Origin of the sequence: Sphingobium sp. Leaf26, from assembly GCF_001421665.1 — a bacterium.
Classification (GTDB): Bacteria; Pseudomonadota; Alphaproteobacteria; order Sphingomonadales; family Sphingomonadaceae; genus Sphingobium.
In genome coordinates this window covers 57672-115015 of the sequence record NZ_LMKV01000023.1, presented here as the reverse complement: position 1 = coordinate 115015, position 57344 = coordinate 57672, and the positions used below count along the sequence as shown (strand labels likewise).

Annotated in this window: 54 protein-coding genes and 1 other RNA gene (2 of these 55 cut by a window edge); 42 read left to right on the top strand and 13 right to left on the bottom strand. The window is 63.7% G+C overall.

Annotated features, from left to right (window positions below; all coding sequences use genetic code 11):
• Positions 1-348, top strand: partial view of a phosphoglycerate kinase gene (locus ASE85_RS14470; protein WP_056689673.1) — the final stretch only. It extends 855 nt beyond the left edge of the window; only the last 348 of its 1203 coding nucleotides appear in the window; the start codon falls outside the window, past its left edge; the stop codon is at positions 346-348.
• 19 nt (positions 349-367) lie between these two features.
• Here ASE85_RS14470 and ASE85_RS14465 read toward each other — a convergent pair whose 3' ends face one another.
• Positions 368-1567, bottom strand: a complete 1200-nt coding sequence (locus ASE85_RS14465) for an MFS transporter (RefSeq protein ID WP_056689671.1) — start codon at positions 1565-1567, stop codon at positions 368-370.
• 245 nt (positions 1568-1812) lie between these two features.
• On the opposite strand from ASE85_RS14465, the gene ASE85_RS14460 reads away from it, so the two are divergent.
• The 29 genes from ASE85_RS14460 (at position 1813) to aac(6') (ending at position 26579) form a co-directional block, all read left to right on the top strand.
• Positions 1813-2718, top strand: a complete 906-nt coding sequence (locus tag ASE85_RS14460) for a fructose bisphosphate aldolase (protein ID WP_056689668.1) — start codon at positions 1813-1815, stop codon at positions 2716-2718.
• 1 nt (position 2719) lies between these two features.
• Entirely contained in the window at positions 2720-2926 is a 207-nt protein-coding gene (locus ASE85_RS23985) for a hypothetical protein (protein ID WP_235523548.1), read from the top strand.
• A gap of 69 nt (positions 2927-2995) precedes the next feature.
• Positions 2996-3238, top strand: coding sequence for a hypothetical protein (locus tag ASE85_RS23980; RefSeq protein ID WP_235523547.1), 243 nt, complete (start codon positions 2996-2998; stop codon positions 3236-3238).
• Complete coding sequence (gene thiE / locus ASE85_RS14450; RefSeq protein ID WP_056689665.1) at positions 3219-3926, top strand: thiamine phosphate synthase; 708 nt, start codon at positions 3219-3221, stop codon at positions 3924-3926. Before ASE85_RS23980 ends, thiE begins: the two co-directional genes overlap by 20 nt.
• Positions 3927-4264: 338 nt before the next feature.
• Complete coding sequence (locus ASE85_RS14445; protein ID WP_056690193.1) at positions 4265-5356, top strand: L,D-transpeptidase family protein; 1092 nt, start codon at positions 4265-4267, stop codon at positions 5354-5356.
• Positions 5353-5943, top strand: a complete 591-nt coding sequence (locus ASE85_RS14440) for a M23 family metallopeptidase (RefSeq protein WP_056689662.1) — start codon at positions 5353-5355, stop codon at positions 5941-5943. The genes ASE85_RS14445 and ASE85_RS14440 overlap by 4 nt, the downstream gene beginning before the upstream one ends.
• Positions 5944-6159: 216 nt before the next feature.
• On the top strand, positions 6160-6726 hold the full coding sequence (gene efp, locus ASE85_RS14435; RefSeq protein WP_056689660.1) for an elongation factor P: 567 nt from the start codon (positions 6160-6162) through the stop codon (positions 6724-6726).
• A complete protein-coding gene (locus ASE85_RS14430) occupies positions 6726-7112 on the top strand; it encodes a hypothetical protein (protein WP_056689657.1) in 387 nt (128 codons plus the stop codon). Before efp ends, ASE85_RS14430 begins: the two co-directional genes overlap by 1 nt.
• 40 nt (positions 7113-7152) lie before the next feature.
• Entirely contained in the window at positions 7153-7965 is an 813-nt protein-coding gene (locus ASE85_RS14425) for an inositol monophosphatase family protein (RefSeq protein ID WP_056689654.1), read from the top strand.
• Between the two features lie 132 nt (positions 7966-8097).
• Positions 8098-8472: an NADH-quinone oxidoreductase subunit A gene (locus ASE85_RS14420; RefSeq protein ID WP_056689651.1), complete on the top strand. Its 375-nt coding sequence runs from the start codon at positions 8098-8100 to the stop codon at positions 8470-8472.
• Positions 8463-9017 (top strand): NuoB/complex I 20 kDa subunit family protein, encoded by a 555-nt coding sequence (locus tag ASE85_RS14415; protein ID WP_082462833.1) that lies wholly within the window; start codon positions 8463-8465, stop codon positions 9015-9017. Before ASE85_RS14420 ends, ASE85_RS14415 begins: the two co-directional genes overlap by 10 nt.
• A 1-nt stretch (position 9018) precedes the next feature.
• Positions 9019-9801, top strand: a complete 783-nt coding sequence (locus ASE85_RS14410) for an NADH-quinone oxidoreductase subunit C (protein ID WP_056689645.1) — start codon at positions 9019-9021, stop codon at positions 9799-9801.
• Positions 9801-11036 (top strand): NADH-quinone oxidoreductase subunit D, encoded by a 1236-nt coding sequence (locus tag ASE85_RS14405; protein ID WP_056689642.1) that lies wholly within the window; start codon positions 9801-9803, stop codon positions 11034-11036. Before ASE85_RS14410 ends, ASE85_RS14405 begins: the two co-directional genes overlap by 1 nt.
• Positions 11036-11704 carry an NADH-quinone oxidoreductase subunit NuoE gene (gene nuoE, locus ASE85_RS14400; protein WP_056689639.1) on the top strand — a complete coding sequence of 223 codons (669 nt, stop codon included), beginning with the start codon at positions 11036-11038 and terminating at the stop codon, positions 11702-11704. The genes ASE85_RS14405 and nuoE overlap by 1 nt, the downstream gene beginning before the upstream one ends.
• Entirely contained in the window at positions 11701-11850 is a 150-nt protein-coding gene (locus tag ASE85_RS23550) for a hypothetical protein (RefSeq protein ID WP_200928365.1), read from the top strand. Before nuoE ends, ASE85_RS23550 begins: the two co-directional genes overlap by 4 nt.
• Positions 11850-13193, top strand: a complete 1344-nt coding sequence (gene nuoF / locus ASE85_RS14395; protein ID WP_056689635.1) for an NADH-quinone oxidoreductase subunit NuoF — start codon at positions 11850-11852, stop codon at positions 13191-13193. Before ASE85_RS23550 ends, nuoF begins: the two co-directional genes overlap by 1 nt.
• Before the next feature lie 2 nt (positions 13194-13195).
• Positions 13196-15202, top strand: coding sequence for an NADH-quinone oxidoreductase subunit NuoG (nuoG, locus tag ASE85_RS14390; RefSeq protein ID WP_056689632.1), 2007 nt, complete (start codon positions 13196-13198; stop codon positions 15200-15202).
• Complete coding sequence (gene nuoH / locus ASE85_RS14385; protein ID WP_056689627.1) at positions 15199-16239, top strand: NADH-quinone oxidoreductase subunit NuoH; 1041 nt, start codon at positions 15199-15201, stop codon at positions 16237-16239. The genes nuoG and nuoH overlap by 4 nt, the downstream gene beginning before the upstream one ends.
• Position 16240: 1 nt before the next feature.
• Entirely contained in the window at positions 16241-16726 is a 486-nt protein-coding gene (nuoI, locus tag ASE85_RS14380) for an NADH-quinone oxidoreductase subunit NuoI (RefSeq protein ID WP_056689625.1), read from the top strand.
• A 29-nt stretch (positions 16727-16755) separates the two neighbouring features.
• On the top strand, positions 16756-17367 hold the full coding sequence (locus ASE85_RS14375) for an NADH-quinone oxidoreductase subunit J (protein ID WP_056689624.1): 612 nt from the start codon (positions 16756-16758) through the stop codon (positions 17365-17367).
• Positions 17364-17669, top strand: a complete 306-nt coding sequence (gene nuoK / locus ASE85_RS14370; RefSeq protein ID WP_056689622.1) for an NADH-quinone oxidoreductase subunit NuoK — start codon at positions 17364-17366, stop codon at positions 17667-17669. Before ASE85_RS14375 ends, nuoK begins: the two co-directional genes overlap by 4 nt.
• A 10-nt stretch (positions 17670-17679) precedes the next feature.
• Positions 17680-19728: an NADH-quinone oxidoreductase subunit L gene (gene nuoL, locus ASE85_RS14365; protein ID WP_056689620.1), complete on the top strand. Its 2049-nt coding sequence runs from the start codon at positions 17680-17682 to the stop codon at positions 19726-19728.
• Positions 19728-21275, top strand: coding sequence for an NADH-quinone oxidoreductase subunit M (locus tag ASE85_RS14360; protein ID WP_056689618.1), 1548 nt, complete (start codon positions 19728-19730; stop codon positions 21273-21275). Before nuoL ends, ASE85_RS14360 begins: the two co-directional genes overlap by 1 nt.
• A complete protein-coding gene (nuoN, locus tag ASE85_RS14355) occupies positions 21275-22711 on the top strand; it encodes an NADH-quinone oxidoreductase subunit NuoN (RefSeq protein ID WP_056689616.1) in 1437 nt (478 codons plus the stop codon). The genes ASE85_RS14360 and nuoN overlap by 1 nt, the downstream gene beginning before the upstream one ends.
• The gene (locus tag ASE85_RS14350; RefSeq protein ID WP_082462832.1) at positions 22708-23415 is read left to right on the top strand and encodes a biotin--[acetyl-CoA-carboxylase] ligase; all 708 of its coding nucleotides are present in this window, start codon (positions 22708-22710) and stop codon (positions 23413-23415) included. Before nuoN ends, ASE85_RS14350 begins: the two co-directional genes overlap by 4 nt.
• Positions 23416-23425: 10 nt before the next feature.
• A complete protein-coding gene (locus tag ASE85_RS14345) occupies positions 23426-24205 on the top strand; it encodes a type III pantothenate kinase (protein ID WP_056689612.1) in 780 nt (259 codons plus the stop codon).
• Positions 24205-25842, top strand: a complete 1638-nt coding sequence (locus ASE85_RS14340; RefSeq protein WP_056689608.1) for a ribonuclease J — start codon at positions 24205-24207, stop codon at positions 25840-25842. The genes ASE85_RS14345 and ASE85_RS14340 overlap by 1 nt, the downstream gene beginning before the upstream one ends.
• Positions 25843-25851: 9 nt before the next feature.
• Entirely contained in the window at positions 25852-26121 is a 270-nt protein-coding gene (locus tag ASE85_RS14335; RefSeq protein ID WP_056689606.1) for a DUF1467 family protein, read from the top strand.
• A complete protein-coding gene (aac(6'), locus tag ASE85_RS14330) occupies positions 26118-26579 on the top strand; it encodes an aminoglycoside 6'-N-acetyltransferase (protein WP_056689605.1) in 462 nt (153 codons plus the stop codon). The genes ASE85_RS14335 and aac(6') overlap by 4 nt, the downstream gene beginning before the upstream one ends.
• 9 nt (positions 26580-26588) lie before the next feature.
• Here the strand turns inward: aac(6') and ASE85_RS14325 are convergent, their stop codons facing one another.
• Entirely contained in the window at positions 26589-29261 is a 2673-nt protein-coding gene (locus tag ASE85_RS14325) for a hypothetical protein (protein ID WP_056689604.1), read from the bottom strand.
• Positions 29262-29340: 79 nt separating this feature from the next.
• Here ASE85_RS14325 and ASE85_RS14320 point away from each other — a divergent pair, with 79 nt between their 5' ends.
• From ASE85_RS14320 to ASE85_RS14305, 4 genes are all read left to right on the top strand, one after another.
• The gene (locus tag ASE85_RS14320) at positions 29341-29643 is read left to right on the top strand and encodes a hypothetical protein (protein ID WP_056689603.1); all 303 of its coding nucleotides are present in this window, start codon (positions 29341-29343) and stop codon (positions 29641-29643) included.
• Between the two features lie 87 nt (positions 29644-29730).
• Complete coding sequence (locus tag ASE85_RS14315; protein WP_056689601.1) at positions 29731-30897, top strand: hypothetical protein; 1167 nt, start codon at positions 29731-29733, stop codon at positions 30895-30897.
• A 57-nt stretch (positions 30898-30954) separates the two neighbouring features.
• The gene (locus tag ASE85_RS14310) at positions 30955-32037 is read left to right on the top strand and encodes a hypothetical protein (protein WP_056690190.1); all 1083 of its coding nucleotides are present in this window, start codon (positions 30955-30957) and stop codon (positions 32035-32037) included.
• The gene (locus tag ASE85_RS14305) at positions 32034-33410 is read left to right on the top strand and encodes a sensor histidine kinase (protein ID WP_056689599.1); all 1377 of its coding nucleotides are present in this window, start codon (positions 32034-32036) and stop codon (positions 33408-33410) included. Before ASE85_RS14310 ends, ASE85_RS14305 begins: the two co-directional genes overlap by 4 nt.
• Before the next feature lie 57 nt (positions 33411-33467).
• Here the strand turns inward: ASE85_RS14305 and gltA are convergent, their stop codons facing one another.
• Both gltA and gltX read right to left on the bottom strand, forming a co-directional pair.
• Entirely contained in the window at positions 33468-34754 is a 1287-nt protein-coding gene (gene gltA / locus ASE85_RS14300; RefSeq protein ID WP_056689597.1) for a citrate synthase, read from the bottom strand.
• Positions 34755-34774: 20 nt separating this feature from the next.
• Positions 34775-36211 carry a glutamate--tRNA ligase gene (gene gltX, locus ASE85_RS14295; RefSeq protein WP_056689595.1) on the bottom strand — a complete coding sequence of 479 codons (1437 nt, stop codon included), beginning with the start codon at positions 36209-36211 and terminating at the stop codon, positions 34775-34777.
• A 69-nt stretch (positions 36212-36280) separates the two neighbouring features.
• Here gltX and ASE85_RS14290 point away from each other — a divergent pair, with 69 nt between their 5' ends.
• Positions 36281-38431 carry a ComEC/Rec2 family competence protein gene (locus ASE85_RS14290; protein ID WP_056689593.1) on the top strand — a complete coding sequence of 717 codons (2151 nt, stop codon included), beginning with the start codon at positions 36281-36283 and terminating at the stop codon, positions 38429-38431.
• Here the strand turns inward: ASE85_RS14290 and lexA are convergent.
• From lexA to ASE85_RS14260, 6 genes are all read right to left on the bottom strand, one after another.
• Entirely contained in the window at positions 38428-39108 is a 681-nt protein-coding gene (lexA, locus tag ASE85_RS14285) for a transcriptional repressor LexA (protein WP_056689590.1), read from the bottom strand. The two genes, ASE85_RS14290 and lexA, sit on opposite strands and share 4 nt — an antisense overlap.
• A 69-nt stretch (positions 39109-39177) precedes the next feature.
• Positions 39178-40356, bottom strand: coding sequence for a molybdopterin molybdotransferase MoeA (locus tag ASE85_RS14280; protein ID WP_056689589.1), 1179 nt, complete (start codon positions 40354-40356; stop codon positions 39178-39180).
• The gene (gene moaC / locus ASE85_RS14275; RefSeq protein WP_056689585.1) at positions 40353-40826 is read right to left on the bottom strand and encodes a cyclic pyranopterin monophosphate synthase MoaC; all 474 of its coding nucleotides are present in this window, start codon (positions 40824-40826) and stop codon (positions 40353-40355) included. The genes ASE85_RS14280 and moaC overlap by 4 nt, the downstream gene beginning before the upstream one ends.
• Positions 40823-41614 carry an indole-3-glycerol phosphate synthase TrpC gene (gene trpC / locus ASE85_RS14270; protein WP_056689583.1) on the bottom strand — a complete coding sequence of 264 codons (792 nt, stop codon included), beginning with the start codon at positions 41612-41614 and terminating at the stop codon, positions 40823-40825. Before trpC ends, moaC begins: the two co-directional genes overlap by 4 nt.
• Complete coding sequence (trpD, locus tag ASE85_RS14265) at positions 41611-42603, bottom strand: anthranilate phosphoribosyltransferase (RefSeq protein WP_056690188.1); 993 nt, start codon at positions 42601-42603, stop codon at positions 41611-41613. The genes trpC and trpD overlap by 4 nt, the downstream gene beginning before the upstream one ends.
• A 176-nt stretch (positions 42604-42779) precedes the next feature.
• Entirely contained in the window at positions 42780-43370 is a 591-nt protein-coding gene (locus ASE85_RS14260) for an anthranilate synthase component II (protein ID WP_056689581.1), read from the bottom strand.
• 124 nt (positions 43371-43494) lie between these two features.
• Between ASE85_RS14260 and ssrA the strand changes: the two genes are divergently transcribed.
• Together ssrA and ASE85_RS14255 are read left to right on the top strand one after the other, a co-directional pair.
• Positions 43495-43848, top strand: a transfer-messenger RNA (tmRNA) gene (gene ssrA, locus ASE85_RS22555).
• Positions 43849-44155: 307 nt separating this feature from the next.
• The gene (locus ASE85_RS14255) at positions 44156-44539 is read left to right on the top strand and encodes a hypothetical protein (RefSeq protein WP_056689579.1); all 384 of its coding nucleotides are present in this window, start codon (positions 44156-44158) and stop codon (positions 44537-44539) included.
• Positions 44540-44665: 126 nt separating this feature from the next.
• Here ASE85_RS14255 and ASE85_RS14250 read toward each other — a convergent pair whose 3' ends face one another.
• Complete coding sequence (locus ASE85_RS14250) at positions 44666-47356, bottom strand: TonB-dependent receptor domain-containing protein (RefSeq protein WP_056689577.1); 2691 nt, start codon at positions 47354-47356, stop codon at positions 44666-44668.
• Positions 47357-47460: 104 nt separating this feature from the next.
• Positions 47461-49053, bottom strand: coding sequence for a hypothetical protein (locus tag ASE85_RS14245; RefSeq protein WP_056689575.1), 1593 nt, complete (start codon positions 49051-49053; stop codon positions 47461-47463).
• 272 nt (positions 49054-49325) lie between these two features.
• On the opposite strand from ASE85_RS14245, the gene ASE85_RS14240 reads away from it, so the two are divergent.
• Positions 49326-50747, top strand: coding sequence for a CYTH and CHAD domain-containing protein (locus tag ASE85_RS14240; RefSeq protein ID WP_056689573.1), 1422 nt, complete (start codon positions 49326-49328; stop codon positions 50745-50747).
• Here ASE85_RS14240 and ASE85_RS14235 read toward each other — a convergent pair whose 3' ends face one another.
• The gene (locus tag ASE85_RS14235) at positions 50748-51401 is read right to left on the bottom strand and encodes a prolyl hydroxylase family protein (RefSeq protein ID WP_056689571.1); all 654 of its coding nucleotides are present in this window, start codon (positions 51399-51401) and stop codon (positions 50748-50750) included.
• Positions 51402-51586: 185 nt separating this feature from the next.
• Between ASE85_RS14235 and ASE85_RS14230 the strand changes: the two genes are divergently transcribed.
• The 4 genes in view from ASE85_RS14230 to gspF are tightly spaced (each overlapping or abutting the next) and all read left to right on the top strand, a layout consistent with a single transcriptional unit that may run on beyond the window.
• Complete coding sequence (locus tag ASE85_RS14230) at positions 51587-52444, top strand: type II secretion system protein N (protein ID WP_056689568.1); 858 nt, start codon at positions 51587-51589, stop codon at positions 52442-52444.
• Complete coding sequence (gene gspD / locus ASE85_RS14225; protein WP_056689567.1) at positions 52441-54648, top strand: type II secretion system secretin GspD; 2208 nt, start codon at positions 52441-52443, stop codon at positions 54646-54648. The genes ASE85_RS14230 and gspD overlap by 4 nt, the downstream gene beginning before the upstream one ends.
• Complete coding sequence (gspE, locus tag ASE85_RS14220; RefSeq protein ID WP_056689564.1) at positions 54645-56183, top strand: type II secretion system ATPase GspE; 1539 nt, start codon at positions 54645-54647, stop codon at positions 56181-56183. Before gspD ends, gspE begins: the two co-directional genes overlap by 4 nt.
• Positions 56176-57344: the 5' portion of a type II secretion system inner membrane protein GspF gene (gene gspF, locus ASE85_RS14215; protein ID WP_056689562.1), read on the top strand. Its footprint extends 49 nt past the window's final position; 1169 of the gene's 1218 nt are visible here — the first part of the coding sequence; the start codon lies at positions 56176-56178; its stop codon lies beyond the right edge, outside the window. Before gspE ends, gspF begins: the two co-directional genes overlap by 8 nt.

Below are 57344 nucleotides of genomic sequence, written 5' to 3'. Positions count from 1 at the left end.
AATGTGCACGAAGTGGCTGAGGACGAGATGATCCTGGACGTCGGCCCGGCCGCAGTCGAGGCACTGGGCGATGCGCTCAAGAACTGCCGTACGCTCGTCTGGAACGGCCCGCTCGGCGCGTTCGAGATCGCGCCCTTCGACGCGGCGACCGTCGCGCTGGCGAAGACCGCCGCCGCGCTGACCAAGGAAGGTCAGTTGGTTTCGGTCGCGGGCGGCGGCGACACCGTCGCGGCGCTCAACCATGCCGGCGTGGGCAGCGACTTCAGCTTCATCTCGACCGCCGGCGGCGCTTTCCTGGAATGGATGGAAGGCAAGGACTTGCCCGGCGTGAAGGCGCTGACCGTCTGAACAGTGGTTGGCAGGGGCGTCAGCGGCTGACGCTGGCGCCCCGGTCGAACAGCAGGAAGGCGAGGGTGGCGATCCCGCCAATGGCGGCACCCGCCAGCGCGCTCGCGGTCCAGCCGCCTGCTTCATAGGTGACCGACCCGATCACCGATCCCAGCGCGCCGACAAGGAACATGACCGTCACATAGGCGGCGTTGATCCGTCCGCGCGCGTGGGGATCGAGCGAGAAGATCAGCTTCTGCCCGGTGATCTGGCTCATCTGCACCGCACCGTCGATCAGCACGGCCATGATGGTGAAGCCGATCAGGCTGCCAGCCGCGACCGTCCAGTCGGCCAGCAGGAAACCCAGCGTCAGGCCAGCAAGCCCGATCAGCGAAGCGGGGCGCGTCAGGCGGCGATCCGCCATCCATCCCGCCACCGGCGCCACCAGCGCGCCGCCAGCCCCGGCCAGCGCAAAGGCGCCGATGCCGGCATGGCCCAGATGAAATTCATGGATCAGCGCCAGCGGCGCGGCGGTCCAGAACAGGTTGAAGGCGGCAAACATCGCCGCCTGATAGAAGGCCCGCATCCGCACGACGCGATGCACCACCAGTTGCGAGAAGGTCGAAGCCAGCACCTGACCATAGTGCATGCCACCCTTGGGCTGGCGTTTCGGGCAAGCGGCGAGCAGCGCGGCCCCGACCATCGCCATGACGATCGCCGACACGATGAAGGTCGCGCGCCAGCCGACCGATCCGGCCAGGAAATTGGCCACCGGGCGCGACAGCATGATGCCGAACAGCAGGCCGCTCATCACCGTACCCACCACGCGGCCCTGTTTTTCCGGGCTGGCGAGGTGCGAGGCGAGGGGGACCAGCACCTGCGCGCCGGTCGCGCCCACGCCGGTCAGGATCGACGCGATCAGGAAACTGGCCGGCCCGCTGGACAAGGCGATGGCGATGCAGCCGATGATCGTGGCTACGATCGACGTCAGCACGATCCGCCGGTTTTCGAACAGGTCGGCCAGCGGCACCACCAGGAACAGCCCGGCGCCATAGCCCAGTTGGGTCAGCGTGGTGATGAGGCCCGCGACGCTGGCCGACATGCCGATTTCCGGCCCGATCACGTCGATCAGCGTTTGCGCATAATAGAGATTGGCGACCATCACGCCGCATCCGACCGCCATCAGCAGCAGGGCGGCGGGGGACAGGTCGGCGGGTTTGGCGGCGGTGATGCTGGTCATGCCTGCCCTATGGGTCTCACGCCGCAACCTTTCAACCCACAGGCTTGGGATTCATTGTGCAGCGCAGCATGGTGTCGGCCAAAAATCCCGGCGATCCGCCTTGCGGTGCGGCATGGGACTGGCTACCAGCCCGTTACCGGCGATCATCGATAAAAGGTCGCGCCCGGTGGGCGGATGGTGGAGCATCCGCCGACAAGATCATTATGTGCCGCCATCGGACGGCGCCCAAGGGAAGGTATGTGCAGATGCTGGATCAGGACATGAAGCAGAAGATCGCGACGGGCCAAGGCTTTATCGCCGCGCTCGACCAGAGTGGCGGATCGACGCCCAAGGCGCTCAAGGGCTATGGCGTGGAGGAATGCGCCTGGTCGAGCGAAGAGGAGATGTACGGCCTGATCCACGCGATGCGCAGCCGCGTCATCACCGCGCCGCCCTTTACCGGCGACAAGGTGCTGGGCGCGATCCTGTTCGAGCGCACGATGGACGGCGTTGTCGACGGCAAGCCGACCCCCACCGCGCTGATCGAACGGGGCGTCGTGCCCTTCATCAAGATCGACAAGGGGCTGGAGGATGAGGCGAACGGCGTGCAGTTGATGAAGCCCAATCCGGGCCTCGACGCGTTGCTCGCCCGCGCCAAGGGGCTGGGCGTGTTCGGCACCAAGGAACGCTCGGTCATCAACCTGGCCAATCGCGAAGGCATCGCCGCCGTGGTCGCGCAACAGTTCGAAGTCGGCAAGCAGGTGCTGGCCGGTGGCCTGATGCCGATCATCGAGCCGGAAGTGAACATCAAGTCGCCCGAACGCGCCGAGGCCGACCAGATTCTGCTGGAGGAAATCCTCAAGAATCTCGATGCCTTGGACGATGGTGTTCAGGTGATGTTGAAGCTGTCGCTGCCTGCGAAGGCCGGCCTGTTCGACCCGCTGGTCGACCATCCCGCCGTGCTGCGCGTGGTCGCCCTGTCGGGCGGTTTCGCCCGTCCCGAAGCCTGCGCGGAACTGGCCAAGAATCGCGGCATCATCGCCAGCTTCAGCCGCGCGCTGCTGAACGATCTGCGCCACCAGATGACCGACGCGGAATTCAACGCCTCGCTCGGCGAAGCGATCGATGAAATCCACGGCGCTTCGGTCGCCAAGCAACCGGTCGCGGCATAGGATGACTGCTGACGCCGGGCAGGATGATAATCCGCCCGGCGTCCTGCTTTTTTCCTATGACCGGGCTATCGCGCCGATGATGTGGGTCGTGTTCGGGCTGATCTGTATCGAAGCGGGCGTCACGCACTTTGTGGACGCACTTTGGAACGGGCCGGTTGCGATTTTTCTTTCCGTGCTCAGCCTGGCGAGCGTGGCCTGGCTGGTCTGATTCATCTGTTCGTTTCGAAAATGCCCTGTGCGCCTGGGAGGCGACGCCTTGGTCTGGCCTTCCGGTTCGATGCGCGCGGTCCGGGTTTCGCTGGCGCAGACACAAAGGCGGGTGAATCAGTGGACGCTTGAAGCTATCCGCCGCGACGCTATGTTCAACGCTGCGCTGATTGCGCATCCCGATATCGTGCTGGCGCTTGATCCGCCCATATTTTTGCGCCGGCGGACCCTGGCGCACCGGCGGGACGATCCGCAGGCTTTCAACGCCGCGTTGGATGCTCTATTGCCCGCCCATGACCGATTTTACCGATGAAGAGCTGGCGCTCGATCCGCATTTCGCCGACCAGTTCGAGGCAGGCTTTCGCCCCGCCTGCCAGCTCTACCTGATTTCCCCGCCGACCATCGGCGACGATTTCGTGGATCGTCTGGCGCAGGCGTTCGATGGAGGCGATGTCGCGGCCTTCCAGTTGCGGCTCAAGGGACTGGATGAGGATGCCATCGCCGCCGTCGCAGCGCCGTTGCAGGCGCTATGCGCGCAGCGGGAAGTCGCCTTCATCATCAACGACAGCGTGGCGCTGGCGCAGCGTCTCAGCGCGGATGGCGTGCATCTGGGGCAGGGCGATGGCGATGCGAAGGAAGCCCGTAAGCTGCTCGGGCCGAAGGTGCAGATCGGCATCACTTGCCACGACAGCCGCCATCTGGCGATGGAAGCGGGGGAGGCAGGGGCCGACTATGTCGCGTTCGGTGCTTTCTTTCCCACCACGACCAAGGACGTCACGCATCATGCCGAACCGTCGATTCTCGGCTGGTGGACGACGCTGTTCGAACTGCCCTGCGTTGCGATCGGCGGCGTGACCCCGGACAATGCCGCACCCCTGGTCGCGGCCGGCGCCGACTTCCTGGCGGTCAGCGGCGCGGTGTGGAACCATCCCGAAGGCCCCGGCGCCGGGGTCGCCGCTTTCGCTGAGGTACTCGCCAGCAAGGCCCCGCCGCCCCGCTGAGGGGAACGGACAGGCCGATCCTCAAACCATCGTCACTCCGAACCTGTTTCAAGGTCTATTTTTCCCCGCCGAGCAGAGGCCATTGGGACGGAATAGAGCATCGTGCGGAAAAGTGGGAACCGGTTTTTCGCTTAAAACGATGCGAAAACAAAAAACTAGAGCGCGCCACCTGCATCGGATTTAACGCAGCGCGCTCTAGATGCTGAAACAAGTTCACCATGACGAAGGGATAATGATGGTTGGGCCTCGCCATTGCGCATTTGCGTGACGACGTGATCGTCAGCGCACCCTTCCGCCTTTTCGCGCGTTCTCTCCATACAACTACGGAGAGTAGCGCCTTGAAAAACCATCTGTTGCTTGCCGCCCTGCTGTGCAGCGCCTGCAATGTGAACGTCACCGACGCCAACAGCAGCCAGCCTGCGAACGCCGCCGCGCAACCGGACAATAGTGTTGCCGCGCAGGCGGCCGTGAAAAATGCGGCATATGATTTTCCGGTCGTGCAGGAGCAGAACCCGCAACAGCCCAATCGCATCCTGATGGCGCAAGTGGCGCTGGATCGCTGGGGTTTCTCGCCCGGTGTGCTCGATGGCAAGGATGGGATGAGTTACAAGGCGGCCCTGCGCGGTTTTCAGGACGCGCATGACCTGCCCGTGACTGGCCAGTTCGACCAGAAGACCGGCGCTGCCTTGCTGGAGGGCGAGGCGCGGCCCACCACCTATCTGGTGAAGATTCCCGATGATTTCGCTCGTGGCCCCTTTTTCGACGTGCCTAGGGGCCTGAACGAACAGGCGAGCCTGCCCGCGCTCACTTATCGCAACCTGCTGGAAAAGCTGGCCGAGCGGTTCCACACCACGCCTGAAGCGCTGGTCGCGCTCAACCCGCCTAACACCAAGGTTGCCGCCGGCGCTACCATCCGCGTCCCCGCGATCGACAATCAGCCGGTGGCGCTGATCGACGGCGATGAACGGGGCTGGGGCGAGACGCTCGCCAGTCTGGGCGTGGCCAAGGACCAGCCACAGGCCGACCATATCGTGGTCGACAAGTCCGAAGGGCTGCTCAAGGTCTACAATGCTCAAAACCGCGTGATCGCGCAGTTCCCGGTGACGACCGGGTCGCAGCACGACCCGCTGCCGCTGGGCGAATGGACCATCAAGGGCGTCAGCCGCAATCCGGATTTCCACTATAATCCCAACCTCTTCTGGGACGCTTCCAACACAGATCAGAAGGCGGTGCTGAAGCCTGGACCCAATGGCCCGGTAGGCGTCGTGTGGATCGACCTGTCGAAGGATCATTATGGCATTCATGGTACGCCGGAGCCGCAGACGATCGGGCGCACCGAAAGCCATGGCTGCATCCGCCTGACCAACTGGGACGCCGCGCGCCTCGCCCAGATGGTGAAGAGCGGGGTGAAGGCGAAGTTTCAGGCATGAACGGGCGGGGGTCGGCCAAAATGTGGGGCGGGGGTGCGGTGGCGCTTCTGCTCTGCGCCGGCTTCGCCCATTTTTGCGTGCGGATCGTGCCGGCCGATGCGCCTTCGCCCGCGGTAGCTATCAGGTTGCCCGATGCCCATCATCGCGCCGACAACGGCCCGCTGCTGATCCCGGTTGAGGGCGTGCCGGCCGCCGCACTGACCGACACCTTCACGCAGGCGCGGGCTGACGGCGCCCGGCCGCATGACGCGATCGACATCATGGCGGCGCGGGGCAGGGCGGTGCTGGCCGCTGCGAACGGCCCGGTGGAAAAACTGTTCTGGAGCGAGGATGGCGGTCGCACCCTCTACCAGCGTTCGCCGGACGGTCATTTCCTCTATTATTACGCGCATCTCGATGGCTATGCGCCGGGCCTGCGCGAAGGCCAGTGGCTTCGACGCGGCCAGCCCGTCGCCACGGTGGGCAGCACCGGCAATGCCGATCCGTCCGCGCCGCATCTGCATTTCGCGGTGAACATCATGCAGCCGGGCGAGAGCTGGTATGGCGGTAGGCCGATCAACCCCTATCCGCTGCTGGCGCGCCGATAATCTGTCCTATCGGGCCTGCATCGGCTATCATGGCAGGCGCCGCTTTCCGGAAATATCCTGTATAGGAAACGCAATTTCAGGATAGGCGGGAAAAGTGCGAAGTTAAGGGCCGACCCACCCCCCTCTTGCCCTTCGCGCCCGCCCGCTGTAAAGGCGCGCCCAGCCTCCAAGAGGCCGGCTCTTTTCCACCTTCAGACATATAGGCAGGCTCTTCCCATGGCGAAGATCAGCGGCGTGGACATTCGTCCCGGCAACAATATCGAATATGAGGGCGGCCTGTGGCGCGCCGTCAAGATCCAGCACACCCAGCCCGGCAAGGGCGGCGCCTATATGCAGGTCGAACTCAAGAACCTGATCGACGGCCGCAAGAACAACGTGCGTTTCCGCTCCGCCGAAAGCGTCGAGCGCATTCGCCTCGACACCAAGGATTTCCAGTATCTCTACGCCGAAGGCGACATGCTCGTCTTCATGGACAACGAGAATTACGAGCAGATCAACCTGCCGTCCGAGTTGCTGGGCGACGCCGCCGACTTCCTTCAGGACGGCATGGAAGTGACGCTGGAAATGTATGAGGAGCGCCCGATTTCGGTGCAGTTGCCCGACACGATCGAAGCGACCGTGGTGGAAGCCGACGCCGTGGTGAAGGGGCAGACCGCCTCTGCCAGCTACAAGCCGGCGATCCTGGACAATGGCGTGCGCGTGATGGTGCCGCCGCATATCGTCAGCGGCACGCGCATCGTCGTGGACGTCTATGCCCGCGAATATGTGAAGCGGGCCGACTGATGCGAGCCGGGCGCATATCGGCACTGGCCGCCATCTTCGCGATCGGCGCCTCGCCGGTTGCGCTCACCGTTCCGGCAGCCGCGCAGACGACGGCACGGGCCGCGCCGACCAAGGCGCAGCTCGACAGTGCAGCCTATACGTTGCGCATCGTCATGACCGCGCTTCAATCGGGCGAGGTCGAGCAGCCGGTCAAGAACGCGCTGTTCGACTGCCTCTATTCCAATTCGATCGGCGAGATCAGCGCGCAAGCGGACAAGGTGATCGCCGCCAATGCAGGCAAGGTCGATCGCAAGGATGCGTCACAGATGCTGGCGGTCGTCGCCGGCACCTGCGGCTATCGTCCCGCCGCCGGCAAGCCGGCCGCCAAGCCCGCTCCGAAGAAATAACCAACCAGGCCGTTCCCGATGGGAGCGGCGGAGAAAAACTATGGTATCGCACTCCGGCCTTCTTACCGTCATGGAACGCGCCGCGCGCAAGGCGGGCAGCAAGCTTCGCCGCGACTTCGGCGAAGTCGAGCATCTTCAGGTCAGCCGCAAGGGGCCGGCGGACTTCGTGTCCAAAGCCGACGAACAGGCGGAAAAGACGCTGGTCGAGGAATTGCAGAAGGCGCGTCCCGACTGGGGCTTCCTGCTGGAGGAGGGCGGGGTGATCGAGGGCGATCCGAGCAAGCCCCGCTGGATCATCGACCCGCTGGATGGCACCACCAACTTCCTGCACGGCATCCCGCACTTCGCCATCTCGATCGCGGTCGAGGAACCGCTTTATGGCGGCAAGCGGGAGATCACCACCGGCCTCATCTACCAGCCCGTCACCGACGAAAGCTATTGGGCGGAAAAGAGCCGGGGCGCCTGGCGGCATGACCAGCGACTGCGTGTCTCCGCACGCCGCGACCTGGCCGATTGCGTGATCGCGACCGGCATTCCGTTCATGGGCCATGGCAATATGGCCGAATGGACCCGCATCTTCGGTGCGGTGGCACCCTCTGTCGCCGGCATCCGCCGTTTCGGCGCGGCGTCGCTCGATCTCGCCCATGTCGCGTCCGGCCGTTACGACGGCTATTGGGAAAGTGGCTTGCAGCCCTGGGACGTCGCGGCTGGCCTGTTGCTGGTTCGTGAAGCGGGCGGTTTCACAAGTGATTTCCGGGGTGGCGATCAGGCGATCGAACGTAAGGAAGTCATTGCCGGAAACGACGCAATTCACAGCAAATTGCACAAGCTCGTTGCTGGCGCATTGCGCTAAAGTTCAACTGGGCCAAGCTCTTCAAGGGCTTGGTCTTTTTGCGATTCATTCTCACAGCGTTGGCCCCTTGCTTCGCATATGCAGCAGGCCTAAAGCGCGGCCCAAGATACACTTTTCGCCCAGGGGATTCCATTGGTCGATCTCGCCCAATATCTGCCGATCCTGATTTTTCTCGGGATCGCCTTGCTGCTTTCCGGCACCTTCGTCTTTTTGCCGATGCTGGTTGGCCGCCTCACCGGGGCGCACAAGCCCGACCCTGCCAAGCTCTCCGAATATGAGTGCGGTTTCCCCGCATTTGAAGAGCCGCGCAGCCAGTTCGACGTGCGTTTCTATCTGGTCGCCATTCTCTTCATCATCTTCGATCTTGAAGCGGCGTTCCTGTTTCCCTGGGCCGTAAGCCTCGACCAGATCGGCTGGGCCGGCTGGGCGACGATGATGATCTTCATAGCGGAGCTGGTGCTCGGCCTCGTCTATGCGTGGAAGAAGGGAGCACTCGATTGGGAGTAGAACTGTCCGGTCCCATTCCCGGCACCTTGCCGCCGATGGGAACCCAGCCCGACCAGGCCTTCTTTGACTCGCTCAACAGCGAAGTGAATGACAAGGGCTTCCTGATCACCTCGACGGAGGAGCTGTTCCAGTGGGCGCGTACCGGCTCGCTGTGGTGGATGACCTTCGGCCTGGCCTGCTGCGCCGTGGAAATGATCCACGTCAACATGCCGCGCTACGACATGGAGCGCTTTGGTGCCGCGCCGCGCGCGTCCCCGCGTCAGTCGGACGTAATGATCGTCGCGGGCACGCTGTGCAACAAGATGGCCCCGGCGCTGCGCAAGGTCTACGACCAGATGTCCAATCCGAAATATGTGATTTCGATGGGTAGCTGCGCCAATGGCGGCGGCTATTATCATTACAGCTATTCGGTCGTCCGTGGCTGTGACCGCATCGTGCCGGTCGACATCTATGTGCCGGGTTGCCCGCCGACTGCCGAAGCGCTGCTTTACGGCATCATGCAGCTTCAGCGGAAGATCCGCCGGATCGGGACGATTGAGCGTTAATATGGCCCATAGCGCACCCAAGATCGTGAACCCCGAAGGGATTGCCGAGGAAATCGGCGCCATCCTGGGGTCCATGCTGGTCGAAGCCGTCGATCATGCCGACGAACTGACCTTTACCGTCGCCCGCGAGGATCTGGCCAATGCCATGGTCGCGCTGCGCGACATGGGCCACTATCAGCAGTTGATGGAAATCGCTGGCGTCGACTATCCGGATCGTGCCGAACGGTTCGAGGTCGCCTATCATCTGCTCAGCGTCACGCGGAACCATCGCGTTCGCGTGAAGGTGTCGACCGACGAGGATACGCCGGTGCCGACCGTCACGCATCTCTGGCCGGTCGCCGGCTGGCTGGAGCGCGAAGTGTTCGACATGTATGGCGTGGTGTTCGACGGCAACACCGACCTGCGCCGCATCCTGACCGACTATGGGTTCAAGGGGCATCCGCAGCGCAAGGACTTCCCGCTGACGGGCTATGTCGAACTGCGTTATTCCGAAGAGGACAAGCGCGTCGTCTATGAGCCAGTGAAGCTGGCGCAGGACTTCCGCAGCTTCGACTTCATGTCGCCCTGGGAAGGTGCGCAATATGTGCTGCCCGGCGACGAGAAGGCCGCTGCGCCTGCTGTTCCGGCTGCGTCCACGCCCAAGGCGACTGAAAGCAAGGCCGACACTGGCGCAGGCGACGCCGCCAACAAGAAGGCCGAGGAAAAGTCGGCGGAAGCGCCGGCCAAGCCCGCTGCTGCCACCGATGAAGGCAAGGGCGCTGCCAAGCCGGAGGACAAGGCGTAATGTCCGATTATCTGGAAAAGCTGGACCATGTCACCGATGCGGCCGACCCCGCCTATGGCGACACGGAAATCCAGAACTATACGATCAACTTCGGCCCGCAGCATCCTGCGGCGCACGGCGTTCTGCGTCTGGTCATGGAACTGGAAGGCGAAATCGTCGAGCGATGCGATCCGCATGTCGGCCTGCTGCATCGCGGCACTGAGAAGCTGATCGAATATAAGACCTATATGCAGGCGCTGCCCTATTTCGACCGGCTGGACTATTGTTCGCCGCTCGGCATGGAACACAGCTATGTTCTGGCGGTCGAAAAGCTGCTGAACCTGGAAGTGCCGGAGCGTGCGCAATATCTGCGCGTGTTCTTCGCGGAACTGACGCGCATCTGCAATCACATGCTGAACCTGGGTTCGCATGTGATGGACGTCGGCGCGATGACGCCGAACCTGTGGCTGTTCGAAATTCGCGAGGATTGCCTCAACTTCTTCGAGCGCGCTTCGGGCGCCCGCATGCACTCGGCCTATTTCCGGCCGGGTGGCGTGCATCAGGATGTGCCTCTAAAGCTGCTGACCGACATCGCCGACTGGCTCGACACCCGCCTGCCGCGCCTGTTCGAAGACGCGATGAGCCTGGTGGTCGACAACCGCATCTTCAAGCAGCGTAATGTCGACATCGCCATCGTGAGCAAGGAAGACGCGCTGAAATGGGGCTTTTCCGGTCCCATGCTGCGCGGTTCGGGCATCGCCTGGGATATCCGCAAGGCACAGCCTTACGACGTCTATGACCGCATGGACTTCGACATTCCGGTCGGCACTGCCTATGACTGCTACGACCGGTTCATGGTCCGCGTCGAGGAAGTGCGCCAGTCCGCGCGCATCATGAAACAGTGTCTGAACGACATGCCCGAAGGGCCGATCGCCAGCTTCGACCGCAAGGTGGTTCCGCCCAAACGCGGCGAAATGAAGCGGTCGATGGAAGCGCTGATCCACCACTTCAAGCTTTATACCGAGGGCTTCCATGTCCCGGCGGGCGAAGTCTATGTCGCGACCGAAAGTCCTAAGGGTGAATTCGGCGTCTATCTGGTCAGCGACGGCTCCAACAAGCCCTATCGCTGCAAGATCCGCCCGACCGCCTTCTCGCACCTGCAAGCTATGGACTTCATGATGAAGGGCCACATGCTCGCCGACACCACCGCTGTACTGGGCGCGATGGACATCGTGTTCGGAGAATGTGACCGATAATGGCTGACGCAGTTCATATCCCCGATGAGGCCGAAACCCGTGCGCGCTGGGGCGCGTTCGAGTGGACCGCCGACAATGCCGAACAGGCCAAGACGGTCATCGCGCGCTATCCCGCCGGTCGCCAGCAGTCGGCGGTGATGCCGCTGCTCGATCTGGCCCAGCGTCAGGTCGGCGCGGAAACGCAGACCAATGGCTGGCTGCCCGTGCCGGTGATGGAATATATCGCGCGTCAGCTCGATATGCCGTACATGCGCGTCTATGAGGTCGCGACCTTCTACACCATGTATAATCTGGCGCCGGTCGGCCGCTATCATGTGCAGGTATGCGGTACGACGCCGTGCATGTTGCGCGGGTCGGACGATGTCTTTTCGGCGTGCAAGAACAAGGGTCTGGTCAAGGGCGGCACGACCCCTGACGGCCTGTTCACGCTGACCGAAGTCGAATGTCTTGGCGCGTGCGCCAACGCACCGATGGTCCAGATCAACGACGATAATTACGAAGACCTGACCTATGACAGCATGAGCGCGATCCTGGAAACGCTGGCCACCGGCGGCCAGCCCAAGATCGGCCCGCAGATCGACCGTCAGACGAGCGCGCCTGAAGGTGGCCCGACGACGCTCAAGGACATGGTCACTGAAAATCACGATTATCGGGGTGAATGGGCATGAGCGCATTGGTCGCCATCATCCTTGGCATCATCGTATTCGTGATCGCGCTCAAGATCATCGGCGCGGTGCTGGGCCTCGTCATCGGGATCGGGCTGGGCGTGGTCGCCTATGTCGTGGCTGAAAAACTGATCGGAAAGGGCCGGTAATGGCCGACGAAACCGCACCTCCTGCTCCGCCACCTTTCGTTGGTCCGCTGACCGACAAGGATCGCATCTTCACCAATGTCCACGGCTTCCAGGATTGGGGCGTGGACGCTGCGATGAAGCGTGGCGATTGGGACAATACCAGGAAGCTGATGGAAATCGGCCAGGATGGTATCATCGACATCATGAAGGCGTCGAACCTGCGCGGCCGTGGCGGCGCAGGCTTCCCGACTGGCCTGAAATGGTCGTTCATGCCCAAGGAAAGCAAGGATGGTCGTCCCAGCTTCCTGGTCATCAACGCCGACGAATCCGAACCGGGGTCATGCAAGGACCGCGAGATCATCCGCCACGATCCGCACAAGCTGATCGAAGGCGCGCTGATCGCCGGTTTCGCGATGCGGGCGCGGGCCGCCTATATCTATATTCGCGGCGAGTTCATCTACGAGGCGAAGGTTCTCTTCGCCGCCGTCGAGCAAGCCTATGAAAAGGGCTTCATCGGCAAGAATGCCTGCGGATCGGGCTATGATTTCGACGTCTTCGTCCATCGCGGCGCGGGCGCCTATATCTGCGGCGAGGAAACCGCGCAGATCGAAAGCATCGAAGGCAAGAAGGGCCAGCCCCGCCTGAAGCCGCCTTTCCCGGCGGGCGCGGGCCTTTATGGTTGCCCGACCACCGTGAACAATGTGGAATCGATCGCGGTTTCGCCGACGATCCTGCGGCGCGGCGCGGCATGGTTCAACGGCTTTGGTCGTGAGAACAACCGTGGCACCAAGCTGTTCCAGATCAGCGGCCACGTAAACAAGCCCTGCGTGGTCGAGGAATCGATGTCGATCCCGTTCCGCGAGCTGATCGACCGCCATTGCGGCGGCATCCGGGGCGGGTGGGACAATCTGCTCGCGGTCATTCCGGGCGGGTCATCGGTGCCTCTGGTTCCTGCAAAGGAAATCATGGACGCGCCGATGGACTTTGACGGCCTGCGGGCGCTTGGCTCCGGCCTTGGCACCGCCGCCGTCATCGTCATGGACAAGTCGACCGACATCGTCCGCGCCATTTCGCGCCTCTCCTACTTCTACAAGCATGAGAGCTGCGGCCAGTGTACGCCGTGCCGTGAAGGTACGGGCTGGATGTGGCGGGTGATGGAACGTCTGCGCACCGGCGACGCCGACCAGAGCGAAATCGACATGCTGTTCCAGGTTACGAAACAGGTCGAAGGCCACACCATCTGCGCGCTTGGCGACGCGGCGGCATGGCCGATCCAGGGGCTGATCCGGCATTTCCGCCCGGAAATCGAGCGCCGGATCAACGAAAACAAGGGTAGCGCCCCCGTCATGGAGGCAGCGGAGTAACCATGCCGAAGGTCAAAGTAGATGGCGTAGAACTGGAAGTCCCGGCAGGGACCACCGTTCTTCAGGCTTGCGAGCAGGCGGGGAAGGAAATCCCCCGTTTCTGCTATCATGAACGCCTTTCCATCGCCGGCAATTGCCGCATGTGCCTGGTCGAGGTGAAGCCCGGACCGCCCAAGCCGCAGGCTTCGTGCGCGCTTCCGGCCACCGAAGGTCAGGAAATTCGTACCGACAGCGAAATGGTCAAGAAGGCCCGCGAAGGGGTGATGGAGTTTCTCCTCATCAATCACCCGCTTGATTGCCCGATCTGCGATCAGGGCGGCGAGTGCGATCTTCAGGACCAGTCGGTCGCTTATGGCCGTGGTTCGTCGCGCTATGACGAAAACAAGCGCGCCGTGACCGAAAAGAATATGGGTCCGATCGTCAAGACGGTCATGACCCGCTGCATCCAGTGCACCCGTTGCGTGCGCTTTGCCGAGGAAGTCGCGGGCGTGCCGGAAATCGGTGCGATCGGTCGCGGCGAGAATATGCAGATCACCACCTATCTTGAACAGGCCGCCAAGAGCGAGCTGTCGGGCAATGTGGTCGACCTCTGCCCGGTCGGCGCGCTGACCGCCAAGCCCTATGCGTTCGAAGCGCGGCCTTGGGAATTGAAGAAGACCCATGCGATCGACGTCATGGATGCGCTGGGCACCAACATCCGTCTCGACAGCCGTGGTCGTCAGGTGTTGCGCGCCGTGCCACGCATCAACGATGACGTGAACGAGGAATGGGCAAGCGACAAGACCCGGCACAATGTCGACGGTCTGGTCCGCAAGCGTCTCGACAAGCCCTATGTCCGCAAGGATGGCAAGCTGGTTCCGGCGACCTGGACGGAAGCTTTCGCCGCCGTCGCCGCTGTCCAGCATGGCGGCAGTGTCGCGGCGATCGCGGGCGACCTGCTCGATTGCGAAACCATGTTCGCGGGCAAGGCCCTGGTCGAGAAACTGGGCGGCACCATGCTGGAAGGTCGCCAGACCGGGCTGTCCTACGACGTGTCGAGCCTGTCGTCGGTGGTGTTCAATACGCCGCTTGCGGACCTCGAAACCGCAGACGTCATCCTGCTGGTCGGCACCAATCTGCGCTGGGAAGCGCCGCTGGTGAACACGCGCATCCGCAAGGCGATCAAGAAGGGCGCGAAGATTTTCGCGGTCGGGGCGGAAGTCGATCTGACTTATAAGGTCGAATGGCTGGGCAACGATGCCTCGCTGCTCGCCAAGCTGCCCGAAGCCGTTCTGGAAGCCTTCAAGGGGGCTACTCGTCCGGCGATGATCGTCGGTGGCGGTGTGCTGGCCAAGGACGGCGCGCATGGCGACACGCTGGCGCTGGTCGAGACGCTGGGCCTGATCAAGGATGGCTGGAACGGCTACAACGTGCTGCACTTCGCGGCGGCCCGCATGGGCGGCCTGATGCTGGGCTATGCGACCAAGGGTGGCATCAAGGCGGTGGCGGAAGCCGCGCCCAAGCTGCTCTTCTCGCTGGGCGCGGACGAAGTCGATTATGCGCTCTTCCCGACCAGCTTCAAAGTCTATGTCGGCCATCATGGCGACAAGGGCGCACATGCTGCGGACGTGATCCTGCCGGGCGCGAGCTATGCCGAAAAGGCGGGCACCTACGTCAATCTGGAAGGCCGGGTACAGTTCGGTGAAAAGGCCGTGTTCGCGCCGGGCGACGCCCGCGAGGACTGGTCGATCCTGCGCGCCCTTTCCGAAACGCTGGGCGCCAAGTTGTCGTTCGACAGCTTCGAACAGCTCCGCGCCGAAATGGCGAAGGCGGTTCCGGCGCTCGGCGTCCAAGGTCTGGCCGATTATGGCTGGTCCATTCCGTCGCTCCCGACTGGCGCGACCGGCGAATTCGGTTCGCCAATCAAGGATTTCTACCTCACCAACGCCATCTGCCGTGCCAGCCCGACGATGCAGCAATGCTCGGCCGAGCTGATCCATGGCGTTGAGTATGCGGAGGCCGCAGAGTGACCGCTTTCTTCCAAGGCCTTGGCCTGCCTTTCGAGGGCGCCTGGCTGCTTTCTACCGTCATCGGCATTTTGGTGATCTGTCTGCCGGTCATGCTGGCCGTCGCCATGATCATCTATGCCGATCGCAAGATCTGGGCCGCCATGGCGTTGCGCCGTGGTCCCAACGTCGTCGGTCCCTTCGGTCTGCTTCAGTCCTTCGCGGACGGTCTGAAGGTTTTCCTTCAAGAAACCATCGTTCCGTCGGCCGCGAGCAAGGCGCTGTTCCTGATCGCGCCGATCATCACCTTCACCGTGGCGCTGATGGCCTGGGCAGTCATACCGTTCCAGGTGGGCGTGGTGCTGGCCAACATCAATGTCGGCTTGCTCTACATTCTCGCGATCAGCTCGCTGGGCGTGTACGGCGTGGTGCTGGCGGGCTGGGCGTCCAACTCGAAATATCCCTTCTATTCCGCGATCCGTGCCAGCGCGCAGATGATCAGCTATGAAGTCTCGATCGGCTTCATCATCATCACCGTGGTGCTGTGGGCAGGCAGCTTCAACTTGACCGCGATCGTGGAAAGCCAGAAGGCCTATTATGGCTTCCTGAACGGCAATGGCTTCAACCCGTTGCTCTTCCCGATGGCGATCATGTTCCTGATTTCGGCCATGGCGGAAACGGCGCGTGCGCCGTTCGACCTGACCGAAGCGGAATCCGAACTGGTTGCGGGTTACCAGACCGAATATTCGTCGATGGCCTTCGCGCTGTTCTGGCTGGGCGAATATGCCAACGTCATCCTGATGTGCGCATTGAACGCGATCCTGTTCTGGGGCGGCTACCTGCCTCCGGTCGATTGGGCGCCGCTCTATTATGTGCCCGGCATCCTCTGGCTGTTCGCCAAGATCCTGTTCTTCTTCTTCGTCTTCTCCTGGGTGAAGGCGACGGTGCCCCGCTACCGTTATGACCAGCTGATGCGGCTGGGCTGGAAAATCTTCCTGCCGACCTCGCTGCTGTTCGTCTTCCTGGTTTCGGGCTTCCTCATGCTGACAAGGTATTCGTGACATGAGCCTTGGCTATTACGTCAAAAGCTTCACCCTCTGGGAATTCGTGAAGGCGCATTGGCTGACCTTGAAATATTTCTTCAAGCCCAAGGCGACGATCAACTACCCGTATGAGAAGAACCCGATTTCGCCGCGTTTTCGCGGTGAACATGCGCTGCGCCGTTATCCCAATGGGGAAGAACGCTGCATCGCGTGCAAGCTGTGCGAGGCCATTTGCCCGGCGCAGGCGATCACCATCGAGGCGCAGCCGCGCGACGATGGCAGCCGCCGGACGACGCGCTACGACATCGACATGACCAAGTGCATCTATTGCGGCTTCTGTCAGGAAGCCTGCCCGGTGGATGCGGTCGTGGAAGGCCCGAACTTCGAGTTCGCGACCGAAACCCGCGAAGAGCTGATCTACGACAAGGCCAAGCTCCTCGAAAACGGTGACAAGTGGGAGCGGGCGATTGCCGCGAACCTTGCCGCCGACGCACCCTATCGTTAAGCCGCCGGCATCAAGGGGAATATGATCCTGTGATCCACGTTATCGCCTTTTACCTGTTCGCCATCATGGTGGTGTGCAGCGGCGCGCTCACGATATTGTCGCGCAATCCGGTCCATTCGGTCCTCTGGCTGATCCTGTCCTTTTTCAACGCGGCAGGTCTGATGATCCTGATCGGCGCCGAATTCATCGCGATGCTGCTTGTCATTGTCTATGTTGGCGCGGTCGCGGTGCTGTTCCTGTTCGTTGTCATGATGCTGGACATCGACTTCGCCGAACTGCGCGCCGGTTTCGTCGACTATCTGCCCTTCGGCCTGCTGCTGGCGCTGGTGCTGCTGGCGGAAATCGTCCTGGGCATTGGTCTTTGGAGCGCCGGTCCCATCGAACTGGCGCAGCGCGCGGCCCCGGTGAACCCGGAACTGTCGAACATCCAGGCGATCGGTGGGCTGCTTTACACCCGCTACATCTTCCTGTTCGAAGCGGCGGGCATCGTCCTGCTGGTCGCCATGATCGGCGCGATCGTCCTGACGCACCGCGCTCGCGGCGGCGTGAAGGGCCAGAATGTCGCCAAGCAGAACCGTCGCCGTCCGCAGGATGCGACACGTAACATCAATCAGCCCGTCGGGCAGGGGGTGGAGCTGTGATCGGCCTTCAACATTATCTGGTGGTCAGCGCCATCCTCTTCGTGATGGGGGTGCTGGGCATCTTCATCAACCGCAAGAATGTCATCATCATTCTGATGGCGATTGAACTGATCCTCCTTAGCGTGAACATCAATCTTGTCGCCTTCAGCGTCTTTCTGGGCGATCTGGTGGGGCAGGTCTTCTCGATGTTCGTGCTGACCGTCGCGGCGGGTGAAGCGGCCATCGGCCTTGCCATCCTCGTCATTTACTTCCGTGGTCGCGGCACCATCGCCGTCGACGATGTCAACCGGATGAAGGGCTGAGCCTCACGTCATGATCCAGCTTATCGTCCTTCTTCCGCTGCTGGCGGCCGCCATTGCGGGTCTTGGTAACAAGGCCCTTGGCAAGCTGCCCGCCAAGATCGTCACCACCGGCGCGCTGTTTATCGCCTGCGCGTTGAGCTGGGTGACCTTCATTCCCTTCCTGCTCGGTCATGCCGAAGCGTCGGTAACGCCGCTGTTCACCTGGATCGAAAGCGGCAGCTTCGATGCCCAGTGGGCGTTGCGCGTCGACACGATGACGGCGGTCATGCTGGTGGTCATCACCAGCGTGTCGAGCCTCGTCCACCTCTATAGCTGGGGCTATATGGACGAGGAGCCGGATCAGCCGCGCTTCTTCGCCTATCTCTCGCTCTTCACCTTCGCGATGCTGATGCTCGTGACCGCGAACAATCTGCTTCAGATGTTCTTCGGTTGGGAAGGCGTGGGCCTGGCCTCTTACCTGCTCATCGGTTTCTGGTTCCGTAAGCCCAGCGCCAATGCGGCCGCGATCAAGGCTTTCGTGGTCAACCGCGTCGGCGACCTTGGCTTCATGATGGGCATTTTCGGCACCTATCTGGTGTTCAACACCATATCGATCCCGGAAATTCTGGCGGCGGCGCCGTCGATGGCCGGTTCGACCATCGGCTTCCTCGGTTATCGGTTCGACACCATGACCGTCCTCTGCCTGCTGCTGTTCGTCGGCGCGATGGGCAAGTCGGCGCAGCTTGGCCTGCACACCTGGTTGCCGGACGCGATGGAAGGCCCGACCCCTGTGTCGGCGCTGATCCACGCGGCCACCATGGTGACCGCTGGCGTCTTCATGGTTTGTCGCCTGTCGCCGATGTTCGAAACGTCGGAAACGGCGCTGACCGTCGTCACCTATGTCGGTGCCGCGACCTGTCTGTTCGCCGCGACCGTCGGCACGGTGCAGACGGACATCAAGCGGGTCATCGCCTATTCGACCTGTTCGCAACTGGGCTATATGTTCTTTGCCGCGGGCGTCGGTGCCTATGGCGCGGCGATGTTCCACCTGTTCACGCACGCCTTCTTCAAGGCTCTGCTGTTCCTGGGCGCCGGTTCGGTCATCCACGCGATGCACCATGAGCAGGACATGCGTTATTATGGCGGCCTGCGTAAGAGCATCCCTATCACCTTCTGGACGATGACGCTGGGTACGCTCGCCATCACTGGTGTCGGCCTGCCGATCATCGGCGTGGGCTTTGCCGGTTTCTATTCGAAGGACGGCATTCTCGAAGCAGCCTATGCCGCTGGCGGTGCGGGGACCGGTGCGTTCATTGTCGGCGTGTTCGCCGCGCTGCTGACCAGCTTCTATAGCTGGCGCCTGGTCTTCCTGACCTTCTTCGGCAAGCCGCGCTGGACCCAGTCGGAGCATATCCAGCACGCGCTGCATGACGCCCATGGCCATGACGATCATGCGCACGCCGCTCATGATGATGGTCATGACGATCATCATGTGCATGATGCGGGCGACGGCACCGGTGGCTATCATCCGCATGAAAGCCCGCTGGTCATGCTGATCCCGCTGCTGGTTCTGAGTCTTGGCGCCGTGTTCGCCGGTTTCGTCTTCCATGATCAGTTCATTGGTCCGGAGGGCGGCATCGAATTCTGGAAGGGCGCGCTCGCGTTCGACAGCCATCTGATGCACGAAGCCCATCAAGTGCCGACCTGGGTCAAATTCTCGCCGTTCACGGTGATGCTGACCGGCTTGGTCATTGCCTGGCTGAGCTACATCAGGAATACCGACTGGCCGCGCCGTTTCGTCGCGACCTTCGGTGGCCTGTACCAGTTCCTGCTGAACAAATGGTATTTTGACGAACTTTACAATTTCCTGTTCGTCAAACCTGCCTTCGCCATCGGCCGCTTCTTCTGGAAGTTCGGTGATGTAGGCTTCATCGACCGCTTCGGGCCGAATGGCCTGGCTGCTCTGGTCGTGCAGGGCAACAAGATCACCCGTCGGCTTCAGTCCGGCTACCTCTACACCTACGCGCTGGTGATGCTCATCGGGCTTGCCGCGGCCGCAACCTGGGCGATGACACGATAATGGACGGCTTCCCCATCCTTTCCCTGATGATGGCAGTGCCGATGGCCGGGGCCATCGCCTGTCTCTTCGCAGGCGCCAATAATGCGCGCTGGATCGCGTTGATCGCGACGCTGGTCGATTTCGTCCTGGGCATCGTCCTGTGGATGAATTTCGACCAGGGCGGGCTGCAATGGCAGTTCCAGGAATATGCGCCGATCTTCGGTCGCTTCGCCTGGGCGCTGGGTATCGACGGTATCGCCCTGATGCTGATCGCGCTGACCGTGTTCCTGATGCCGATCTGCATCGGCGCAAGCTGGAACGCGATCAACAAGCGCGTCGGTGAATATATGGCGGCGTTCCTGTTCATGGAGGTGCTGATGATCGGCGTCTTCACGGCGCAGGATCTCTACCTTTTCTACATCATGTTCGAAGCCGGCCTGATCCCGATGTACCTTATCATCGGCATCTGGGGTGGCGCGGACCGGATCTACGCCTCGTATAAATTCTTCCTCTACACATTGTTCGGCTCGGTCCTGATGCTGATCGCGATGATGTGGATGGTGCATGAAGCCGGTTCGACCGAAATTCCGGTCCTGATGGCCTATAATTTCGATCCGCATGTCCAGACGTGGCTGTTCCTGGCCTTCTTCGCCAGCTTCGCGGTGAAGATGCCGATGTGGCCGGTCCACACCTGGCTGCCAGATGCCCACGTTCAGGCGCCGACCGCCGGTTCGGTCATTCTGGCGGGCGTGCTGCTGAAAATGGGTGGCTATGGCTTCATCCGCTTCTCGCTGCCGATGTTCCCGGAAGCCTCGGCGCAGCTTGCGCCGATGGTGTGGGGCCTCTCGATGGTCGCTGTGGTTTACACCAGTCTCGTCGCGCTCGTTCAATCGGACATGAAGAAGCTGATCGCCTATTCGTCGGTCGCGCATATGGCGATCGTCACCATCGGTCTGTTCGCCTTCAACCAGGCGGGCATCGAAGGCGCGATGATGGTCATGCTGGGCCATGGTCTGGTCGCCGGCGCGCTGTTCCTGTGCGTGGGCGTGGTCTATGACCGCCTTCATACCCGCGAGATCAACCGCTATGGTGGCCTGAGCATCAACATGCCGCGCTATGCCGTGTTGTTCCTGTTCTTCACCATGGCGTCGGTCGGCCTGCCGGGCACGTCCAACTTCGTCGGTGAATTCCTGTCGCTGATGGGCGTTTATCAGGCATCGAGTTGGGTAGCGCTGGTCTGCACCACGGGCATCATCCTGGGTGCAGCCTATATGCTCTATCTCTATCGCCGCATCTGCTACGGCGATCAGGTGAATGCCGATGCTGCGGCCATGCCCGACCTGTCGATCAGGGAATTCTGGCTGATGGCGCCGATCGCGGCCGTGGTGCTATGGATGGGGGTTTACCCGGAAAGCTTCCTGGCGCCGATGCGGGCCGACATCCGCGCGCTCGAAGCGCGCCTCGCCCCTGCGGCTCCCGCAGGTGACTCCAATATCAAGATGGGTGCGCCCAAGCCTAAAAGTGAGGGCCACCATGAAGAAGCATCCGCGCACGGGGAGGCGCACTGATGATTGACTCCGCTTCCCTTCTGGCGGTCGTGCCGGAACTCATCCTGACGGTGGGTGGCCTGGCGCTGATGCTGGTCGCGGCCTTTGGCGGCGATGGCTCGGCCCGCCTGGTCAACTGGCTGTCGGTCATTGTGCTGGCCATCGCAGGCGTGTCGCTGTCCTGCTCGCTGGTCCATGGTCCCGATGCGTTCGACGGCCTGTATCGTGCAGACGCTTTCTCCGCATTTGCCAAGGCGCTGATCTATGGCGCGGCGGCGGCGGCTATCCTGCTCGCCCCGCGTTTCTTCTCGGTCGGCGGTGTGCCGCGCCCCGAATATCCGGTCCTGATCCTGTTCGCTGCCATCGGCATGGGCATGATGGTGTCGGCGGGCGACATGCTGACGCTCTATGTCGGCCTGGAAATGAACAGCCTTGCCTCCTACGTGCTGGCCAGCTTCATGCGCCAGGACGTGCGCTCTTCCGAAGCGGGCCTGAAATATTTCGTGCTCGGTTCGCTGGCGAGCGGCATCCTGCTCTACGGCATCTCGCTGCTCTACGGCTTCACCGGCAGCACCGCGTTCGACGGCATTTCCGTCGCGCTGGGCGACGGCGTGTCGAAGGGCGAGCTTTTTGGTCTGGTGTTCGTACTGGCTGGTCTGGCATTCAAGATCAGCGCCGTGCCGTTCCACATGTGGACGCCCGACGTCTATGAAGGCGCGCCGACCCCGGTCACCACCTTCTTCGCCAGCGCGCCCAAGGTTGCGGCCATCGGCCTGACCGTCCGCGTCGCGATCGAGGCTCTGGGTCCGGCAGGTCTGGACTGGCAGCAGATCGTGATCTTCGTCGCGCTCGCGTCGATCCTGTTCGGTGCGGTGGCGGCCATCGGCCAGACGAACATCAAGCGCCTGATGGCCTATTCGTCTATCAACAATGTCGGCTTCGCGCTGATCGGCCTGGCTGCGGGTACGCCCGCGGGTGCGGCAGCGACGATGAGCTATATGGCGATCTACGTCATCATGACCATCGGCGGTTTCGCCTGCATCCTGCAATTGCGCGATGCGGACGGCAAGCCGGTCGAAGAGATCGCCAGGCTTGCGGGCCTGTCGCAGTCGCGCAAAGGACTGGCCGCCGCGCTCGCCATCTTCATGTTCTCGATGGCGGGCATCCCGCCGCTGTTCGGCTTCTGGGCCAAGTTCCTGGTGTTCGATGCGGCGGTGGCCTCTGGCCTGACCGCGCTGGCGGCCTTCGGTATCGCCATGTCGGTGATCGGCGCTTTCTATTATCTCAAGATCATCAAGACGATATATTTCGATGAACCCGTCGTCGCCTATGAGGCGAAGGGCGGCCCGGTCGAGAATATCATCCTGACGGCCTGTGCCGTGGTGATCGTGCTGGGCTATCTGCTCAACCCCATGCTGGATCAGGCGAGCGCTGCCGCTGCGGCGTCGCTCTTCTGACCTTCCTACGCTTCGTCGAGGAAACCGGCTCCACTAACGCCGATATGCTGGCGTTGGCGGAGCAGGGCGGCGCTGATGGCAGCTGGCTGCGCGCCGGCCGCCAGATGGGTGGCAAGGGGCGCATGGGCCGCGTATGGGAAAGCCCGGACGGGAATCTCTATTGCTCGACGCTTGTCCGGTTACAGCCTGCCGATCCGCTGCCCCACACGCTGGCGCTGGTTGCGGCCAATGCGGTCCATGCTCTGGTCGCGCCGCTTTGCGCGGGACAAGCGCGGATCAAATGGCCCAATGATATTTTGGTCGATGGCGCGAAGATCGCCGGCATATTGTTGGAGCGGGCCGGCGATGCGATCGTCGTCGGCATCGGCATCAATGTCGCCGGGTACCCGGTCGGACTGGACCGCCCAGTCACCAGCCTGACGGCGCAGGGCGCGAGCGATGCCAAGGCGGAGGCGCTGTACGAGCGGCTTGCTCGGCTTTTCGCTCATTGGCTGTCCATCTGGCGCGCGCAGGGGCTCGATCCGGTTCGAGCGCATTGGCTGCTCAACGCCCATGCCGCGGGTACGCCGATGCGTGTCATCCTGCCCGATGGCGGTGAGGTAGAGGGAAGTTTCGACACGCTCGATCGTCAAGGCATGCTGATCCTGCGCTTGGCGAATGGACAGAGCCGTGCCATTCACGCGGGCGATATCATTCTCAGTTGAGGGACGGGCCATGCTTCTCGCGATCGACGCGGGTAACACCAATGTCGTTTTCGCGCTGCTCGAAGGGCGCGAAATCAAGACACGCTGGCGGATAGCCACGGACCCCCGGCGCACGGCCGACGAATATGTCGTCTGGCTGAACCAGTTGTTACAACTGGAAGGCTATGCCATCGCCGATGTGGAGGCGGTCATCATCGCCACCGTCGTGCCGCGCGCGCTCCATAATCTTCAGGTGCTGGCGGAAAAATATTTCAAGACCACGGCGCTGGTCGCCGGGCAGTTCCCGGTCGAATGGGGCATCGAACTGGACGTGGCCGAGCCCAGTTCGGTTGGCGCGGATCGGGTTGTAAACGCCATTGCCGCTCACCATCTCTATCATGACGATCTGATCGTGATCGACTTCGGCACGGCGACGACCTTCGACGTGGTCGATTATAGCGGTGCCTACAAGGGCGGCGTGATCGCGCCGGGTATCAACCTGTCGCTGGATGCTCTGGTCGCCGCGGCGGCCAAGCTGCCCAAGATCGCGATCGAGCCGCCGGAAAATCGGTCGGTGATCGGGCGTAGCACGGTGGACGCGATGCAGATCGGCGTTTTCTGGGGCTATGTGGCGATGATGGAGGGGTTGGTCGCGCGCATCCGCGCCGAGATCGGCCGTCCCGCCAAGGTGATTTCGACCGGAGGACTAGCGGTCCTCTTCAATGACAATAGCGATATTTTCGATGCGATCGCACCGGACCTCACCATTTTGGGGTTGGCGTTGTTGCACGAACGGAGTTTGAGAACATAATGACACCCAAGGATGAACTGGTCTTCCTGGCCCTCGGTGGGTCCGGCGAGATCGGCATGAACGTCAATCTATATGGCTGCCAGGGCAAGTGGGTCATGGTCGACCTCGGCCTGACCTTTGCCGACCCCAATTATCCCGGCGTGGAACTCGTCCTGCCGGACTTGAGCTTCATCGAGGAGCGGCGCGACGATTTGCTCGGAATCGTTCTCACCCACGGGCATGAAGATCATATCGGCGCTATCCCCTATCTGGCCGCCGATCTTGGCGTCCCGCTTTATGCCACGCCCTTTACGGCAGGCCTGATCCGGCTGAAGCTGGAGGAGGAAGGCCTCAGCAAGGACGTCAAGCTGCATGTGATCGAGAATGAAGGCAGCTTCAATCTGGGTCCGTTCGGCTTCCGCTATGTGCCGCTCGCCCACTCCATTCCGGAGGGCAATGCGGTGCTGATCGATACGCCTTATGGCCGCATCTTCCATACCGGCGACTGGAAACTGGACGAACAGCCGTTGCTCGGCCAGCCGTCCACCCCGGCGGAACTGACGGCGATCGGTGACGAAGGCGTGCTGGCGCTGGTCTGCGACAGCACCAACGTCTTCAATGATAAGGCCAGCGGGTCTGAAGGCGATGTGCGCGAAGGGTTGATGCAGGCGATTGCTGGCGCCAAGGGGCGGGTTCTGGTCACGACCTTCGCATCCAATGCCGCGCGCGTTCAGACGCTGGGCGAAGTCGCTGCCGCTACCGGGCGCAAGCTGTGCGTGGCCGGCCGTTCACTCGATCGCATCATCGGCACGGCCAAGGCTGCGGGCTATCTCAAGGACTTCCCGCCGACCGTCGACTGGGAAGATGTGATGGACCTGCCACGGGACGAGGTGATGATTATCGCCACTGGCGGTCAGGGCGAAGCACGCGCTGCATTGTCGCGCATCGCGTTCGACAGTCACCCGATCAAGCTGTCGCAAGGCGACACCGTCGTGTTCTCGTCCAAGCAGATCCCCGGCAACGAGATCGCCATCGGGCGTATCCAAAATGCGCTGGCTACCAAGAATATTTTGATGATCACCGATCGTCAGGCAGCAGTTCATGTCTCGGGCCATCCCGGCCGCCCCGAACTGGAGGCCATGTATCGCTGGATACGGCCGGATATCCTGCTGCCCGTCCACGGAGAGCGGCGTCATATGGCAGAACAGGCGCGGCTGGGTATCTCCACCGGCATCCCGCACGCGGTGGTTCAGTCCAACGGCGACCTGCTGCGTCTTGCCCCCGGCGGGCCGGCGATCATCGGACAACAGGACACGGGACGTCTGGTTCTGGATGGCGACGTCATCTTGCCGGCAGACGGTTCGACCATGAACGAACGCCGCAAGCTGGGCCTGCATGGCCAGATCAGCGTGGCCGTGGCGATAGACCGCAAGGGCAAGCTGGTCGGCGATCCGGTGCTGCGCACGCAGGGCGTGCCGGTCGAGGAAGACAAGGCGGCTTTTCTGGCGGAAGCGGCCGAGGAAGCGGCTGCCGCGATCCCCAAGGGATCCCTGGAAGAAGAGGCTTTGCGTGAACGCCTGCGCCTCGCCGTGCGCCGTACCGCGACGCGCTGGACCGGCAAGAAGCCGATAGTGGACGTATTGATCGTTCGCGCCTAGACAGGGGCGATGAATTGGTACGCCATCTTCGCCATCTATTTCCTGATGTGGGTCATCAGTGCCTTCATCATGCTCCCCTTCGGCATCCGCACCCCCAATGAAACGGGTGAAGTGCTGCTGAAGGGGCAGGCGGACAGCGCGCCCAGCAATTTCCGGCCGGCGGTCGTGGTGCTGCGCGCCACCATATTGGCGACGATCCTGTTCGGCCTTTATTATGCCAATTATGTGCAGGGCTGGGTGACGCTGGACATGTTGCCCGGCTATCGCGTCGCGCGATGAGCGGGGCAGCGGCGCGGATCGTTCGCGCCGCCGCTGTCCATGCGGACTGTTGGGCGCGGATGCGCACGGCGCTCTGGCCTGACGCCAGCCACACGGATCATCGAACTGAGATTGCCGACATATTGGCGACGGGCGATGGGCTGGTCGCATTTGTCGCGATCAATGCGACGGGTGTGGCCATGGCCTTTGTCGAGGCAGCGCTACGCCATGATTATGTCAATGGCTGCGATACCAGCCCGGTCCTGTTCGTGGAGGGGCTGTATGTCATGCCCGATAGAAGGCGGGCCGGTCTCGGACGTGCCCTGATCCATGCCGTGGCGGAATGGGGAGCGGAACAGGGCTGCACCGAAATGGCGTCCGACGCCGAAATGGCCAACCTGTCCAGCCATGCCTTCCATCAGGCCGCCGGCTTTGCTGAAACCGAGCGGGTGATCTATTTCCGCAAAATGATCGGCTGAATGATCGCCTTATTGCCGTAGCCGCTCGATCGCCTGCGCCAGCGCGACATAGAGTTTGCCCATGTCGGAGGAGAGTATGGCGACGCCCAGCGCATTGCCGTCACGCGCCACCAGGATGATCCGCAACATCGCCTCGAAATCATGGATATAGCGGTTCACATGGTCGCGGAATTCCGCGTCATTGTCATAGTGAAGCGCAATTTCACGAGATTCGCCGGCATCCAGCAGCTTCACCGCGCGGCGGGTGAACACGCCCCGGTCGCCCTTCAGATAAGCGGACCAGGCCGAATCAGTCACATCGTTAGACAGCAGCTTTGCAACATCGATCGCCGTGCTGTTGAGCGATTCGATGAGCAGGGCGGAACGCCGCGCGAAATGATCGCGATCACGGGTTTCGGAGGCGCGTTCCGCTTCCTCGATCCGCTTTTCCACGCTGGCGCTGGTGTCGGCGATCGTCAGCAACTGGCGGGTCAGCCGCTCCGACGCCTGATGCGCCGCCTTGACCGCTTCCTCCGCCACGCGCGCAACTTGTTCGATCTGCGCTGTCACCTTTTCGCCAATGACACCCTGCAACGCCTCGTCGCTGGCTTCCGCCAGCTTCTGCACTGCGTCGGGAATAGCGCGGCCCAATGCCTGGCGCGCGCGCTCGGCGGCCTGGTCGGCCGTGTCCTTGACGCGCAGTAACGCGGTCACCAACAGCGGTCCGGCGCCTTCGGTGATGCGGGTCGCATCCTGATGCGCGCCGTCCAGCGTCGTACGCAGCCGTTCGACCAGTTCGCGATTGGCCTCCAGCCCGCCTTGCGTGCTTTCCAGCCATTCGGTGAGGCGACTGCCCTGACCGCGCAGCATTTCCTCCGCCTCTTCGGTGCGCCCGACCAGCGCTTCAGAAATTGCCTCCAGACGCTCCATCTCCGGCGTCGTACTGCCGAGCAGGGCGCGGCTTTGTTGCAAGCGTGCGTCGAACCGCTCCAGCGCTTGCGGATAGGTCTCGTCCAGTTCTCGCACGCTGGAATCCAATGCAACCAGCAACGTCTCCGCGCATCCGATCAACTTTTCAGCGGTCATGCCGCCGTTCGCCAGTGCGGCATCGATCCGCTGGGTTTCCAGCGTCATGCGCATCAACGCCCCGGTCAGCCGCTCGCCGCGCGCCAAGCTGTTATCTTCCAGCGCCGCGAAACGGTCTTCGGTGGTTGTGATGGATTCCAGCAGGTTGCCGTGCAGGCTGGTCATCAGGCTGCGTTGGCCTTCGATCATATCGTTGATCTGGTGCAGGCGACTTTCCACATCGCCGATCGTATCGCTGAGACCGTTGACCGTCTCGTCGCCGATTACAGCCAGGCTTTCGCGCGACCGGGCGATCAGCGCATCGAGCATCGCCGTCTGGTTGTTCAGGCCGCCATCGGTGATAGCCAGCGTTTCCTGCGCGCGCTGTAGCGCTGCGTCAAGGCGACGACGCAGGTCGGTCTCCATCGCCTCCATGTCGCGTTCCAGGATGGTCAGCGCATCTTCGCTTGCCTGACCGATGCCCTTTTCAGCAGCGGCAACGAGCGTTTCCAGCGCTTCCGCTCGGCGAGTGAGTGCATCGTCGGTCGTCGTCAGCAGGGTTTGCACGGTGCGTTGGACACCTTCGAAACGCGAACGTACGGCGGCTTCGGTGGCGTCAAGCTCTTCGACCAGAGTGCTGCGCACCAGCTTGCCGTTGTCGGCCATATTGTTCTGGACCGTTTCGATCATAGACGTCAGCGCGGCGGCATGCGCTTCGATATCCTCGCGGCTGCGATCCATCGCCTGCCGCGCGCCTTGGGCTGTCGCGTCGATCCGGCCCGATGCGATATCGGCCAGACCGGTCACTTCTGCGGAGGCCGACCGCGTCGCTTCCTGCATCTGCGTCAACTGGCTCGCCAGGCTCTTGGTCGCCGCCATGGTACGCGCACGGGCGTCGTCGGACAGTTCGCCAAGCGCATGCAGCCGCGCCTCCAGCGTGTCGATCCGTTCGGCCAGCGCATGGCCATTGTCCATCATTTGCGCGGTCATGCGACCGGTGCGATCTTCCAGTTCGGGAATGGACCCGATCAACTGATCCATCCGCGAAACCAGCGCCATGGCCGCTCGTTCGGCGGTTTCGGCCTTGTCGGCCGTGATCTGGGCGCGGCCTGCGATCAGTTCGGCGGACGCCTCCATATTGCTGCTGGCGGCGGCGCCATAGCTGTCGAGCAGTTCGGCCTGGTCTTGCATCGACTGCCGGGCCGCTTCCAGTTGCGTGCCGATCCGGCCAAGCCGAAGTTCCAGCAGATCCGCCTCCGTCCGCAGCGCGCGGGCCGTATCGAGATAGCGGCGCGATTCGGTGCGACTGTTGCGCACCAGCACGAGGTAGGCGACCGCCAGCAGGATCAGTGGGATGGCAATGGTGACGATGGCATTGGCCCACGCGAACGGACCGGCGGCCAGATCGCCCGATGTCGCGACGGCCCAACCGGCAAAGCCGATCCAGCCGATCGCCAGCACAGCCAAGGCCCAGCGTATACGCTTAACCGTGGCCTCATCGGCACCCTCTGTCACTTCACTCTCGTCTATGTCGAGAACCGCCTGTTTCAAAAGCAAGATATCGTCCATCTGCGACTCGTTGCCGGTCGCGGTTTGTTCGTCTCGCCAGAACTCGACGATGGTGCTGCCCCCTGTCATGCGTTCATCCTAGCATCTTTTCCGGCTGCGGAAATGCCCTGTTACCAAAACTTAACGCAAGCCCGATAGCGTCTGTCCCATGTCCTATGATCCTGGCGCCCTTCATGCCGCTCTTGCAGCCGCCGTCGGCGACGACAGCGCATTGATCGCCGATCTGCGCATCGCCTTTCTGGAAAGCGCGAGGCGGCAGGTCGACCTCCTGGGACGGGCGCGTTGCGACGCCAATTGGGAATTGGCGGCGTGGCGATTGAAGGGGCTGGCCGCCAGCTTCGGTTTGACCGCGCTGATGCTGCTGGCTGATGAGGCGGCCGCTGCCGCGCCGGGTGACCCGCGCGTGCTGCGCAAGCTACAGGCCGCATTGCAGGGGCTTGACCAAGCCTGACCGTTTCGCCGCATCGCGCCGCTTGCGCGAAGCGCGCGGCCTTGCGAAAAGGTCGCCGCACAACAATCGGGTCACAAGCGTAACAATATGAGTTTCGCCGCTATTCTCAGCGCCAGCCGCGCATCGGGCGATTCGCCGCCGGGTCTGCGCGCGAGTCTTTATTTTGCCGGCCAGACGCTGGTGGAATATCAGGCGCGACAAGCGACGCAGGCCGGTGCCGACCGTATCATGATTCTGGTGAGCGTCATCACCCCGGCCCTGTCGCAGGCCGTCGATCGGCTGAGCGCGGACGGCATCGCCGTCGCGCTGGTGCGTGACATGGTGTCGATGGTGCGCGATGCACCGCGGGACAGCGATGTGCTGCTGGTTGCCGACGGCGCCATCATATCGCAGTCGCATTTCGACGGCATGGGCGGGGCTGACGGCAATGTCATGCTGGTGACCGACGACAGCCGCGCGAGCACGCCGTTCGAGCGGATCGACGCTGGGCAGCGCTGGGCGGGGCTGGCGCGAATCAGCCCGGACCTGCTGTTCGGCACGCTCGACATGATCGGCGACTGGGATCTGGCGCTGACGCTCGTGCGTACTGCCGTTCAGAGGGGCGCGCGACGCATCACCGTTCCGCAGGACGACCTGCTGGAGGGGCGCGTGGCGTTGGTAGAGACGCAGGCGCAGGCCGATCTGGTGGCGCAGGCGGTAACGGCCGTCGGCGCAGCGCAGGCGCAGGCGCGGGGCGGTCTTGAACATTATCTGCTCGCCCCGCTGGCGCGGATCGTCAGCCCGCCGTTGATGCGGATGCAGGTGCCCGCGTTACAGATCCGTATCGCCGCGATTGCGCTGGGCGCCGTGGCGCTGGTGCCGATCGAACTGGGCTGGCCGTTGACGGGATTCTTCCTGCTGATGGGGGCGTTGCTCCTGTCCGAAATCAGCGACCGGCTGGGCGACCTGGCCTTGCGCGCGCCGTTGCTGAACTGGCTGGCATTTTGCGCACCCGCGCTGGTGCTGGCCGGCATGGTCTTTGCCGGCGGCACGACGATGGCGGCAGACCTGGCGTTGCTGCTTGGCATCGTGATGATCGCCGATCGTTGGGGACGGACCGGAGCGGCGCGGCCGTGGATGATCTTCACCCCCGGTTCGGCTCTGCTGCTGCTTATCCTGACCGGCTTCGTAGGCATGATGATGCAAGGGTTCCGCACCGCCATATTGCTTGCCATAGCCTCGCTTGGCGCCATGTTGCTGCGCAAGCCGCGATGACGATTTTAACCGGCAGGGTTTAGTGCATTTTAACGACGTGGGATTATGCTGACAGGCATGAGCGCCCATTCGTCCCCCACCGGCATGGCCAGCGACCGGCCGATGGCGCGTGCCCTGTCGGGTTTGTCCACTGTTCCGGTGGGGCATGCCATCGATCTGGCGTTTTTCTTCCCTGACGAGGCACAGGCGCGGCCCGACGCCTTGATCGTCGAGACGCGGCGCCATCTGGGCGGCTGCATCGCCGCGATCGAGATGGCCCTGCGCCTGTCGCTGGAGCATGCGCCCGATGTCGCTGCGGCGCTCGATCGCTGGCCGACGCCGTTGACCTGGCCAATGGTGCGGGCGCAGCCCAGCTTGCTTGGTCCCGATCTGCTGGCGCATATGCAGATGCGTGCCGGTGTGACGCTGTTGCTCCGGCAATTCGGACAGGCGGATGTCGAGCAACAGGATGAAGGGCAGGGCGATCTGATCCCCGCCACCGACGATCCCGAACTGGGAGGGGCGCTGTCGGCGCTGGCTCTGGCCGAAGGGCGCTGGCTTGCGCTGTCCGGTGAGGATGCGCCTATGAAGCCGGACTTGCCAGCCGAACATTTTGCCGACCTGCTCTGGACCGTTGCAGCCTGTCTCCATGTCGTGGCGCAACGGACCATGGCGGAGGGCGGCGACCAATCGTTGGCGGCTTTCGACCGTTCTGGCTGGGCGTTGCTCCGCGATCATGATGAGGCGACCTGCCCGATTGCGCAGGCCGACAAGTTGGTGCGGCGCATGGGCGAGCGGGCGGATGTGCCTGAATTGCTAGGCGCCTTGCTGGGGCAGCGGCGCTTCCTTCTGTTTGCCGCGGTCGCAGCGCGCCGGCTGCGGATGGACAGCCGTCAACTGGTCGCCATGCTGGTTATGGGGCCGGTGGCGCAACTGGCCAGCCTGTGCCGTGCGCTGGGCGGTTCGGCCGTCGACTATCGCATTTTGCTGTTGGCGCTGCGTCCGGTGCGTCCGCAACTGTCAGATGCTGTCATCGTGGCAGAGGCTGAGCGTTATCAGTCGGTGAGCGAAGCGCAGGCCGATGTCATGATCAGCGCCGTGCGCACTTCGCCCATCCTGCGGGCCAAGCTGGATCATCTGCACAGGGTGTCCGGCGCATGACCATGCCGCCGCCGGCGATCGTCCGGGCCACCCTGTCGACCGATGGCCGCCTGCTGAGCGCGGATGCACTGTTGCTTGCGCTCCAGCAGGAGGCGGGTGCGGATATCGGCCAGGCCTTTGCGGTGCCGCAACTGGTGGCGATCGCCCGGCTGGCGGCTCGCCTTGGCGTTCTGGTGTCACGACCGGTGGTCGCGGCAGCGCAGCGCGGCGATATAGACATGTGGGTACGGGCCAAGCCTGACGATCAGGGCGTCAGCCTGTCGATCGTGGACTGGCGCGAGCGTCCGTCGGCGCCGGTGCCGCCCGATGATGCCCGGCGCGATGCGGATATCGCCGCGCTTGCCGATGGCTGGACCTGGCAGATCGACACGCAGTTGCGGTTCCAGATGGTGCTGGCGGGCGGTGGCGATAGCGGCGCGCTGCCGGCGCTTCCCCCCGTACCAGGTGCGCGTTTCTCCAGCTATTTCCAACTGGAGGCGGACAGCGACGGCGATATGGCGATGTTGCGCGGGTTCGCCCAGCGCCGCGCCTTTCGCGACCAGCAGGCGATATTGGCGAGCGACAGCAACAGCCGTTTTCGCTTGTCGGCCTTTCCCATGTTCGATCATGCTGGCCAGTTGACTGGCTATCGCGGGACAGCCTTTCCACTGGAAAAGGCAGTGGCCGCGCCGTTCGCGGAAGAGGCGCCGCTCTCCATCTATCCGGCGGAGTTCGGGCGCCGGCTGGATCGTTCGCTGCGCCAGCCGTTGGGGCGGATCATCGCCAATGCCGATACGATCAGCGCCCAATTGGAAGGCCCGTTGCGGCCGGACTATGCCGGCTATGCCAACGATATCGCTGCGGCGGGCCGTCATCTGATGGCTTTGGTGGATGATCTGGCCGATTTGCAGGCGATCGACCGGCCCGATTTCAGCGTGATTTCCGAAGAGGTGGACCTGGCCGATCTGGGTCGTCGCGCGGCTGGCTTGCTGACCGTCAGGGCGCTCGATCGCCGCATCACGATCATCGCGCCGGCACCGGATGTGACTTTGCCCGCGATCGGCGAGTTTCGCCGCGTCCTGCAAATCCTGGTGAACCTGATCGGCAACGCGGTTCGCTATTCGCCCGAAGGGACTGAAGTGCGCATCGCGACGGAGTGGGAAAGTGGTCAGGCGCGGATCGCTGTGATCGATCAGGGCGCGGGGGTTGCACAGGTGGACCGGGAGCGTATTTTCGAGAAGTTCGAGCGGCTGGGCCGTGACGATGCCAGCGGCAGCGGCCTTGGCCTCTATATTTCCCGTCGCCTTGCGCGCGCAATGAAGGGCGACATCCGCATCGGCGGCGCACCGGGCGAGGGCGCCCGCTTCATCCTCTCCCTGCCGGTCGGCACCTGAACAAAAAAACGGCGCCTGATCGGGGCGCCGTTTTTCTATTGCGATGGCCTGGCGCTTTTAGCGCTTGTCGACTGGCACATAGTCGCGCTGCGTCGGGCCGGTGTAGAGCTGGCGCGGACGGCCGATCTTCTGCGCTGGGTCCGAAATCATTTCATTCCACTGCGCAACCCAGCCGACGGTGCGGGCAAGGGCGAAGAGCACGGTGAACATTTCGGTCGGGAAGCCGATGGCCGACAGGATCACGCCCGAATAGAAATCGACGTTCGGATACAGCTTCTTCTCGACGAAATACGGGTCGTTGAGTGCGATCTGCTCCAGTTCCTTGGCGACGTCGAAGACAGGGTCGTTGACGCCCAGCTTTTCCAGCACGTCCTTCGCGGTCTTCTGCATCACGGTCGCGCGCGGATCGTAATTTTTGTAGACGCGGTGGCCAAAGCCCATCAGGCGGAACGGATCGTCCTTGTTCTTGGCGCGGGCGATATATTCCGGGATGCGATCTACGGTGCCGATTTCGCGCAGCATGTTGAGTGCGGCTTCGTTCGCGCCGCCATGCGCCGGGCCCCAGAGGCAGGCGATGCCAGCCGCGATGCAGGCGAACGGATTGGCGCCCGACGAACCGGCCAGACGCACGGTCGATGTCGAGGCGTTCTGCTCATGGTCGGCATGCAGGATGAAGATCTTGTCCATCGCGTCCACGATCACCGGATCGGGGATATAGTCTTCCGCCGGGACCGAGAAGGTCATGCGCAGGAAGTTGGCGGTGTAGGACAGGTCGTTGCGCGGATAGACGAAGGGCTGACCGACGCTGTACTTGTAGGCCATGGCCGCGATCGTGGGCATCTTGGCGATCAGGCGGTGGCTCGCAATGCGGCGCTGTTCCGGATCGTTGATGTCGGTCGAATCGTGATAGAAGGCCGACAGGGCGCCGACCACGCCGACCATGATCGCCATAGGATGCGCATCGCGGCGGAAACCGCGGAAAAATGCCGATAATTGCTCATGCACCATGGTGTGGCGCGTGATGGTGTTGGTGAAGTCGGCCAGTTCCTTCTTCGACGGCAGTTCGCCGTTCAGCAGCAGGTAGCAGACTTCCATGAAGCTGGATTCTTCGGCGAGTTGGCCGATCGGGTAACCACGGTGCAGCAGGACGCCTTCGTCACCGTCGATATAGGTCAGGCCCGATTCACAGCTGGCGGTCGAGGTGAAACCCGGATCATAGGTGAACATGCCGGTGTTGGCGTAGAGCTTGCGAACGTCGATGACCTGCGGACCAACGGTGCCATCCATGATGGCATAGTCCTTGCTATCTCCCCCAACGGTCAGGTTGGCTGTGTTATCCGACATATTTTTCTCCTTGTACGTCATCAACCGGCCGTTGCGTGCCCTGCGGCGGCCAGTCGTTCCAAGCTCGCCTCTTTCCCCAGGAGGAAGAGGACATCAAAAATGCCCGGCGAGGTCGTGCGACCGGTGAGCGCTGCACGGAGCGGCTGCGCCACCTTGCCCAGTCCCAGGCCGGCATCCTCTGCCACGCGGCGTATCACGTCTTCGATCGCTTCGACCGTCCAGGACTGAACGGGTTGGAGAGCGTCGGCTGTCTTGTCGAGCAGCGCGCGCGCGGAGTCATCTAGCAGAGCAGTGGCCTTCTCGTCAAAATCGAGCGGGCAACTTTTGAACAGAAATTCTGCTCCCTCGGCAATTTCGTTAAGGTTTTTCGCCCGCAGCTTCAGCGACGCCATCGCCTGGGTCAAGAGTGAGAGATTGGTATCCGATATAGCGATTTCAAGACGCTGTTCGACCCGCGGCGCAACCAAGGTCGCGAGGCGCGCATCGTCGGCCTCGCGGATATAATGGCCGTTCAGATTTTCCAGCTTCTTGATATCGAAGCGCGAGGGCGACCGGCCGACGCCCGTGATGTCGAACAGTTCGATCGCCCGGTCGATCGCGATGATTTCCTCGTCGCCATGGCCCCAGCCAAGGCGCAGCAGGTAGTTCAGCACCGCTTCAGGCAGCATGCCCATCTCGTCTCGATAGGCATCGACGCCCAGCGCGCCATGACGCTTCGACAATTTCGCGCCGTCCGATCCGTGGATCAGCGGGATATGGGCATAGATCGGCTCTTCCCAATCCCCCTCAATTTCGGCCATGGCTTTGATGATGCTCAGTTGGCGGAAAGCGTTGTTGAGATGATCATCGCCGCGAATGACATGGGTGACGCCCATGTCATGATCGTCGACCACCACGGCCAGCATATAGGTAGGGGTGCCGTCGGACCGGAGCAGGATCATGTCGTCCAGTTCCGCATTCTGCACGACCACGCGGCCCTGCACGGCGTCTTCGATCACGGTTTCGCCGTCGCGCGGCGCCTTGATACGGATGACGAAGGGCGCGCCTTCGGGCGCATCCTCGGGCGAACGGTCGCGCCAGCGGCCGTCATAGCGCATCGGCTGCTTGGCGGCGCGCTGCTGTTCGCGCAACTCGGCCAGTTCTTCCGGCGTGGCGTAGCAGCGATAGGCGTGGCCGGCTTCGAGCAACCGATTGGCGACCTCGGCATGGCGCGGTGTGCGCTCGAACTGGAACACGGCCGGCTCGTCGCCACCCAGACCCAGCCATTCCAGACCGTCGAAAATCGCGGCTACGGCTTCCTCGGTGGAGCGGGCGCGGTCGGTGTCCTCGACGCGGAGCAGGAAATTGCCGCCATGGTGGCGCGCGAACAGCCAGTTGAAGAGTGCGGTGCGGGCGCCGCCAATGTGGAGGAACCCGGTCGGGGACGGGGCGAAACGGGTCACCACCGGTTTGTTCATTCCCGTTGCACTTACCGTCATATTCTTCGACATTCGCCTTACTGATCCATGGATGCGACGCCCCCTAGCATGGCTTTTGAGCCACGACAAACCTCCCTTGGCGGGAGGCTGGCGACGCTGTCCCGAAGCGGGCTGGAAGCGGTTGAAAGCTGGCTGGAATGCGAGCGCGAACAGATCGGCCTTTGGGTGCCGATCGCGCTGGGTAGCGGCATCGCGGCCTGGTTCATCCTGCCCCATGCCATGGCCTGGCTGGCCTTTTGCTGTGGTGCATTGGCGCTGGCCTGTCTGGGCGTGATGCTGCCGGATGGCGGGCGACTGCGGCGCATGCTTGTGGCGGGTGCAATATTGGCTTGCATGGGATGCCTGCTCGTGTGGGGCAAGGCGGTGATGCTGGGGCAGCCGCCGCTGGCGCGAGCACGTTTCGTGCAGATGACGGGCGAGGTGACCGCTGTGCGGCCGGTCCCGGCGCAGGCGATGGTACGAGTCATGCTGCGTCCGGTCGATATGCCGGATTTGCCGGCCGTGGTGCGGGTCAATATTGCCGATGCGGATGTGCCGGCGGGCTTGGGCGAGGGCGCGCGGCTTCGCTTTCGCGTGCGACTCATGCCGCCTGCGCCGCCGAGTGTGCCGGGCGGTTATGATTTCGCCGCGCGTGCCTATTTCCAGGGGATCGGTGCGACCGGCAAGGCGCTAAAGCCGGTCGAGGTGCTGACACCATCGAGGGCTGGTCCGCCGTTGAGGACAAGATTGTTTGGCCATATATTGGAGCAGGTCGATGGCCCGGCGGAAGGGATAGCGGCGGCGCTCGCCACCGGGGATCAGGGCGCCATTCCCGAGGCGGATGCGGAGGCGATGCGGCGCAGCGGGCTGGCCCACCTTCTGTCGATCAGCGGGCTGCATGTGACGGCGCTGATCGGTGCGGTGATCTTCCTGCTGATACGGGTAATGGCGCTCAGCCAGCGGGCGGCGCTGGGATGGCCGCTGATGCTGATCGCAGCGGCGGGCGGCGCGCTGGCCGGGATCGGCTATACAGTGTTGACCGGGGCGGAGGTGCCGACCGTGCGATCCTGCGTCGCGGCGCTGCTGGTGCTGGGCGGCTTGGCGATGGGGCGGGACGCGGTGACGCTGCGACTGGTCGCCACCGGCGCGTTGGTCGTATTGTTATTTTGGCCCGAGGCGCTGGCAGGGCCGAGTTTCCAGATGAGTTTCGCTGCGGTGACGGCGTTGGTGGCGTTGGCGGAACATCACCGTTTCCGCGCCTTTGCCGCCGCGCGAGATGAAATATGGGTGCGCAAGCTGGGGCGCAATCTGACGGTGATGCTGGCGACGGGGATCGCCGTCGAACTGGTGCTGATGCCGATCGCTTTGTTCCATTTTCACAAAGGCGGCTTGCTGGGCGCTTTCGCCAATCTGATCGCCATTCCGTTGACGACCTTTGTCGTCATGCCGCTGGAAGCGTTGGCGCTGCTGCTGGATGTTGCCGGGCTGGGGGCCCCAGCCTGGTGGCTGACCGAGCAGGCGCTGAACCTGTTGCTGCTGCTGGCCCATGGAGTCGCGGCCAGCCCGATGGCCAGCCTGCTGGCACCGACCATGGGGATGGGTTTGTTCGCTATCGCCATGATCGGCCTGCTCTGGTGCCTGCTTTGGCGGACGCGCTGGCGCTGGCTTGGGCTGCCACTGGTTTTGATGGCTGTGGCAGTGACGTTTACCGCATCGCCACCGGACATTTTGGTGACCGGCGATGGGCGCCATGTGGCGGTGCGGACGGAAAGGGGCATGGCGATATTGCGCGATCGAGCGGGCGATTATGTGCGCGACGTGCTGTCCGAAAACGCCGGCTATGATGGCGAACTGGCGGCGATTGCCGATTTGCCGGAGGCGCGCTGTTCCGTGGATCTTTGCGCAGTCCGGCTGAAGGACAGCAAGGGACGCAACTGGCGGCTGCTGTTCACGCGCAGCGACATGTTGATCGCCCGCCGAGATTTTGCGCGGGATTGTGCCGCGGCGGACATCGTCGTCAGCGATCGCGGCCTGCCGCGCTGGTGCCGTCCGCGCTGGATGAAGATCGACCGCCGGCTGCTGACGCGCACCGGCGGTCTGTCGATCGGTCTGGAGCAGGGCGAAGTTCACACCGTCCATCGGCCAGGCGACGGTCATCCCTGGATCAGTCGCCCGCAACCCTGGCCAAGGGGGAAGCGACCGAAAAGGACTGCGCCTTAATTATAGCGGCGCAGGAGTCCGGCCAGTTTCCCCTGGATGCGGACCTGCCGAGGATCGTAAATTTGCGGCTCATAGGCGCTGTTGGCCGGGTCCAGCCGTACCCGGCTGCCTTCCCGGCGGAAATATTTGAGCGTCGCTTCCGCCTCGTCGATCAGGGCGACGACGATCTGGCCTTCGCGGGCGACATCGGTGCGCTGGATCAGCGCGAAGTCGCCGTCGAGGATGCCGGCCTCCATCATCGAGTCGCCCGATACTTCCAGCGCATAATGATCGCCGGCGCCAAGCAGGGCGGCAGGGACAGACAACATGGCCTGCCCCTCCATCGCCTCGATCGGGACGCCGGCCGCGATCCGCCCGTGCATCGGGATTTCGATCACGTCATTGGCCGCGATCGGCAGGAGCGGGGGCGATGCCACCAGCTTGGGCCTGGCCGGCACGATCGGTGTGGGCGCGCGATGCATAGCGTCGGGCAGCTTGAGCACTTCCAGCGCGCGGGCGCGATTGGGCAGGCGGCGGATGAAACCGCGTTCCTCCAATGCGTTGATCAGGCGGTGGATGCCTGACTTGGAGCGCAGATCAAGCGCGTCCTTCATCTCCTCGAACGAAGGCGATACGCCGCCCTCGTCCAGTCTGGTCTGAATGAAGCTCAGCAATTCCTGCTGCTTGGGCGTCAACATCGCGGTCCTCCGTGGAACGTATGAAGAACGCATAGGAAACAGATCGGGCTTAGTCAAGCGTCCTGCGCGTCAGAGCGGCAGGATGGTTACCCGCGTTCCCGGCGCGGCCGGAGGCGATCCGGCCGGGCGCAGGATCAGGCAGTCGGCTTTGGCCATGGCGGCGGTGGCGGCGCTGTCCTGCGAAGTGACGGACACGATGCCGTCTGGCGCGCGCCAGGCGCGTAGATAATCGTCGCGATCGCCGGTTTGCGGTAAGGGGGAGGCGAGCGTTGCGTCGGTTGTCAGCGGCAGGGGGGCACGCGCGCCGCTGATATGACGGACGAGCGGCAGCAGAAAGAGGGTCGCGGTGACGAAGGCGGAGACGGGATTGCCGGGCAGGCCGAGGAACAGGCCGTCGCCAAGCCGTCCGGCCATCAACGGCTTGCCGGGACGCATCCGGATCTTCCAGAAATCGAGCGTGCCGCCGGCCTGGATAAAGGCGGGGCGGACGAGATCATGATCGCCCACCGACGCGCCGCCGGTCGAGACAATGATATCGGCATCCCTGGCGCGATCCAGCGCAGCGACCATGGCGTCGAGGTCGTCCGGTACGATGCCGAGGTCGACGACGTCGCAGGGCAGGGCGGCGAGCAGGGCCGCCAGCATGGGTGCGTTGGAGGAGGGCAGCAAGCCAGCCGGCGTCGGCGCGCCCGGCGGGACCAGTTCATTGCCGGTGGACAGGATGGCGATGCGGGGGCGACGAGCGACCGGCACGGCGCCATGGCCGCCCAGCACGGCCAGCGCGATCTGGGCGGGGCCGAGGCGGCTGCCCGCCTCCAGCAGGATCGCGTCCTTCGCAAAGTCTGACGCGGTTGCGCGGACATGGCGGCCGGGCGTGAGCGGATCGGCGCTGGCGGTCAGGCGATCGCCGTCGCGGGTGGCATGTTCCTGGATCAGGATGGCGTCGGCTCCGGGGGGAAGCGGCGCACCGGTGAAGATGCGGCTGGCCTCACCGGAGCCGAGCGGCGGCTGGATGCCGGTGCCGGCCGCGCTTTCTGCGGTGACGCGCCAGGGGCCGGGCATTTCGGCGGCGCGCACGGCATAGCCGTCCATTGCCGAGAGGTTCGCCCAGGGCTGGTCGCGCAGCGCGGTCAGATCCTGTGCCAGCCATCGGCCGACGGCCTTTGCAATCGAAACCGTTTCCACCGGCAGGCGGTCGGCCAGCGCGAACAGGCGGGCCTGCGCCTCTGCGACCGGGAGCAGGCTCATGGGGCGCGATGCCAGTCACCGGACTTGCCACCGGTCTTGGCCTCCAGTTGAACCGCGCCGATGACCATCGCCTTGTCCAGCGCCTTGGCCATGTCGTAGATGGTGAGCAACGCCACCGAGGCGGCAGTCAGCGCCTCCATCTCCACCCCGGTTTGGCCGGCGGTGCGGGCGGTGGCGGTGACGGTGACGCCCGATGCGTCCAGATCGAAATCGACCGTCACGGCGCTGAGCGCGATCGGGTGGCAGAGCGGAATGAGGTCGGCGGTCTTCTTGGCCGCCATAATGCCCGCGACCCGCGCCACGGCGAGGACATCACCTTTCTTCACCAGTCCATCGGCGATGGCCTTGGCGGCTTCGACGCGCATGTCGATGCGGCCGGATGCGACGGCTTCGCGCGCCGTCACCGCCTTGGCCCCGACATCGACCATGCGAGCCGCGCCAGCATCGTCCAGATGGGTGAGGCCGGTCATGCCCCGGTCAGCAGGTTGCGGGTCGCGGCCTCCACATCAGCCTGCCGCATCAGCGTTTCGCCGACCAGAAAGCAGCGCACGCCATGATCGGCCATGGCGGTGAGGTCGGCATGGCTGCCAAGGCCGCTTTCGGCGACGAAGGTGCAGCCTTCCGGCGCCTTGCCGACCAGTTCGTAGGTGCGGGCGAAATCGACGCTGAAGTCGCGCAGGTCGCGATTATTGACGCCGATCAGGCGCGAGCGAAGGTTTAGCGCGCGTTCCAGTTCCGCTTCGTCATGCACCTCGATCAGGGCATCCATGCCAAGGCCGAGCGCGGCGTCCTCGATCTCCTGCATCTGGCCGTCGTCCAGCGCGGCGACGATGATGAGGATGGCGTCGGCGCCCAGCGAGCGGCTTTCCAGTACCTGCCAGGGATCGACGAGGAAATCCTTGCGCAGCACAGGCAGCGCGCAGGAGGAGCGGGCGGCCATCACATAATCGTCATGGCCCTGAAAATAAGGCTCGTCGGTCAGCACTGACAGGCAGGCCGCGCCGCCGGCGGCATAGGCCTGCGCATGGGCGGGCGGATCGAAATCGGCGCGGATCAGCCCCTTGGACGGGCTGGCCTTCTTCACTTCCGCGATCAGGCCAAAGCCCGATCGGGCGGCATCGTCCAGCGCCTTGCGGAAGCCGCGCGGCGGGGTCTGCTCGCTGGCGCGGGCGTGGAGCGCGGCGATGCTGGTCGCGGCCTTGCGGCGGACGACATCCTCCCGCTTGAAGTCGCAGATTTCGATCAGCTTGTTGGTCATGAATAGGCAATCCAGCAATTGAGCAGGGCGTTGGCAAGGCCACGGTCGATGGTTTCGGCGGCTTCCTCCACGCCTTCGCGCAGATCGGATACGGCGTCCGCCACGACAAGCGCGGCGGCGGCGTTGAGCAGCACGGCATCGCGATAGGCGCCGGCCTCGCCCTGAAGCAGGGCGCGCAGGGCGGCGGCATTATGGGCGGCGTCGCCACCCCGGATCGCCTCGACCGGATGGGTGGACAGGCCGAGGTCTGCGGCGGTCAGGCGGTGCATGGCGATGAGGTCATGACCCTTCACCTCCGCCATGTCGTTGCCGCCGGCGAGCGAGAGTTCGTCCAGCCCTTCGTCGCCGGAGATGATCATGGCCCGATCGACGCCCAGTTCGGCCAGCGCCTCGGCATAGATGGGGACATAGGCGGGGCGGGCGATGCCGACGAGCTGGCGACGGACGCCGGCCGGATTGGCGAGCGGTCCCATCAGGTTGAAGATGGTGCGTTCGCCGATCGCCTTGCGGATGGGGCCGAGTCGCTTGAGTGCGGGATGGTAGTTTTGCGCGAAGAGGAAGCAGATGCCGAGATCGGCGAGGGTCGCTTCGGCCGTGACGGCGGCCTTGTCGAGGTCGAGGCCGAGCGCTTCGAGCGTATCGGCGGCGCCGGCCTTGGACGAGGCGGCGCGGTTGCCGTGCTTCGCCACAGGCACGCCGGCGGCGGCTACGACGAGGGATACGGCGGTGGAGACGTTCAGCGTATGATGGCCGTCGCCGCCGGTGCCGCAGACGTCGATCGCGCCGGCAGGGGCGCTGACCGGGATCATCCGGGCACGCATGGCGCGGGCGGCGGCGGCGATTTCGGTCGCGGTTTCGCCGCGCCGGGCCATGGTGACGAGGAAGTCGGCGATGGCTTCGTCGCTCAGATCCGCGTCGAACAGCAGGTCGAAGGCCATGGCGGCAGCATCGGCCGGCAGCGGTGTGGAAGGATCGGGCAGGCTGTTCATCGCCATTGGCCTTAGTCGGCGTGGGGGCGATGAGTCGAGGGGGCGTTATGCGTTAACTTCGCACTTTTCCCGCTGATTTCGAAATTCCATTTCCTATTGCCGCAACATTCGCAAAGTTGCCGGGCCATTATAGCCCGGTCACTTCCAATAGGGCAGGATCAGGCAATAGGACAGGATCAGGCCGCTTCGCGTTCCCGCACCGGCAGACCGGCGATACGCAGGAAGTTGGCCAGCATGTCGTGGCCATGTTCGGTGGCGATGCTTTCCGGGTGGAACTGCACCGAATGGATCGGCAGGGTCGCGTGGCGGAAGCCCATGACGGAGCCGTCCGCGCTGGTGGCGTTGACCACCAGATCGGCCGGAATATCCTCCACGATCAGCGAGTGGTAGCGGGTTGCGATGAAGGGCGAGGGCAGCCCCGCAAACAGACCGGTGCCGTCATGAGTGACGGGCGATGTCTTGCCGTGCATCAGGCCGCCGCGCACCACCTTGCCGCCGAAATGCTGGCCGATCGACTGATGGCCCAGACACACGCCCAGCAGCGGCGCGCCGGCATCGGCACAGGCGGCGACGAGATCCAGACTGACGCCGGCCTCATTGGGGGTGCAGGGACCGGGCGACAGCAGGAACGCCTTCGCGCCGCTGGACAGGGCCTGGCCCGCCGAAATGGCGTCGTTGCGGACGACCTCCACCTCCGCCCCCAGTTCCATCAGATAATGGACCAGGTTCCAGGTGAAGCTGTCATAATTGTCGATGACGAGGATCATGGCGCAGAGCCTTAGCGCGGGATGGGCGCGGGGGGAAGTGGGGAGCTATGTCGAACGGTCGGGCAATTGTCCGTTTTCCCGTCTGTCGTTCGGGGCAGAGGCTTTGTCCCGCTCACCAAGTCCATGGCTTGAAAAAGCCTTCGATTGCGCTCATATAGGCGGTGCCGGGTTCGCCCGGCTATGGTGATAAAGTGTGTCGTATAATAGACGCAGCGGACCCGGGGGCAGTACCCGGCGGTTCCACCAGAAGGCTCCGGCGGCTTTGAGCTATGGGGTTTCCTGATGGGGCCGAACTAGGATCGACGTGTGTTCAAAGGCGATATTTTTACCCGGCCCGTGTAAGCCGTTAAACTGTGCAAAACTCACAAGTGCCAACGATAACGAAGCACTCGCCATTGCAGCGTAACTGAGGGCCTCACGGCCTGACGTTACTCTAAAATAGCGCGGTTGAACCCACCGGGCAACAGAAGGGAATTCAGCGGTCTCCAGGGCGCCGGGCAACAGAAGTCCCTGGACCTTCCCTATCATCGTCATGTCATCGGGTCGCCCATCGGGCGATGGAGTCGTTCGTTCGGGCGCATGTTCGGGATTGCGGCGATTCGAATCGCCCGATTTTGACGAGTCTTTTCGATTACGCTTTTATGACAGTATGAAGTAAAATTCATATCCTGTTGATTTTACGCAAAAGAAACTTGTTTTTGGTGCCTTCATGCTATCTTGTCCTGATGTCATCTAAATGAAATACTTCTGGCTATGTTAGGAAGTTTTTTCGAGGAGATCGGGCGATGAAAAAGGCCGCTATGATGATGGGTCTGGCGCTGGCGGCGATGATGCCGGGCATGGCCCAGGCGGCGCCCGAGGAGATGGTCGTGGTCGGCGCGCCGGATGGCACGCTTGCGGCGACGGCGATCCAGGCCGGCCGTTTCGCGGACGCGCAGCGCAAGCTGGCGGCGATGCCGGTCTATGGCGAGAATGATCCCGCCCGTCTCATCAACCTGGGCAATGCCTATGCTGGCTTGGGCAGGATGGCGCAGGCGCGCGAAGCCTATCGCTCGGCTCGTTTCGCGCCGGAAGTGACGCTGGTGCTGGCGAACGGCACCGAGGAATCGTCGCGATCGGTGGCGGTGCGGGCGCTTGGTCGCCTCAACCCCAGCTATGCGATGAACTGATCCCGATTACACCCAAAAGGTGCAGGGAGCAGGGCGCTGTCCGGCAAGGGCGGCGCCCTTTGCTTATCCGATAAAGCAAAACGGCCGGGTCACCCCGGCCGTTCGCTTGTCTGTCGTGATGAAGGATCAGAAGGCGACGGTGAGCGACGCCGCGAGCGTGGTGCCGATCTTGTAGCGGTTATAATAGACCTTGTTGCCTTCGGCCTGCTGATATTCCTGGAACTTGCGGCCCAGGATGTTGCGGGCCTCCAGCTTCAACTCGCTGTTGATGCCGCCGGGCAGTTTCAGGCCCTGACGGGCGACGAAGTCCAGTTGGATACCCGGCTTTTCCTTGATGTCGGGTTGCAGGTTTGGACCGCGGCTGGTGACGCGCGGGCTGGCATAAGTCAGCAGCAGCGTCTGCTGCGACAGCTTTTCCGTGTCCTCCAGACCCAGTTGCAGGTTGACCAGATGGTCCGACTGGCCGGTCAGCGGCACGCCGTTCAGGAAATAGTCCGACGCGGCGGGCAGGTCGCCGGTGGTGTAGGTATAGGGGATGGTGGTGTCCCCTTCCTTCACCTTCAGCTTCGACTGGGTGTAGGTGTAGTTGCCGATCAGCGCGATGCGGCGGTTGGCGAAGAAGTCCGCGTTCGAGATATCGCCGAGCGGCACATATTTCTGCGCCTCCAGCTCGAAACCATAGAGCGACGCTTCCGGTGCGTTGGCGAAGCTGGTCGTCACCGCATAGGTATCGTTGATCGTGGTGAAGGTTTCGATCGGGTTTTCGATCTTCTTGTAGAAGGCCGCTGCGATCAGCCGTTCGTCACGCGCCATATACCATTCGGCGCGAATGTCCGCGTTCCAGAGCTGGCTGTCCTTCAGGAAGGGATTGCCGCGGAAGAAGCGGTTGGATTCGGTGTCGAGATAGGGCTGGGCGATCAGTTCGCGGAACTGCGGGCGGGCGATGGTCTTGGACCCGCTGGCCCGGAATTGGAGGCCCTTGGCGGCTTCGATCGTCACGGTGATCGCCGGCAACCAATAGTCGCGCTTGATCTGGTTGAACGGGGTCACGCCGGTATTGTAGACGTCTACGCCCGTTACCGACTGGTCGCCCTTTTCATAGCGGACGCCCGCGTTGAAGCTGAGGCCCGGAATGATCTGCGCCTGCACCTGCGCATAGCCGGCATGGACGCGCATGGCGGCGTCATAGACCGGATAATTGCCAGAAAATTCGAGCAGGCTGATGTCATACAACTGGATGATCGCGTCCGAGGTCAGATAGTCGGGACGCAACTGCTGGACGCCGAGCGGCAGGTTGGTGGCGTCATAATGGAGTTCGTAGCGCGACGATGTGCGCTTCGTGTCGGTGAAGGCGTAGCCCGCCGTCAGCGTGAAGTCCGGTGAGAATTTATAGCTGAGGTCCGCGCCGGCCGACCAGAGATCTTCGTTCAGGTCGCTGAACGTGACCGAGGCGTCGCCGCGCTGGCGGTTCAGCGCGTTGATGAAGCGATCGCCGACCGGATCTTCGGTCAGGGCACGGTTGGTGCGCACATAGACGAATTCGCGCTCATAGGGCGCTTCGCGCTGCGAATTGGAAAAGCCGCCGCGCAGGTCGAGGCTGAGCGCGTCGCTGAGTTTGAATTCGCCCACCAGATGGGTGTCGATCAACTGACGCTCATACCAGGCGGAGTTCTGCGTCATATAGTCGGCGCCCTGGATCTGGCCGTCATTCTGGCCGATCGAGAGGGCGCTGCGCTTCAATGTGTCGCGGATATAGAGGTTGGTCCAGCGCAGCTTCTGCTGCCCCAGTTCCAGCCCGATACCCAGCAGCGCGTTGACCGTGATCTCATTGTCGGTGCTGATCTGCTGCGTGTTCTTGCCCGCGCCTGCGGCGGGATCGAGCGAGGCCTGTTGCAGCGTGTCGCGGGTGCGCCACTTGTTGCTGTAGGAGCCGGTCGCGATGATGCCGAGGCGGCCGTCGCTGCCGACATCCGTCGCCGTTCCCGCGTTGATCGAGCCGGAGAAGTTGAACGGCACCGCGTTGGTGCGCTGGAGCAGCGTCGTGTCGGCGTTCAGGAACTGCATCGCGATGGCGCGCAGGTCCGCGCGCGGCATGTTCGGGAAGGGCGTGCCGCTCTTGATCGCATCTGCAAGCAGGGGCGGAACGTCGCGAGAACTGTCGTCGAAGCCGGTCCAGTCGGACTTGGCGCCATAATGGGTATAGCCCATCTGGCCCGATGTTTCGGTGTTGGCCGAGCTGCCGACGCCGATTTCCAGATAGGATTCGGTCGGGATCGCCTTGGTCGTCAGGTTGATGACGCCGCCGCCGAATTCACCGGGGAAGTTGGCCGAAAAGCTCTTCTGCACCAGCGTCGATGCGATCACGCTGGTCGGGAAGATGTCCAGCGGAACGACGCGCTTGAGCGGTTCCGGGCTGGGCAGGGGGGAGCCGTTGAGCAGGGCGAGCGAATAGCGATCGCCGAGGCCACGGACATAGACATAGCCGCCCGACACGACCGACAGGCCGGTCACGCGCTGGAGCGAGCCGGCGATGTCGCCTTCGCCCGTCCGCTTGATGTCGGCGGCGGACAGGACGTTGACCACCTGCGGCGCGGCCTGCGAGATGTTGGCGGTGCGGCGGCCGGTGACGACGATGTCCGCGCCGGGGATCGACACGTCGACATTGCCTTCCGCTGCGGCGGCCTCATCGGCGGCGCTGGGCGTGGTCGACATGCCGGCGTCACCGGCTTGGGTCGGATTGGTCTGCGCCATCGCCATCGGCGTGACCAGCGCAGTGGAAATCAGGAGCAGGCGCGCCAGGCTGAGCGGCTTCGACATGCTATTCGTCCCCCTTGGGAAAATTCGGAGCAAAGGAATTCGGGCAAAAGAAGGCGGGGAAGCGCACGTCACGCTCCCCCGCCCCTGTTGAGGTCAGGCGCCGATCAGGTCGTCGGGATGGCGGTGCAGTTGCCGCTGGTCGAACCGAAGCTGGCGGTCGCCGAGTTGCAGGTCCAGCCGGCATACCAGGTGTCGCTGCTGTCCTTCACCGCGCCGACATAGGTGGTGGCGGTGAAGTTGCTGTCGATCGCCTTGAGGTCGGCGGCGGCGCGGGCGGTTTCGGTCGCGCCGTTGATGAACAGGCTGGTCAGCGACGGGGTGTAGCTGATGGTGCTGTTCGCACCCGCTTCGAAGATCGACTGGACGGTGGCGGCATCGACGCCACGGCTGCCCTTGTACGGGGTGCTGCTGCACTGCATCACGACCGAGATGTATTTCGGCTTGCCAGCGTCCTGGAGCGCCGCGTCGGCGTCGCGGACGGTGGTGCTGCTGTCGATGCGCAGGCAGCTCTGGGTCGGGCTGACGATGATGCCGTTGGCGAGCGTCAGGTCGGCGCCACCGCGCAGCAGCATGGCCGAGCCGTTCGAGCCGGTGGTCGAACGGTTGATCGCGGTGAAGTTGGCGACCTTCAGATACTGGCGGGGCAGGGCGTCTTCGCCGTTGTTCGATGCGGTGCCGCCGTTCGAGTCGGTTTCCAGGAAGCTGTCGCCGATGTCGTTGTTCGCGCGCTGGATGCTCAGCAGGAACTGGACGGTGCCGCGATAGCCGATGTCGCTGTCGAGATTATCGTCTTCGTTGCCGGTCAGGACCAGATAGCGCGGGTGGACCGAGCCGCCGAAGATTTCGATGCCGTCGTCCGAGCTGTTATGGACCTGGATATGGTCAAGCTGCGTGCCGGTGCCGACGCCCGACGGGGTCAGGCCCTGCAATTCGCTCGAACCCGACAGGACGAAGCCCGAATAGCGGATCTGGACATAGGACATGCGGCCCGAATTGTCGGCGTCGTTTTCGCCACCATAGAGCGCGCCGCTGGCGCCTTCGGTATCGCGTTCGCAGGCGGTGGTGCCGGCAGCAGCGGCCGGGGCGAGGCAGTCGGTGATCTTGGCGCGGCCGAGCAGCACGACGCCGCCCCACTGGCCCGACGACTGGTCGGTGTTGGTGCCCAGCACGTTTTCACGGCTGGTGAAGATGATCGGCTGGCTGGCGGTGCCGACCGCGTTGATGCGGTTGCCACGGTTGACGGCCAGGAAGGTGTTGCCGGTGCCGGCGAAGATGGTGACGCCCGGATCGATCGTCAGCGTGACATTGTTGCCGGTGCTGGACGCGCCCTGATCGGTGCCGACATCGACGCGGCCGGGCATCGAGTAGATCACGCCGGCCTGCTTGGAAATGGCGGTCGAGCTGGTGAAGCGCGCCGGGAAGGCGCAGTTGCGCCAGGTATTGGTGCCGTCCGTGATGGTGCCGGCGTTGGTAAGCTGCGCCGAACCGGCGATGCTGGGACAGTCGGCCGCCGGAGTCACCGCAGTGGGGGTGGGCGTCGGGGTCGGCGTGGGAGTAGGCGTCGGCGTGGGGGTCGGCGTCGGGAGGACGATCGTGCCTTCGCCCGGCGAAGCGATGTCGTCGGCGCCGCAGGCGCTCAGGCCCACGCAGGCGCAGCCCGCCATCAGGATCGTGTGGATACGGTTAATCTTGGCCATGTCGTCTCCGCTCCGGTCATGCCGGGATGGTTGAAGTGCGGAGCGCAGGGGAATTTCGATTCGGACAACGCCCCCTGTCGCCCTCGGATCGGGCAGTTAGGCGCGCCAGATGACATGGTGATGCTGGTTCTGTGACTATATGGAGACTGTCATGTGACAGTATGGCGACTCTCATGGCGATTCCATGAACGGACAGGCCATGCTACGGGCATGGTGATCGCGAGGGCTTCGGCAGCGGGCAGGGGGCAGCGGGCAGCGGCAGGAGCCAGGACTTGCAACCGGAAATCGAACTCAAGCTGGAACTGTCTGCACAAGCAGCAGACATTTTCGCGCAATGGCCACCGTTACAGGATGTGGATTGCGAGACGGCGACACTGCATGCGACCTATTTCGACACGCCCGATCATCGGCTGGCCCGGCAAGGGGTGAGCATGCGCATCCGGCGGTCGGGGCGGCGACGCATCCAGACGGTCAAGGCGAACGGGCGCGGCGGGGCCGGCCTGTTTGCGCGGGATGAGTGGGAACGGCCGGTGCGGGGCAACGTACCGGTGCTGGATGACGCCAATCCGGTGGCGGCGCTGTTGGGCGATGCGGCGGTCGATGTCGCGCCGATGTTCGAGGTGATAGTGGAACGGCGGACCTGGCTGGTGCCGCAGGACGGGGCGCTGATCGAACTGGTGCTCGACCGGGGCGTGGTGCGGGCGGCCGAGCGGGAGGCGCCGATCTGCGAGATCGAGCTGGAACTGAAGAGTGGTGAGCCGGCGGCCTTGTTCGCTCTGGCGCGGCAGATCGACGCGGATGTGGCGGTGCGGACCGGGGTGCTGAGCAAGTCGGAGCGCGGCTATCGGCTGGCTGGGCCGTTGGCTCATGCGCACAAGGCGGAGCCGGTCGTGCTTGATCCTGGCATGACGATCGGTACGGCCTTCGGGCAGATCGTTGCGCTGTGCCTGCGCCATTATAGACTGAACGAGGCGCTGTTGCTGGAGGCCTATGCGCCCGCCGCGCTGCATCAGGCGCGGGTCGCGATCCGCCGGTTGCGCACCGCGCTGAGCCTGTTCAGGCCGGTGTTGCGGGACGAGGACGTTACCGGTTTTCAGGGTGAGTTGCGCTGGCTGGCGCATATATTGGGCGAGGCGCGCGATCTGGATGTGCTGGAGGTCGCGGACGCAGGCGGACGTGACAGGCTGGAGACTGCGCGGGGGCAAGCGCATGCGCGGGCATTGCAATGGCTCGCTTCGGCAAGAGTGCGGATGTTGCTTCTCGACCTGACGCAATGGCTGGCGGCCGGCGCGGGGCTGGGCGAAGAGGCGGAGCAGCCGATAGCGCCCTTCGCGGCGGAACGGTTGCGCAAACGTCGCAAGCGGGTCGTCAGGGGCGGCAAGCATATGAAGCGGCTGAGCGACGAAGCGCGTCACGCGGTGCGAAAAGATGCGAAGAAGCTGCGCTATGGTGCCGAATATTTTGGCAGCCTTTTTAGCGCCAAGGCAGCGCGCCGGCGGTATGAGCGCTTCATTACCCGGCTGGAGGCGATGCAGGACAAGCTCGGCGCGCTCAACGATCTGGTGACGGCGCCCAGGACAATGGCGCGGATCGGGTTGAAGGCGGAGACGGATATGGCGGACAGGCCGCAACTACTCGCGGCCGCCGCAAAGGCGCACGGCAAGCTGGTGGATGCCTGCCGCTTCTGGGTCTGATTACCCCCAGGGACGTTCCCTATACCATTTTGTGATGACATGCTTCACCCCGGCCCGCACCTTCATGCCATGATGGATGCTGGCGGGATTAGGTTCGCCTGACGGCAGCCGATTGTTCCATATCAACAGCTTGCCCATCTCCGGCTGCACCGTCTTGCCGATCTTCGTGAAGCGGGTGGCGCCGCCGGCCAGCGGTTGGTTCAGATAGATCATCAGCGTCCAGGTCCGGTTGCCGGCGACGGAGCAATAGCGCGGATAGTCCGCGCCCTTCGGATCGAAATAGTCGGTATGCGCCTTGAACTCCTGCCCCACATCATAGCGCTGGCCCTGGATCGGTTCGCCGTGTGGCGCGGCGATGCCGGCAAGCGCGTCCAGACGCGCATCGATGGCGTCGACGAAGGGATCGCCATGGTCGAGATCGCATGTCTCGCTGGTGCGGAAATACCCATCGCCATTGGCATCGGCGATGGTCGAGGGTCGGCGCTTCGCGTCGATTCGCTCGATCAGCGCGGCGCATTCCTGTGCGTTCAGGAAATCACGCTGGATGAACAGGGTCAATTCCCTGTTGGGCACACGCTGGATACGCGGATGGGCCGCGATCCGCGCAGGATCGGCATCCGAGACTGTGGGTGGAATGTCGATCTGGTCCGTCATGGGCGATCCGAAAAGGCGAAGTTGAGAGAAAGACGTCGCCACGCCTATCTTCCGTCCGTGAAAATGCAAGTCGCGCGGCAGGCCTGCTACGCCATGTCATATATCAGTCATATAAATGTCATTCTGGAGTAAGATAGTCCGCCTAGCTGACACCCTGAGACTAATCGGGGGCGTATTTCACCATCATGCGTGTGCCATTTGGCGATAGGATAGGCGGTTTCAGGCGGAGCCGGTCGCTTTCCATTCCGGCGATCGACTGGCTGGCGCTGCTGGAAAAGGCGCTGCTGGTGATGCTGGCGCTGCAACTGGTGCGGCTGGTCTGGGCCGTGATGGCGCCGGTCGGCAGCTTCGGCCCGTGGGAAGGGCGGCAGGCGCAATTGCTGTCGCCCCATGCGCGGCAGGCGCTGTTCGCCAGTTTCGATCCCTTCTTTCGTACCGGCGCGCCGCAGCAGGCAGGCGATGGCGTCGTCACTTCGCTGGCCCTCACGCTCTATGGCGTGCGGTTGAACGAAGGGTCGGGGCTGGGTTCCGCCATCATCGCCTCGCCCGATGGCGTCCAGAACAGCTTTGCCGTGGGCGATGAGATCATGCCCGGCGTGGTGCTGAAGGCGGTTGCCTTCGACCATGCGACGATCGACCGGGGCGGGGCGGAGGAGCAGATATTCCTCGACCAGTCGACGCCTGCGCCCGAAGTGGAGGCTGCCCCGGCGGCAGGCGCTGGCTGGCAGAGTGCCGCGCCACCGCCGCCCGCTCCGCCCGGCGCCGGTCCCACCGTCGACAGCCTGAAGCGCGATATCGGCTTTGCCCCGCGCATGCAGAATGGGCGTGTCACCGGCCTTGCCGTCCTGCCCAAGGGGCCGGGCTTTGCCGGCGTCGGCTTCAAGGCCGGTGACATCATCAGTCAGGTGAATGGCCAGCCGATCGGATCGGCGGGCGATCTTCAGACCCTTCAGAACCAGATCGCGCCCGGCGCGCGCCTCTCCCTGACCGTCGAGCGCGGCGCCGCCGTCGCATCGGTCAACATCATAGTGCAAGGCCAATGACCCGCAAACTCCTCCTCTCCGCTGCAACCGCCCTTGCCTTGGCCACGCCGATTGCCGCGCCGCTCATGGCGCAGCAGACGCTGAACGTGCGCGACGCCGATATCCGCGCCTTCATTCAGGATGCGGCGCGCGTGACCGGCCGCACTTTCATCATCGACAACAAGGTGCAGGGGAAGGTGTCGGTCGTGACCGATCGGCCGCTGTCCCGCTCCGAATATTTCGAGATCGTGCTGTCGACCCTGCGCGCCAACGGGCTGGTCGCGGTGCCGGCGCCGGGCGGGGCCTATCGCATCCAGCCGGCCGATGGCGCGGCGGGCCAGCCGAGCAGCGTGGGCCGCGCGGCCAGCCGCAACAGCTTCGTCACCGAAGTCTTCCGCCTGCGCTCGATCGACGCGGCGAGCGCGCTGGAGACGCTGCGCCCGCTGGTGAGCAAGGAAGGCTCCGTCACCGCCAACCGCGCCGGCAACAGCGTGGTCGTGGCCGATTATGCCGATAATATCGCCCGCATCCGGCAGGTGATCGCGCGTATCGACCGGGATACGGCGGCGACGCAGATGGTGATGCTGAAAAATGCCGGCGCGCGGGAGATCGCGACATCCTTGCAGGCATTGGTGGCCAGTGGCGGAGGCGAGAATGCCGCGCCATCGGCCGCGACCGTGGTGCCGATCGATAGCAGCAACGCAGTCGCGATCCGGGGCGATGCCAATACCGTGGCCCGGCTGGTGGCGATGGCGCGCCAGTTGGACCAGCAGGCGGCGAGCGGTACCGAAATCCGCGTTTATTGGCTGGAACATGCCGATGCGGAAAAGCTGTTGCCGGTGTTGCAGCAGCTTGTGGGGCAATCGACCAGCCAGCCGGTGACGGCCTCCACACCGGCGGCCGGCGGCGCGGCTCCTGCGTCTCAGGCGGCGGCGCCGGTGGCGGCAGCTTCCTCCTCGTCTTCGTCCAGCGGCGGGGGAATATCCACGCGCGGCCCGGCGATCGTCACCCGTTACGAAGGCGCCAATGCCATCATTGTCGCGGCCAACAGCGACGTGCAGCGGATGCTGGGCGAGACGATCCGACAGGTCGATACGCGCCGCGAACAGGTGCTGGTGGAAGCCATCATCGTGGAGATCAGCGATGCGGCGGCCAAGAAGCTGGGCGTGCAATTCCTGCTGGGCAGCACGTCGACCGGCTTTGCGGCGACCAACTACAGCAATGCCTCACCCAATCTGTTGACGCTGGCCGGGGCCTATGGCGCGACCCAACTAGGCACGACGACGACGACCGTGGTGGCGCCCGATGGCACGAAAACCACCACGGAGATGCAGAATAGCGGCGATCTCGCCAGCAGCTTGCAGGAGGCCGCGCTTAGCAGCCTGACCAGCGCGACCGGTGCGATTGCCGGGCTGGGCGGCAGCATCGGCAAGAACGGCATTTTCGGCGCGATCATCAATGCGGTGAAGTCCGATACCGAAAGCAACCTGCTCTCCACGCCGTCGGTGATGACGCTGGACAACCAGAAAGCGTCGATCCTGGTCGGCCAGCAAGTGCCGGTGACGACAGGCGAGGCGCTGAGCCAGAATTTCGACAATCAGTTCCGCACCGTCCAGCGGCAGGATGTCGGCATCAAGCTGGAGGTCAAGCCGCAGATCAATACCGGCGGCGCGATCAAGCTGTTCCTGAAGCAGGAAGTGTCGAGCGTGGCCGGGCCGGTCAGCAACTCCAGCAGCGACCTCATCATCAACAAGCGCGAGATCGAGACGACGGTCACCGTGGATGATGGCGAGATCCTCGCGCTCGGCGGCCTGCTGGACGATAATGAGCGCAAGACGATCGAGCGCATTCCGCTGCTGTCCGACATTCCGGGGCTGGGCGAACTGTTCAAGTCACGCAGCCGGAGCCGGACCAAGACCAATTTGATGGTCTTCATCCGCCCGACCATATTGCGATCGAAGGAGGACGCGCAGCGGCTGACGCAGCAGCGCTACGGCTATGTTCGCGGCATGCAGTTGCAGCGCAATCCCGACATGGAGCCGACCATCGACGAATTGGTGCGCGATTATATGGGCGCGACGCCGCCGGTCGCAGCACAGCCGGGCGATGCCGTGGTGCAGCCGGAAGTCGGTGCCGCACCGGCGCAAGTGATCGAACCCAGCGTCCGCCAGTCGAGCGGCGTGGTGCGACCGGTCGAGATACCGGCAAGCGGAGAACGCAAGTGAGCGACCAGCCGCACGGCGTTGAATTTCCTCCGGCACCGTCGCGGCCGATCGACATTCCTTATGTCTTTGCGCGCAAGCACGGCGTCGTCATGCTGCCGGTCGAGGGCGAGCGGCTGACCATCGCCGTGCGCGAAGGCAGCGATCCGCGCATCCTGCTGGAAGTGCGTCGCCATCTGGCGCGCAGCTTCGATGTCATCTTCGTCGCGCCGGGCGAGTTCGACCGGCATCTGTCCAATCACTATGCGATGGAGGGCAGCGCGGCGGCCATGGCGGGATCGCTGGAGGTCGGCGCGGACGAACTGGACATATTGGCCGCCGATATCCCGACCGCCGACGATCTGCTGGACAGCGCGGACGACGCGCCCGCCATCCGCCTGATCAACGGCATCATCGCTGAAGCGGCGCGGCAAGGCGTGTCGGACATTCATATCGAACCCTATGAGACGGGCCTGATCGTGCGCATGCGCGTGGACGGGGTGCTGCGTGAGACGCTGCGCATGCCGCCCCATGTGGCGCCGGTCGTGGTCAGCCGCATCAAGGTGATGGCGCGGCTGGACATTGCCGAGCGGCGCGTGCCGCAGGACGGGCGCATCGGCCTGACGCTGGGCGGCAAGCTGCTCGATGTGCGTGTGTCCACCCTGCCGAGCCGGGCGGGCGAGCGGGTGGTGCTGCGCATATTGGACAAGGAGAATGCGGGGATCACGCTCGACCTGCTGGGGATGAACGGTACGCCCGATCGCATCTTCCGCGAAGGGTTGGGCGAGCCGAACGGTATCATCCTGGTCACCGGGCCGACCGGTTCGGGCAAGACGACCACGCTCTATGCCGGCCTGCGTCAGTTGAACGATGGTTCGCGCAATATCCTGACGGTCGAAGACCCGGTCGAATATGCGATGGAGGGCGTCGGCCAGACGCAGGTCAATGCCAAGGTCGGCCTGACCTTCGCGGCGGGGCTGCGCGCGATCCTGCGGCAGGATCCCGATGTCGTCATGGTTGGGGAAATCCGCGATCGCGAGACGGCAGAGATTGCGGTGCAGGCGTCGCTGACCGGGCATCTCGTGCTGTCCACCGTCCATACCAATGATGCCGTGGGCGCGATCACGCGAATGCGCGACATGCGGGTCGAACCGTTTTTGCTGGCCTCTACGCTTCGCGCCGTGATCGCCCAGCGGCTGGTCCGTCGCCTCTGTCAGAACTGCCGCGAGCCGGTGCAGGCGGACAAGTCTGCCAGTGCGCTGCTGGGCTTCGATCCGGGCACCATCATCTATCGCGCGCGGGGCTGCGACGAGTGCAACGGCACAGGCTATAAGGGCCGCATCGGCGTGTTCGAGGCGATCCGGGTGGACGACACCATCCGCCGCCTCATCAACGATGGTGGCGACGAGTCGCTGATCGCCCGTCACGCCTTCCTGAATGCGCCGAACCTCGGCTCCGCGGCGCGGGCGCTGGTGCGCGACGGGCAGACCACGGCGGAAGAAGCCATTCGCGTGTCGCGCCGCGACGCGATCGAGGCGGAAACCATCGCCGATGGCTGATTTCGACTATAGCGTCATCGACCCGGCCGGGCGGGAGCGCAGCGGCAGCATCAAGGCCGCGACGGTCGAGGATGCGCGCGCCAAACTCGACGCGCGCAAGCTGTTCATCGTGCGGATCGAGCCGGGTGCGGTCGAAACCGCGCGCAAGCGGGCGGGCCTGTCGCTTCGCGCGCCGCGCCTGTCTGCCAAGGAACTGACCCTGTTCACCCGGCAACTGGCGACGCTGACCCAGGTCAGCCCGTTGGAGGAATCGCTGCGCACCATCGGCAAGCAGAGCGAGCAGGATCATGTCCGCGCCATCGTGGGCAAGGTGCATGGCGGCGTGCTGGAAGGGCGGCGGCTGGCCGATGCGCTGGGCGCCGAACCCAAAAGCTTCCCGCCGCTATATCGCGCTATGATCTCCGCCGGCGAAAGCTCCGGCAGCCTGCCGACTATCATGGAGCGGCTGTCCGACCTGATGGAACGGCAGGCGGTGATGCGGTCCAAGGTGCTGACGGCGATCGCCTATCCCAGCGTGCTGGCGACCTTCGCCATATTCGTGGTCGCCGCGCTGATGATCTTCGTCGTGCCCAAGGTGGTGGAGCAGTTCGACACGGTCGGGCAGGAATTGCCGTTGTTGACGCGGATGGTGATGGGCGTGTCCGCATTCCTGGCCGCTTACTGGTGGCTGCTGCTGATCCTGATCGTGCTGGGCGCCGTCGGTTTCTGGCGGGCGATGAAGGTGGAGCGGTTTCGTTATCGTTTCGACGCGATGCTGCTTGGCATGCCCTTGCTGGGGCGTCTGATCCGCGACCTGCATGCGGCGCGGATGGCGCGCACCCTGTCCACCATGATCGCCAGCCGCCTGCCGCTGATGGAGGGCCTGTCGCTGACCGCCAACACCGTCCACAACCGGGTGCTGCGCAAGGCGTCGGACGAGATTGTCGAGGCGATCCGGGGCGGTGGCAGCCTGTCCGCCGCGCTGCGCCGGGCCGGCGTGTTTCCGCCGTTGCTCGTCTATCTGGCCGCGAGCGGGGAGAGCGCCGGGCGGCTCGACACCATGCTGGAGCGCGCCGCCGACTATCTGGAACGCGAATTCGACAGCTTCACCTCGACCGCGCTGGCGATGCTGGAGCCTGTCATCATCATATTGATGGGCGGCATCGTCGCCGTCATCATCCT

Bases quoted from the DNA above. Each gene is read 5' to 3' on its own strand.
- ASE85_RS14465 (WP_056689671.1), bottom strand. From the start codon at position 1,567: ATGACCAGCATCACCGCCGCCAAACCCGCCGACCTGTCCCCCGCCGCC.
- ASE85_RS14460 (WP_056689668.1), top strand. From the start codon at position 1,813: ATGCTGGATCAGGACATGAAGCAGAAGATCGCGACGGGCCAAGGCTTT.
- ASE85_RS23985 (WP_235523548.1), top strand. From the start codon at position 2,720: ATGACTGCTGACGCCGGGCAGGATGATAATCCGCCCGGCGTCCTGCTT.
- ASE85_RS23980 (WP_235523547.1), top strand. From the start codon at position 2,996: ATGCGCGCGGTCCGGGTTTCGCTGGCGCAGACACAAAGGCGGGTGAAT.
- thiE (WP_056689665.1), top strand. From the start codon at position 3,219: ATGACCGATTTTACCGATGAAGAGCTGGCGCTCGATCCGCATTTCGCC.
- ASE85_RS14440 (WP_056689662.1), top strand. From the start codon at position 5,353: ATGAACGGGCGGGGGTCGGCCAAAATGTGGGGCGGGGGTGCGGTGGCG.
- efp (WP_056689660.1), top strand. From the start codon at position 6,160: ATGGCGAAGATCAGCGGCGTGGACATTCGTCCCGGCAACAATATCGAA.
- ASE85_RS14430 (WP_056689657.1), top strand. From the start codon at position 6,726: ATGCGAGCCGGGCGCATATCGGCACTGGCCGCCATCTTCGCGATCGGC.
- ASE85_RS14425 (WP_056689654.1), top strand. From the start codon at position 7,153: ATGGTATCGCACTCCGGCCTTCTTACCGTCATGGAACGCGCCGCGCGC.
- ASE85_RS14410 (WP_056689645.1), top strand. From the start codon at position 9,019: ATGGCCCATAGCGCACCCAAGATCGTGAACCCCGAAGGGATTGCCGAG.
- ASE85_RS14405 (WP_056689642.1), top strand. From the start codon at position 9,801: ATGTCCGATTATCTGGAAAAGCTGGACCATGTCACCGATGCGGCCGAC.
- nuoE (WP_056689639.1), top strand. From the start codon at position 11,036: ATGGCTGACGCAGTTCATATCCCCGATGAGGCCGAAACCCGTGCGCGC.
- ASE85_RS23550 (WP_200928365.1), top strand. From the start codon at position 11,701: ATGAGCGCATTGGTCGCCATCATCCTTGGCATCATCGTATTCGTGATC.
- nuoF (WP_056689635.1), top strand. From the start codon at position 11,850: ATGGCCGACGAAACCGCACCTCCTGCTCCGCCACCTTTCGTTGGTCCG.
- nuoG (WP_056689632.1), top strand. From the start codon at position 13,196: ATGCCGAAGGTCAAAGTAGATGGCGTAGAACTGGAAGTCCCGGCAGGG.
- nuoI (WP_056689625.1), top strand. From the start codon at position 16,241: ATGAGCCTTGGCTATTACGTCAAAAGCTTCACCCTCTGGGAATTCGTG.
- nuoL (WP_056689620.1), top strand. From the start codon at position 17,680: ATGATCCAGCTTATCGTCCTTCTTCCGCTGCTGGCGGCCGCCATTGCG.
- ASE85_RS14360 (WP_056689618.1), top strand. From the start codon at position 19,728: ATGGACGGCTTCCCCATCCTTTCCCTGATGATGGCAGTGCCGATGGCC.
- nuoN (WP_056689616.1), top strand. From the start codon at position 21,275: ATGATTGACTCCGCTTCCCTTCTGGCGGTCGTGCCGGAACTCATCCTG.
- ASE85_RS14345 (WP_056689612.1), top strand. From the start codon at position 23,426: ATGCTTCTCGCGATCGACGCGGGTAACACCAATGTCGTTTTCGCGCTG.
- ASE85_RS14340 (WP_056689608.1), top strand. From the start codon at position 24,205: ATGACACCCAAGGATGAACTGGTCTTCCTGGCCCTCGGTGGGTCCGGC.
- ASE85_RS14335 (WP_056689606.1), top strand. From the start codon at position 25,852: ATGAATTGGTACGCCATCTTCGCCATCTATTTCCTGATGTGGGTCATC.
- ASE85_RS14325 (WP_056689604.1), bottom strand. From the start codon at position 29,261: ATGACAGGGGGCAGCACCATCGTCGAGTTCTGGCGAGACGAACAAACC.
- ASE85_RS14320 (WP_056689603.1), top strand. From the start codon at position 29,341: ATGTCCTATGATCCTGGCGCCCTTCATGCCGCTCTTGCAGCCGCCGTC.
- ASE85_RS14315 (WP_056689601.1), top strand. From the start codon at position 29,731: ATGAGTTTCGCCGCTATTCTCAGCGCCAGCCGCGCATCGGGCGATTCG.
- ASE85_RS14310 (WP_056690190.1), top strand. From the start codon at position 30,955: ATGAGCGCCCATTCGTCCCCCACCGGCATGGCCAGCGACCGGCCGATG.
- ASE85_RS14305 (WP_056689599.1), top strand. From the start codon at position 32,034: ATGACCATGCCGCCGCCGGCGATCGTCCGGGCCACCCTGTCGACCGAT.
- gltA (WP_056689597.1), bottom strand. From the start codon at position 34,754: ATGTCGGATAACACAGCCAACCTGACCGTTGGGGGAGATAGCAAGGAC.
- gltX (WP_056689595.1), bottom strand. From the start codon at position 36,211: ATGAACAAACCGGTGGTGACCCGTTTCGCCCCGTCCCCGACCGGGTTC.
- ASE85_RS14290 (WP_056689593.1), top strand. From the start codon at position 36,281: ATGGCTTTTGAGCCACGACAAACCTCCCTTGGCGGGAGGCTGGCGACG.
- lexA (WP_056689590.1), bottom strand. From the start codon at position 39,108: ATGTTGACGCCCAAGCAGCAGGAATTGCTGAGCTTCATTCAGACCAGA.
- ASE85_RS14280 (WP_056689589.1), bottom strand. From the start codon at position 40,356: ATGAGCCTGCTCCCGGTCGCAGAGGCGCAGGCCCGCCTGTTCGCGCTG.
- moaC (WP_056689585.1), bottom strand. From the start codon at position 40,826: ATGACCGGCCTCACCCATCTGGACGATGCTGGCGCGGCTCGCATGGTC.
- trpC (WP_056689583.1), bottom strand. From the start codon at position 41,614: ATGACCAACAAGCTGATCGAAATCTGCGACTTCAAGCGGGAGGATGTC.
- trpD (WP_056690188.1), bottom strand. From the start codon at position 42,603: ATGAACAGCCTGCCCGATCCTTCCACACCGCTGCCGGCCGATGCTGCC.
- ASE85_RS14260 (WP_056689581.1), bottom strand. From the start codon at position 43,370: ATGATCCTCGTCATCGACAATTATGACAGCTTCACCTGGAACCTGGTC.
- ASE85_RS14255 (WP_056689579.1), top strand. From the start codon at position 44,156: ATGAAAAAGGCCGCTATGATGATGGGTCTGGCGCTGGCGGCGATGATG.
- ASE85_RS14250 (WP_056689577.1), bottom strand. From the start codon at position 47,356: ATGTCGAAGCCGCTCAGCCTGGCGCGCCTGCTCCTGATTTCCACTGCG.
- ASE85_RS14245 (WP_056689575.1), bottom strand. From the start codon at position 49,053: ATGGCCAAGATTAACCGTATCCACACGATCCTGATGGCGGGCTGCGCC.
- ASE85_RS14235 (WP_056689571.1), bottom strand. From the start codon at position 51,401: ATGACGGACCAGATCGACATTCCACCCACAGTCTCGGATGCCGATCCT.
- ASE85_RS14230 (WP_056689568.1), top strand. From the start codon at position 51,587: ATGCGTGTGCCATTTGGCGATAGGATAGGCGGTTTCAGGCGGAGCCGG.
- gspD (WP_056689567.1), top strand. From the start codon at position 52,441: ATGACCCGCAAACTCCTCCTCTCCGCTGCAACCGCCCTTGCCTTGGCC.